Source organism: Collinsella sp. CLA-ER-H6 (assembly GCF_040092305.1).
GTDB lineage: Bacteria > Actinomycetota > Coriobacteriia > Coriobacteriales > Coriobacteriaceae > Collinsella.
The window spans coordinates 1-57671 of the sequence record NZ_JBBNLS010000002.1; the positions used below are offsets into that span (position 1 = coordinate 1).

Consider the following 57671-nt stretch of genomic DNA (forward strand, 5'->3'; position numbering starts at 1 on the left):
ATTCTTGACGGCCTGAACAATCGTCAATATCGGTCGGAGGGGTGGCTTTGTAAAGCCGTTTGTCTCCACCCGCGTAGCGGGTGGTTTAAAGCTGGCCGCTGCGCGGCCAGCGGACTAAAGTCTTGAATAAAAAAGTGGCCGGAAAACCCGACCACCCTTGCACATCCTTTGGATGCCGCAATTTACTTGCGGACGACCTTAACGATGGCGTCACCGGCGGCGACAGCGGAGTCGGCCTCGACGGCGAGTTCGACATCGGCAAACTCGGCGGTGTTGGACACGGCCACGACGACGCAGTCCTTGTAACCGGCGGCGGCAATCTTGGCGCGGTCGATCTTGAGGATGGGCTGACCGGCCTTCACGACGTCGTCAGCCTTGACGAAGCCCTCGAAGCCGTCACCGTTCATGTTGACGGTATCGACGCCAACGTGCACCAGAACCTCGATGCCGCTATCGGACTGCAGACCCACGGCGTGACCCATGGTGACGGTCACCTTACCGTCGCAGGGAGCGTAGACCAGATCGTCCTCGGGCCACACGGCACAGCCCTTGCCCAGAACCTCGCCACCAAAGACGGGATCGGGCACGTCGGCCATCTTGATGACCTTGCCCTTGACGGGCGAGCACAGCACGTCGGCGCCAGCAGAAGCAGAGATGGAGGCCGGAGCAGCGGCAGCCGCGGGCTCAGCCTTCTTCTTGAACATGTCAAACAGACCCATACGTTTTCTCCTCTTGATTAAGCGCAACGTTGTGCGCATGCCTACGGTAATTATAGTGCCAAATGGTTCAAATGCTAAGGTGGGGACTCGAATCGCGAGCCCTTCCCGGTAGCGCTCGTGGAATGAGCGTCTCCTTTGCATCGCGGATCGATAAGCCGAGTATCGCCCGCGCACGGGACGGGCAGAAGCGGGCGCGCCAAACCCGGCACTTCTTTTCGCTCTCGAGTCCTGTCGCCGCCTTGTCCCTAACACTTCCTGACACCGACCGAAGCGTGCCAAAATAAACCTGTCCTTTTTGGTAGGTTTGGCGAGTGTGGATTTTTGGATGCTTAACTAGCGAACGTGGATAATCTCCCACTTTGAGGCCGTCACCGAGCCAAAACGGGAGATTATCCGCTCTCATTTTGGATAACCCCCTTGTACCAAGCCGAGCTCCATGGTCAAGTAATAACGACTTCTCATCATTAGATTGTTTACATCAATTCTAATAACTATTTAATCCTTAAACTCGTTATTAGAATTGATATGATTAGCCTAATAACGAGTTTCCGGCACTAAAGATATGGAGGGCGCGATGCAAATCGAGGAGAACGGCCAGGGAACGCTCCGCAATAATCTATCGGGGAAATTGGCTTACTATTCGTTTTTTCCAACGCCCTTGCAATCATTGAGGCAGCTAAACCTCACCGAGGAAACCTATCGCACGCTTTCCGCATGCTCACGAAAGCTTGGAGAGCTTGAAGGCATGCTCTACTTTGTTCCCAACGCCGACATGTATCTGACAATGTACATGCGCAAAGAAGCACTCCTTTCTTCGCAAATTGAGGGAACCCAGTGCACGTTTGACGACCTACTTAGTCCATCGCAAACACAACTCCATCATAAAGATGTCGCAGACGTCGTGAATTACGTCCGTGCTGTCGACCGCGGCGTAGAACTGCTCAAAAAGATGCCCTTGTGCACGAGACTTCTTAGGCAAGTTCATGCGGTCCTGCTGGACGGAGCGCGCGGAACGGAGAAGAATCCAGGCGAGCTGCGCTCCTCACAAAACTGGATTGGCCCCTCAGGCTGCACCATTGCAACCGCATCGTTTGTCCCTCCAAACATTGAAGATTTGAGCAACACGCTCCAGGACCTCGAACGCTTTATCAATGAGCCTCAAGTCGAAATGGATCCGATTGTGCGGGCGGCGCTCGTCCATTACCAATTTGAAACTGCCCATCCATTCCTAGACGGAAACGGTCGCCTGGGCAGGCTTCTCATTACACTTATGCTCATCAATGATGGCGTTCTTCATTCTTGCTTGTTCTATCCATCGTTCCAGTTCAAGAAAAATCGAAGCGAGTACTACCGGCAACTCACATCCGTAAGGGAGAGAGGCACTTACGAGGAATGGATAGAGTTTTTCTGCAACAGTCTTCTCGAGAGTGCGAAGGACTCGGTAGGGTCTTTAAAAAACCTTGTTGACCTCCATAACCGTTCCACAGCAACCATTACCGAAAATCTCGGAAGGACCGCTGCAAACGGGCAAAGGCTGTTGGGCATTCTTGAAGAGCACCCCATCGTCGACACCGCATTCATCGCTGCCCAACTCGATATCGGCAGGAGTACCGCGAGCTCGCTCGTCAAATCATTTGAAGAATTGGGTATCCTCCGTCCGCTCGACGAGTCAAGACAGAGATACCGGCAGTACGGGTATGAAGAGTATCTTTCGATTCTCAGGGAAGACGCCGAGCCGATTAGATAGGCATCGCAGCCCAAGCAAATTAAAGCGAGCGCGGATAATCTCCCACTTTGAGCCCGCACACAGGCCAAAAACGGGAGATTATCCACGCTCATTCCTGAGTAGTCATTTATGAACGTCCCCAATGACTAGTCCGGCAACGCCGATGTTTCGGCAACGACAGCGAGCGAGCCGCATTCGGAGCAAGACGACGCCGCAGGTAGAGAACGGACAGCGAGCGGGTCGCATTTGAGACAAGGTGACGTGAAACGAAAGGGCGCTGACCTTCTGGTCGCGCCCTTGAAGTTGAACGTCAGATTGTCCAAATGCGGCCCGCGCAGCGTCGAGCAGTTACGGCGTTTGGTAAAACGCCGTAACTAACGTGCTCCGTACTTCTCGTAGTAGGCGTCGATGGCGGTCTTGAGCTCGTCATCGATGACGACCTTGCCGTCGATCTCGTGGTTGTAGAGAGTCTCGACGACCTCGGCCATGGAAACGATGCTCGCGACGGGGAAACCGTACTTAGCCTCGATCTCCTTCTGAGCGGTGGTCACGCCGCCCTTGCCGACCTCCATGCGGTTGAGAGACACGATCAGGCCCTTGATCTCGACATCGGCAGCGGCCTTAACCTTGGGATAGGTCTCGTCGATGGACTTGCCGCTGGTGGTGACGTCCTCGACCATGACCACGCGGTCGCCGTCCTGGGGCTCGTAGCCCAACAGGTTGCCCTTGTCGGCACCGTGGTCCTTGGCCTCCTTGCGGTCGCAGCAGTACTTGACCTCTTTGCCATACAGCTCGTGGTAGGCAATTGCGGTCACGACGGCCAGCGGAATACCCTTGTAGGCCGGCCCAAACAGCACATCAAAGTCGTCGCCAAAGTTATCGTGGATGGCCTGGGCGTAATACTCGCCCAGCTTCTTGAGCTGATAGCCCGTCACATAAGCGCCGGCGTTCATAAAGAACGGGGACTGACGGCCGCTCTTGAGCGTAAAGCTGCCAAACTTAAGAACGTCGGACTCGACCATGAACTTGATGAACTCTTGCTTGTAAGCCTCCATGCGGGCTCCTCTCGTAATCGCGTACGTGCCTTCCAGTTTAGCGCAGGCGAAGCGTCGATGCGGGCGCGCTTTGGGGCCACGGCATTCTGTAAAGGCTTTGTCAGGGGGAATGGTTTTCCGAACAATGGGGTTGACATGTCAAACCCCCTCATCAAGAATACGGGCGGATTAAAAAGGGGTACGAGATACCCAAAGCGCGCTGCGCTCAGCCTTTAGGAGGTGTGCCATGGAAGGCAGTCCTAGTCGAAAAACCTGCATGTCGCCCTCGGCACGCCGCGAGGACTCCGCACACGCATAAACGCCACCGGCAGATCGCCAAAACCACCGCAAAGGCGCGCTGCACCCTTTGTGGGCTCAAGAGCTTGACGTGAGCGACATCTAGGTTTTTTGAAGCAAATACGACACGTACGCTAACTCCCCTCAACAAGGAGGACCCTATGCTGATGCTCAAAACCGTCACGGTACTCGAAGCCATCTCCAAGCGCCGCCGCACGGCGCGCCCTGCCGCTCATACCGGCCTGTCCAAGAACACCATATTCGCCGCCACCCATAGTGCCGAGGACGCCCTCGTACTGCTTGACGCCACGGCAAACGGCCTCACCGTCGAGCAGGCAACTGAGCGCCTGAACGCCGTCGGCCCCAACACCATCGAGGCAACGACCAAAACGCTCGCCCGCCGCATCGCCGACGCGTTCATCGATCCCTTCGCCGGCATCCTCGCCGCGCTCGCACTGGTCTCGCTCTACATCGACGTGCTCGCCGTGCCCGAACCGCAGCGCGACCCCTCCACGGTCATCGTCATCGGCACCATGCTGCTGGTATCGGGCGGCATGAAGTTTATCCAGGAAGCCCGCAGCGGCAATGCGGCCGAGGCCCTCAAGGACCTGGTCTCCAACACTTGCACCGCCCTGCGCGACGGCGAGCGCATCGAGATCCCCTTCGACGAGCTCGTCCCCGGCGATGTAATCCGTCTCTCTGCCGGCGATATGGTGCCGGCAGATGCCCGCATCATCACCGCGCGCGACCTGTTTGTGATCGAGTCCGCACTCACCGGCGAGAGCGAGGCCGTCGAGAAGACCACCGCCGTCACCGTCGTCGAGGGCGCCGACGGCTCCGCACTGCCACTCTCTGCCTGCAAGAACATCGTCTTTACCGGCACCTCCGTGCAAAACGGCGCCGCCATGGCGCTTGTCGTTGCCACCGGCTCGGACACCTACCTGGGCGGCATCGCCAAGATGCTCAACGGGCGCGGCGAAAAAAGCGCGTTTGACCGCGGCGTCTCGAGCGTCTCCATGCTGCTGGTGCGCCTGATGCTCGTTATGGCGCCGGCCGTCTTTGCCATCAACGCCGCCACCAAGGGCAACGTCATCGACGCGCTGCTGTTCGCCACGAGCGTGGCCGTGGGCATCACGCCGCAGATGCTTCCCGTCATCGTGACCACGAGCCTGTCGCAGGGCGCCAAGGACCTCGCCCGTCGCCAGGTTATCGTCAAGGAGCTGCCGGCGATTCAAAACCTCGGAGCGATGGACGTCCTGTGCTGCGACAAGACCGGCACCCTCACCGAAGACCGCATCGTGCTCGAGCGCTACCTCAACACCGATGGCAACGAGGACGCGCGCGTGCTGCGCCATGCGTTTTTGAACAGCTTCTTCCAGACCGGCCTCAAAAATCTTATCGACCTGGCCGTAATCGACCGTGCCGATGTGACGCCCTCGACCGTCGCACCCGATTCCATGCTGGGCCAGAGCCTGCGCGACCGCTACACCAAGGTCGACGAGGTTCCCTTCGATTTCTCGCGCCGTCGCCTGAGCGTAGTTGTCGCCGACGCCCAAGGCAAAACCCAGATGGTTACCAAGGGCGCTGCCGAGGAAATGCTCGAGATCTGCTCCTTTGTCGAGATCGATGGCATCGCTCAGCCGCTCACCGACGAGAAGCTCGCCCAGATTCGCAAGCAGATCGCCGGACTTAACGCCGAGGGCCTACGCGTAATTGCCGTGGCGCAGAAGACCAATCCGCGCTGCGTGGGCGAGTTTGGCATCGCCGACGAGTGCGACATGGTGCTGATGGGCTTTTTGGCCTTCCTCGATCCGCCCAAAGCAAGTGCCGCGGGCGCCGTCGCCACCCTCGAGGCCAAGGGCGTGGCGGTCAAGGTCCTAACCGGCGACAACGACCGCGTCGCCGCCACCGTCTGCGAGCAGATTGGTATCGATGCGAGCAACGTCTTGCTCGGCTCCGAGATCGATGCGCTCGATGACGCCGAACTTGCCAAGCGCGCCGAGAAAACCCACCTCTTCGCCAAGCTCTCGCCGCTGCAGAAGGCGCGCCTGGTACGTGTCATGCGCGAGATGCTCGGCCACACCGTGGGCTTTATGGGCGACGGCATCAACGACGCCGCCGCCATGCGTGCGAGCGATTGCGGCATCTCGGTCGATTCGGCCGTCGATATTGCCAAGGAATCCGCCGATATCATCTTGCTTCAGAAGGACCTGGGCGTGCTCGAGCGCGGCATCATCGAAGGCCGCCGCACTTACGGCAACCTGCTCAAGTACCTCAAGACCACGGTGAGCTCCAACTTTGGCAATGTGCTGTCCGTGACCGTCGCGAGCCTGTTCTTGCCGTTTTTGCCCATGAGCGCCCTGCAGCTGGTACTGCTGTCGCTGGTCTACGAGATCGTGTGCATCGCACTGCCGTGGGACACCGTCGATGACGCCTGGACTGCCCGCCCGCGTGCCTGGGACGCCGCGTCCATCAAGGGCTTTATGCTCGAGCTGGGCCCCGTGAGCTCGCTGTTTGACATCGTGACCTTCGCCGCGCTCTTCTTTGTCGTGTGCCCCGCCGCCGTGGACGCAAGCTGGTCCGAGCTTGCCACCGCGGGCGACGTCGCGGGTATGGCGACCTTTGCTGCGCTCTTCCAGAGCGGCTGGTTTGTCGAGTCCATGTGGTCGCAGACACTCGTGGTCCACATGTTGCGCTCCCCGCATCTGCCGAGCCCGCGCGACCACGCCGCGCCCGCATTGTGCGTTCTTACCGTGCTGGGCCTGGCGCTCGTCACCTGGCTGCCGGCAAGCCCCATCGCCGATGCGCTCGGCCTCATGGCACTGCCCACGAGCTTTTTTGGGCTGCTCATTGGCATCGTTACCGCCTATATCGCGCTCACCCAGCTGGCGAAGCGCCGCTACATTGCCCGCCACGGCGAGCTGCTGTAGCAAGTAGACGGAAAACACCCTGCCAGCTGCCGTTGCCACTACCACAGCTGCCAACGCCGCTGCCGTTGCCTCTGCCGCCGCCGCAGTCTATCCCCCCAGCAGTTGCGGTGAAATAGTTCCTGTTTAAAGCCCCGTGACTTTAATTTAGGGACTATTCCACCGCAACTTATTGGAGGATTAGCTAGTCCTTGGGCGTCCAGGACCAGAAGAAGTTGATGAGGGCCACGCGCGAGGCGGTACCGGCCTTTTTGTTGATCGAAGAAATGTGGCGATAGAGCGTGGAGCGCGAAAGAAAGAGCGTTGTGGCGATGTCCTGAACGCTCTGGTCCGAAACGACCAAGACCTCAAGAATATCGCGCTCGCGCTCTGTAAGCCCAAAGGTGGCGACGAAGGCATCAAGGCGTTCATCGGACGTGAGCTCCGCTGCCTCCACGGGCTCGGGGTCGGAGCATGTGGGCGCAAGATCCCCACCAAGATCATCGGTGGCAGGCGCCAGCTCGTCCCGCATCGCGGCATCATCGGCTCGTTGCCCCAACTGCCCCAGCAGCGTAATCGCAATACCCACAAACATCACGAGCGCCGCGCCGACTGCAGCCAGCACGTTTTGACTCAAAATAATCGCCACTGCCGGCGCCGTCACGAGCATCGAGCACACGTTGTTGACGACGCGGCCCATGCACGGCCAAAAATATGACCAGCGCGCATAGAGCGAGATGGCGGCGAATTTTGTGGTAAAGAACACCACAAAGAAGCCCGAGCCCAGATAAAAGATGATCGTGGCAGCAAGCTCGTTGCCGCCATTGCCCTCGACGATGAGCACAAAAAAACGAAAGCGTAGACAACATGGCGGCGCATGTCATGCCGATATTCATATACGAACGGCCGCGCAGGTCAAATAGGACGCCGGCGGCCAACGAGCTCACGACAAGCAGCAGGCGCGGCCAGTCACCCAAATCAACGGCTCCGACAGCATGCAAGGTCGTGAGGCCCGCGTTGAGAGCGGCGAATACGCCGGAAAGATACACCGTCGCCACGGTCAGGCGAACTACGGCGCGGCGGAATGCCGCCTTTGCCTTGGGATCGTCTTGCCACTTGGCGCCATATTCCAAAGCATCTACCGAAAGTCCGGCAACGCTGGGTTCAAAGTTGGGATCGGACTCGTCGCGCAGTTTGGCGCGTCGGGCACCGTGGAGCAACGCCACCTGCACGATCGCACAAACGACCAGAACAGCCTGCTGAGGAATACCGACAGGCATCACCATGTGGTTGAGGACCTGCACCAGAACGCCCATGGCGTAAGAAAGTGCGGCGGCGCGCGCCAAGCAAGGCGTTCGCGCAAAGCGCCGCGCAAAGTTTGCGTGGGCAGTCGATCCGCAGTAGCCCAGCGCACAGCACGCCACCAAACCGCCGGCAATTATTACCTCAACCTGAACCGCCATAATCAACAGCAGCAATGCCGCCACCAGCAAAACGCCCGTGACGTCACTCGTTGCGTCGATGGCATGGGGACGGTGATAATACAGAATGGGACGCACAAAAAAGCCAATCACGCTCGCGCCGAGGACAAGGCTCTCATAAATAACGACCTCGTTCGGAGACACGAACTCGGCCATGCGCACATCAAAGAGATACTCGCACGCCAAAAACGTGAAGAAGAACAGCGCCAGGCATATAATCTCCCGAATGCCCCGACGCAGATATGCGGTTGTGTCTCCTATGTCCCTCATGGTTAACCCCCAGCCGCTCAATTGTCTGGAAATCTATTTTAATAAAGAACCAGTCTCAATATCGAAGCCGAGCTCGAAATGCTGCAAATTTGACCCCAGCCGTTCACGTCACACCGCGGTTTTGAGCCTCATGGACCAGAAGGGACACGCGCGGCCTCTAGCTCGGCCAGGAGTGTCCCAGCTGCCACTCATTTAAGTACGTCCCCAATGAGTGGCCGAAGAGTGTCCCCCGCGACTAGTCGTTTGAGAACGTCCCCAACGACTAGTCAAAAATGGGCCATGTGTCCCAGTTGTGGAGACTCCTTGAGCCGTCTGGGTATCGCGAAGAATCGCACACTCCCCCATCATCAAAAGTGACACACGCTACCTGTTGATGGGAGGCAGCCATGGGCTTCTTTGACAAGATGTTCGAGAAGAAAGAGTGCGCGATTTGCGGTACCGAGCTGGGACTTCTAGGTAAGACAAAAATCAATGAAGGCTACCTGTGCAAAGAGTGCGCCGGCAAGCTCTCCCCCTACTTTCACGGCTATCGCTCCAGCACCGCGGACGATATCCGTGAGCAACTCGCCTACCGCGAGGCCAACGCCGAACGCCTGTCTTCGTTCAACCCCACGCGCACGCTTTCTGCCGGGCGCACCAATATTATGCTCGATGAGGACGCGGGCCTGCTGATCATCACTTCGCAGAGCCGCTGGCGCGACGCCAATCCCGACATCATCGAGTTCTCGCAGGTACTCGGCTGCGATATGGATATCGACGAGCAACGCACCGAGATCTATCGCGAGACCAAGGACGGCGAGCGCGAGAGCTACAACCCGCCGCGCTACGACCTGGATTACGACTTTAATCTGACCATCCACGTCAACACGCCGTACTTTACCGAGATCAACCTGCGCGTGAACGACTCCACCATCGATCAGCGCGGCTCCATCGAATATCGCGAGGCCAAGCGCCAGGCAACCGAAGTCCGCGATGCGCTGGTGCAGCTGCGCCAGGAGACGCGCGACAGCGTCGTGGCCGCCAAAGCCCCCAAGACCGCGGTGACCTGCCCCTTCTGCGGAGCCACCACCATTCCCGATGCCAGCGGGCGCTGCGAATACTGCGGCGGCGCCATCGGCGCATAGCCTCCGGCAGCGAAAGGACCGATCATGGCCTTTGAGAGCATCAACTATCAATGCCCCGCGTGTGGCGGCCCCCTTCACTTTGCCAGTGCCGAGCAAAAGCTCGTCTGCGACTACTGCGATTCTCGTTTTGAAGTCGAAGAAATCGAGGCCCTCTATCGCGAGCGCCAGGACAAGGCAGATGCCAAAGCCGATGCAGCAGCCGCAACGCCCAAGCCCGTCGCCGACGACGCGGTGCAGGAACTCGCCCAAAACGCCGGCTACATCTGCTCGTCGTGCGGCGCCGAGCTCGTGTCCGACGGCACCGTCGCCGTCACCACCTGCCCGTACTGCGGCAACTCCGCCGTGGCGCCCGGCCAGCTCTCTGGCGACTTCTCGCCCGACCTGGTGATTCCGTTTAAGCTCGGGCGCGATGACGTCACGGCCGCACTCAAGGAACACTACAAGGGCAAGATCTTGCTGCCCAAGAGCTTTGTCACCGGCAACCACATCGACGAGGTCCAAGGTGTCTACGTGCCGTTTTGGCTCTACGGCGCCCGCGTTGACGGCGAAGTGTACTTTGACGCGACCAACGAGACCGTGACCGAGGAATCCGACCGCACCGTCACGACCACCGACCACTACGATGCCTATCGCAAGGGCAATATCTCGTTTAAGCGCGTGCCCGTCGACGGATCATCCAAGATGCCCGACGGCCACATGGACGCCATCGAGCCGTTTGACTACGACGCACTGCGTCCGTTCTCGGTCGCATATATGCCCGGCTACATCGCCAACCGTTACGACGAGGACTGCGAGACCTGCAAGGCGCGCGCCGAGCGCCGTATGGAAGAAAGCACAATCTCGGCCCTGCGCGAGACCGTCGTCGACGAATACGACGATGCCACGGTCGAAAGCAAGCAGCTCGACTACACCTGGGAAGACAGCGACTACGCCCTGTTCCCCGTCTGGATGCTCTCCACCTCGTGGAACGGCAAGAGCTACCTGTTTGCCATGAACGGCCAGACCGGCCGCTTGGTCGGCGAGCTCCCCTGCTCCAAGCCCAAGCTCGTCATCGCCTCGGTGCTGTTCTTTATGATCGGATTTATCCTCTCCCAGATTCTCTTTATGGGGGAATACGCCTTCGATCCGGATTACCTCACCTTTGATATCGAGGGCATCCTCATCAATATCATCGCGCCGCTGATCATCGTGATTATCGGAGACGTGCTACTGGTAGGCCAGCTCAAGACGGCCAACGAAGCAACCTGTGCCGATGAGTATTGTGGCGAGCTCGACCTGACCGAGAAACACGACACCTTCAGCCACACCGAGACCACCGTTGTCATGAAAGACGACAAGGACGACTAAGCAATCCAACCAATACCACCCGGCCTTTGACAAGAAAGGAAGATCACCATGGGACTCTTGAAAGCTGGATTGGGAGCTGCCGGCGGCGTCATGGCCGACCAGTGGAAGGAATTTATCTACTGCGAATCGATGCCTGCTGACGTCTTGGCCTGCAAGGGCAGCAAACGTACCGGTGGCCGCAGCTCCAACACGCGCGGCGAGGACAACGTCATCTCCAACGGCTCGGTCATCGCCGTCAACGACGGACAAGGCATGCTCGTGGTGCAAAACGGCAAGATCATCGAAGTCGCGCTGGAGCCCGGTGAGTTCGTCTTCGACACCGGCAGCGAGCCGAGCGTCTTTAGCGGCAACCTGGGCGATTCCATCAAGGAGACCTTCGCCAATATCGGCAGCCGTTTTACCTTTGGCGGCGATGCAGGCAAGGACCAGCGCGTCTACTTCATCAACACCAAGGAGATCATCGGCAACAAGTACGGCACTGCCTCGCCCGTGCCCTTCCGCGTGGTCGATAACAACATTGGCCTGGACGTCGACATCTCCGTGCGCTGCAACGGCGAGTATTCGTACCGCATCACCAACCCGCTGCTGTTCTACACCAACGTATGCGGCAACGTGACCGATAGCTACACGCGCGACAAGATCGACAGTCAGCTTAAGTCCGAGCTGCTCACCGCCCTGCAGCCCGCCTTTGCCAAGATCTCGGAGATGGGCATCCGCTACAGCGCCATCCCCGGCCACACCACCGAGCTCGCTCGCGCGCTCAACGAGGTCCTCTCTGCCGACTGGCGTGACCTGCGCGGCGTCGAGATCGTGAGCTTTGGCGTCAACTCCATCGCCGCCTCGCAAGAGGACGAGCAGATGATCAAGGACCTGCAGAAAGCCGCGGTCATGCGCGATCCCACCATGGCGGCAGCCAACATTGCCAGCGCCCAGAGCGATGCGATGCGCGCGGCAGCCGCCAACCCCAACGGCGCAATGGCCGGCTTTATGGGCATGGGCATGGCAGGTGGCATGGGCGGCATGAACGCCAGTCAGCTGTTCGCCGCCGGCCAGGCACAGCAGCAGGCCGCCCCGCAGCCGGCTCCGGCACCCGCTCCCGCACCGGCTCCCACCGCCGCGCCAGCCGCCGGCACGTGGACCTGCAACTGCGGCGCCACCAACACCGGCAAGTTCTGCTCCGAGTGCGGCAGTCCCGCACCCGCCCCGGCACCGGCCAAGTGGTTCTGCCCCAACTGCGGCAGCGAAAACGGCGGCAAGTTCTGCAGCAACTGCGGAACGCCCCGGCCCTAACCCCTTTATCTGGTAATTGGCGGGGGATCCGCCACCCCCGCATTTGCTTCTATGGGTTTCGTTCGATGAAGGAGGACACCATGAAGACAACGTTCAAAAAGTCCGTACTCGCATTTCTGACATGCGTCCTGGCGCTCGCCTTTGCCCTGACGGGCTGCAGCGGCGGCGGCAAAGACCCCAAGGCCAACTTCGTCGGCAGCTGGGAACTCTCGGGTGGAACCCTGGAGGGCGAAGAGCTGACCGATGAGTACATGAAGATGCTCGAGGATTGGGGTGTCCACTGCGTCCTGATTCTCGATGAGGACGGTACAGGCGCCCTCGACCTGTTCCTTGAAGTCGTCGACCTTAAATGGGAGGCAAAGGACGCCACCACCGTAACCATCACCGCCGAAGACGAGTCGCATGACATGAAGCTCAAGGACGGCAAACTCATTCTCGAAGAAGATGACGGCAATCTTGTCTTTACCAAGTCCGACAAGGACCTGTCCGGTACGGTGAAGAAGGATCGCGAGGCGGCCGAGAAGGAAGAGGAGATCGATGAGGCCGTCGAAGACGACGATGTCCAGAGTGCCGAAATCTCCCCCGCCGTCACCGTCGCCGATGACGATCTGTGCACCATCACCATCACCGAGAAGTTCAAGGACGACTGGGGCGACATCGGCTTTGTCGTCAACATCACCAACAAGAGCGACAAGGACCTGACCTTCTACGCTCCTTCCGGCAAGACCAACGTCAACGGCACCATGAAGGAACCCTGGTTCTCGGCTCACCTGATGCCCGGCACCAACGCCACCGAGGAATTCACGTTCTCGAGCGGCGAGCTTGACAGCCTTGACGACCTCGTCAATACGACCATCGGCATCGACGCCTACCTGACCGATTCCTACGAGGACGTCGCCTCCTACAGCGCAACCATCGCGTAACGGCAGACCACGACAGTCGCGGATTGGCGGACACATCCGCGCACACCAGGCGGGGCCGCAGGAGTTGATCCTGCGGCCCCGTCGCTTTATGTCGATGCGTAACGAGCGCTAGCGCTCCATGTTGGGAACGATGCTGCCCTCCGTTACTGCGCGCACGGCCAAGCGCATGATGTTGTCGTAGCCGGTCTTGTTGAGAATCTCCGAGATGCGGCGTTTGATGGTGCCCTCGCTCATAAACAGCTCGGCCGCGATCTCGCGACGACTTTTGCCCTCGCAGGCAAGGCGCAAGATCGACAGCTCGACATCGTCGAGGGCCGCCGTGCCCGAGAAGATGCTCTCGGGCGGCTTGGGAAACGTGCAGTAACCCGCCAGCGTGGAGCGCATCACGGCGAAAAGCTCGTCGATACCGACGTTCTTGTACACAAAGCTGTCGACGCCCGCCTCGCGTGCCTGGTCCACAAAGGTGATCTCGGGCATACCCGTCATGATAATGACGCGGCACTCGGGCAGTTGTTCTTTGATGTGCGCCGCCGCCACGATGCCGTTGGAATCGTGCTCGGTGCACACATCCATCAGTATCATGTCTGGGCGCTCCTTGAGCGCGACACCCAAGGCCTCGGAGGCATCGGCGATCGCGGCGACGACGGTCATATCGGGCTGGTCACCGACGGAGCGCGCGAGGCTCTCGCGCAGGATGGCCTGGTCTTCGACTATAAGGACGCGGATCATGAACTTCTCCTTTGGACCGTGGCGTTGGAGGCGAGCGGGATGGACACCGTAAGCGTGAAGGGCGGGGCGGTGTGGACTTCCAGGCTGCCGCCCAGATTCTGTGCGACATGCCTCATACCTGGGATACCCGTTCCCTCGCGATACGATACGGGTGCAGGCGCGCCGTCGTTAGAAACGGTCATCCGCGCAACAGCGCCGTCTTCCGACGTCTCCTGCCACAGACGCACGTGGACCCGATGCGCCTGTGCATGCTTGGTGGCATTGGTCGAGGCCTCGCGGATAATCTGCAAAAATGCGGCGGCGACACGCGCGTCCTCAGGCAGCGCACCCTCAACATCGATCTGCACACTCACCAGGCCAAAGGCATGGACGATATCGCCCAGTTGCTCTGCCGGTTCGGTGTCGCCCCCGCTGCGCAGATCGGCAGCGATTGAGCGCAGCAGCGGGTCGATCTGCTCGAGTGACTCGTCATCCAGGCGCCCCTCCTCCAGATAACGATGGAGGATGGACAGGCGCTGCCCGATCACATCGTGCACGCGAGCGCGCATACGCAGATAGGCCGCATTGTCAGCAACTTTTTTGACTTCTTCGATCTGGGCTTGGAGCTCTTGGCCCGCAAGCTCAAGCAGGTGGTTGGCTTGCGCCAGACGATCATGAGCATGCGCATACTCTGTTACATCCAGGCCGATAATGCGCTCGAAGAGGCGGCCCGAAACCATAACGTCATCGTGCACGAACAAGCGAATCTCGGCGGGAGAAACCTCGACCACAACGCGCGCCTCACCAAAGCGGTCCAGATTAATGCGCACGCGGTTCTGGCTGCTTTCGGGCATTTGCATGCTGAGTTTGCGCAGGTCGTTCCATGTTCCGCTCATATCGCCTAGGTCGGTGGGCATATGAAGCTCCACCAGGTTTTTTCGCATGCAGCGGTTCATGAGCAGCGGACGGCCCCTCGGGTCCAGATACAGGATGCCCACGGGAATCACGTTGATGGTCTCGATCGTCGAGAACATGGTGATATCCTCCTGGCGGTTGCGGACATCCATCAAGAGCGCCGCGATGGAACGGAACAGGAAAAACGCTCCCTCTGCGATAAGGACAACGGTCCACGCCGAGCCCATGGCAAAAACCACCGGCGGTGTAACGGCGACAACAAGCAGCAGCTCGACCAGCATGACGGGGCGACGATAGCGCACCATAAGCACCACGCCATAGGCAAAGATTGCGACATTGAGCCACAGCGCTCCGCCCATTGCCCTGGCGCAAACATAAAGCGGCGCCACCAGATACGAGCCAGACGACGCGAACAGGATAAGCGCCGAAACCACCAGGTGAACCACGAGGCTCGCCTCGTAGGCACAAATCACCTTACGGTTATAGGACGAGCGGCGCGATGCGATGAGCGGGACGTGGATCGTCTGCAGACACGCAGCCAGGGCAAAGACAACATCGAGCGCAACGATTTGGGGAAGAATGAGCGAAATCTGCATCGTCACTCACCCGCCCTCGGCATCAAGACGATCATGCGCAGCTGGCCGGGCTCGCCCTCAAGGCGGTATGCCACGTTGCGCCCTTGCAGAGCGCTTTCGAGCTCTTGCGCAGCGGGCGTCTGCGAAAGATCTGCATCATCGTTGGAAAAAAGCGCGGCACGCAGCTCGACACTGCATCGGTCATGATCGCCCAAGTGATACATAAGCGCCGGATGGTCGGTGGTGTAGGCAAAAAAACGCAAAGTCATACACGCAGTCGTACAGGGCGCTTACCGTACTGGCGTGCATCGGGCGCCGTATGGCGATAATCGAAGCGCAATCGATATCGATGGTGCGCAGGTCGCTTGCGAGCTCGTTGGCAATGAGCTGAATGCGGTCGCGATCAAAACCGCTCTCCCCGTGCTGTGCCAACGTGAGCGACCCCTTGCGCTTGCAATAGGCGACGAGCATCTTGGCGCGCTGCAGCATGCGGTAACGCTCGTGCGAAGACGATTCATCGGTCAACGGCGGCAGCGAGCTCAGCAGGTCGTACATCCCTTCGAGCGCGCGGGCAAGCGCCTGGTCCACGTCTTGGACCAGCAAGGTCTCGGCCTCTTGGTCTGCCAGGTGCGTCTTAAGGTCGTAGTCGGCGGCGAGCAGCTCATTTTGACGCTGCAGCTCCATACGACGATGTGCCAGTTCACGGTTAAGCTCGTTGAGATCCGACACGTCTTGGGCAAGCAGGGCCGATCCGCCCAGCAGTGGAAAGGCACGGTGCATCACATCGGGATCGGACGCCACGGCAAAGGCATGGGCGCGGCTGTGCGCCTGGGTCCGCAACTCCTCGCGCACGCCTACCGGCATTGGCTTTGACACTGGCGTGGCATAGACTTCCTGCAGGTCGCGCGTTAGAACTTTGAGGTCAAGCGGCAAGGTGTCGAAAATGCCGGCGATGTCGTGATATGACGGAACGACACCGCAATCGAGACAGATTTCCATCGCCACCACGCACAAGACGCAATAGATGAGCGAGAAGTTGAGCCTCCATGCCCAGGGCACGCGCAACGCATATGAGATGGCAAAGAACGCGCCGCCCAGCAGCACGAGCGCCGCCGTGCCCGAGAAACGTTGGATGCGAAAGGACGAGGACCGGCCCACCAGGATAAAAAAGGCCACAAAGTTAAAGGCCGTCCACACGAGGACGGCGAAATAACCCCAGCCGTACGCGTAATCGTTGCTCCAGGTGTCGCTTGTACGGTCAAAGTGGAAGACCTGCTGGTGAAAATCGTTGGTGAGCACAAATCCGATAAGCAGGATAGCCACAATCCACAGCGCAGCGCAGTAGCGGCGACCCAGGCGGTGTTGCTCCAGGCCCGCAAGGCGCAGACCACACAACTGGTAGAGCAGCGGAATGAGTGTCATGGGCACGTAGTACAGGTACCACAGCACGGTGGCATAGAACGGCGTGAACGACTTGTACTTGAGAACGACTTCGATCATCCACAGGGCGCAGATGGTGGCGACGGCAACAAGGCGGCGGCGCAGCACATAGTCCAAACAGCGCAGATAGACCGATACGCCCCAGATCGAAAATATAATTGCGGCGACAAGCAGCGGGAGAGAGCTCGAGTGGGCGAGCGCATCCACGACCTCTTCGGACACCTCGCTATAGGCGGGCACGGCGTTAGAAAGTTTGGGGTCGAAGGCGAACAGCGCCGGCAAGACTGCCAAAAGCATGAGGAACAGCGCGGTGATGGCGCCGGCGATAGCAAAGACGCGGTGGCGGTACACCTGATGTGTTATGCCAACAAGGAATCGCGGCATGGCGAAGAGCCTGCCGCCCCTGGGATCCGCAGCCGGTGCGGTCCGGGCGGCCGCGTGGCCGATATGTCGCTCGCGGGTACCCATAGTGCTTTTAGTGTACCGACAGATGGGTCGAAAAAGCGGGCCGCATGTCCCAAAATCCGCAGACGGCAAGGCGCCCGGCAGCCTCCCCCGTCTGGCACTTCCCGATATCCGCCCGCCCCAAACCACCGCAAAGGAGACAGGCACCTTTGTGGTGGTTTGGGGCGATGCGCTAGTCCACGGTGATGTCGAGATTTTTGCCGATGAGGCCTACGTAGCCGCCTTCGGCTGCCTTGGGGCTGTCGGCATGGCAGAGGACCCACTTGTCGGCCTTCCAGTAGCAGTAGCTGTCGCCGGCCGCAGGCATGTCGGCCGCGACCTCGGGGCGCGGGCCGTTGGTGCCGGCGGGCAGCGCCACCATCACCTGGAAGCCACCGTCGTCGACCATGCACGGCGTGTAGTGGAGCGTGGTGTTGAAGACTTCGACGACCGTACCCGCCGGCACGCGAAACGCCTTGACGCACGCGGTGTCGAGCTTGCCGTCCTCGATCTCCCAGCGATGCGCCACGAGCAGGATAAAGTCGCGAGCGCCCAGGTTGAATTCGCTCGCGCGGTGATACTCCAGGCAGTTGAGTCGTGTATTGTGGCCGTTGCACCAGCCGAGCTGGAAGGGACGGCCACCAAACATGAGAAAGCCAAGCTTGTCGGCATCCTTGACGTCCTCGAGCTCCGGCGCGCTTGCTACGTACTTGCTGCCCTCGGGAATGGGCGTGGCAGAGAGCGCCTCGAGCACGGGCGACGTGAGCTCGGACGAAACGTTATCCCAAACGTTGCCATAGGATTTGAACTCGGGATCGTTGACAGAGTAGATATGCATGTTCACTCCTGTTCGTAAATGTGACTATACGAACATTCTAGAACAAACATGAGCGATTTTGAACGCTCGCCCCGACCAATCAACAAAAAGGCGCCCCCGCATAAGCGAAGGCGCCCAATGCGCGCGTTTTGGACGATAAAGCCCTTATGCCTGCTGATAGTGCAGGTGCTTCTCGTCGATATCGGCCAGGTCGCGGTCGAGGTAGCGGCGCGCAAGCCAGTTGGCCATGGGAAGGTTCTGGTCCAGGTAGTTGCCGCACTCCTCGGGAGCGGCACCGGGGACATCGCCCTCAAAGTCGGCGACAAACTCGAACAGCTCACGCACGAGCGGCAGGATCTCCTCGCTCGTCACCTCGCCAAATACGACGAGGTAAAAGCCCGTGCGGCAGCCCATGGGGCCAAAGTAGACAATGCGGCCCGACCACTCGGCATGATTGCGAAGGAACGTCGCGCCCAGGTGCTCGATGGTGTGGCACTCGGCCGTGTTCATGACCGGCTCCTTGTTGGGCGTGGTCAGACGCAGGTCAAAGGTGGTGACGGCGGCCCCGGTCGCCGGATCGCGGTCGATGCGGCTCACATACACGCCGGGCTCAAGCAACAGATGGTCAACGGAAAAGCTCGCAATGCGCTCCATGGCAGATCCTCTCGGTAGTCAATTTGGGACGGGCTCTTTTAGCTGGTTCGAATGGTCGCACCAATCATAACAGTCAAAAAAGCCCCGTCCCAAAAAGACAACTTAGCCCAGGACGCGGGCCATACGCGTCTTGAACTCGGACAGGAAGCGCGGAGCATCCACGGTCAGTGCCACAAGCGTGCTCTTGTCCGGATCGGACAGGCGGCGCTCATCGCAGATGGTGCGACCGCGGTACTCGCCCAGCAGATCAACACGCAGGTTGCAGCCGAGCGCACCTACGAGCGTGGGGTCGATCGCCACGGCAACGGCCAGCGGATCGTGCAGCGCACAACCACCCAGGTAGGGTGCGTTCATCTCGTACGAGCCAATGTAGTGCTCGACCATGCTCGCAAATGCGCAGCCCGCCATGGTGCCCGAGCCCGTCCAGCCGGCAATGTCGCGGCGTGTGAGCACCACGCGATGCGTCACGTCCAGACCCACCATGGTGAGCTTACGGCCCGAGCGCAGCACCGCGTCGGCTGCCTCGGGGTCGCTCGCCATATTGGCCTCGGCGCCCGCGCTCACGTTGCCGGGCACGGTAAGGGCGCCGCCCATCACGACCACGCGGCCGATGGACATCGTCGCCGCCGCATCGCGCTCCAGGGCGAGCGCCAGGTTGGAGAGCGGGCCAGTCGCCACGTAGACCAGATCGGGACCATAGGTGCGCGCGGCATCGATCAGATAATCGACCGCAGCGTTGCCGTCGGCCGAGGTCGCCCCCACCGGCTCGTAGGGCGACGCGGGCACGCTCGCGCCGCCGATGCCGTTCTTGCCGTGAATGAGCGCGGTGGACGCCGGCGGCGTATAGGGCTCAGTCGCCTGCAGAGGACGGTCGGCACCCAGGTACACCGGAACCTCGGGGCGACCCAGCAGATCGAGCACCGCCAGGCAATTGTGCGCCGATTGCTCGACGCGCACGTTACCAAAGCACGTGGTGATGCCCACGAGCTCCACCTCGGGGCTCGCGATGGCATAGGCCAGCGCCATCGCATCGTCAACACCCATATCCAGATCAAGGATCAGCTTCTTGATTGCCATTGTTCTACTCCGCTTCTCCGTCTTGTACTAAATCGTCTAAATCAAACACGCGCTCAACTTCGGCGCGCGTGGGAATCGATTGCTGAGCGCCCAGGCGCGACACCGTCACCGCCGAGGCGCGAGCGCCCGCGGCCATGCACTCAAAGAGCGGCAGGCCCTCTAGGCGAGCCGCCGCCAACGCGCCGATAAACGTATCGCCGGCGGCCGTGGTATCGACTACCGTACTCGAAAGTGCCGGCATGCGCAGCAGCTCACCGCCATCGCCGAGCGTAACCGAGCCGGCACCGCCCAACGTGATGACCGCAGCCCCGGCACCCTTGTCGAGCAGCGCATTGAGCGCCGCGACGCAGCTTGCATCATCCGTGGGCAGAATGCCCGTCAGAACCTGGCACTCGGTCTCGTTGGGGCAGACCAGGTCGACCGCAGGCCAGACCTCCGCAGGCAGCTCGCAGGCAGGCGCTGGATTAAAGACCGTATAGAACCCCAGCTCGTGAGCACAAACAAGCGCCTCGGCCGTCGCCGCAAGGTCACATTCACCCTGGGCGATAAAGACGCTTCCGGCAGCCGGGGCAATCTCGCTGGCGTCGTCGTCGAGCTCATGGGCCACCAGACGCCTCAACGCGCAGGCAACGTCCGCGCCCGCAAGCGCATGGTTGGCGCCCGGTGACAGTATGATGCGGTTGTCGCCCTCGCAGCGAATGATGGTCGCCGTTCCCGTCTCCACGTCATCGCGATGCACTACAAAGTCACAGTCCACGCCGGCGTCTTGGAGCCCCACCACGAGCGACGCGCCGAACGCGTCGCGACCGACCGCGCCGATCATGTGCGTGCACGCGCCCATACGCGCGGCAGCTACAGCCTGATTGGCGCCCTTGCCGCCGGCGTTGGTGATAAACCCGCTGCCGCCGACGGTCTCGCCCGCACGCGGTATGCGCTCGCACGCCACCGAAAGGTCCATGTTCATGCTGCCGAACACCGCAACGATGCCGCGATCTGCCATGGAAACCTCCTCATCTGCGGGCCTTATGCCCACCGCCGGCCGTCGATCGTGCACTCTCGCACCCCCTATAACTTTAGTTCACTTTGATGTGGACGCGCGCTTGAGCTTGCGCCAGCAGCAAGCATTCACAGGAGCAGGCAGCTACAATGAAGGCGTGCTGATTATTCTCGTCATTGGATGATGTTTTATGGAACAACTCTCGCAATCGGGCTCGCGCGGTCGACGCCGCACAGGCAACGAGCCGGCGCCGCACGAACGCGTGAAGAGCGAACGCCGTGCCAACGAGCCGCGACGCACCGCGAGCCCCCATCGCGCTTCTGCCAACAACGCGGGTCGCGCCAACACTCCCGCCGCGGAGCAGACGCCTGCTCGCCCCAAGTCCCGCTACATCCCTGCCCTTGACGGCCTGCGCACGCTTGCCGTCGTCGCGGTGGTGCTCTATCACCTCAACCTCACGTGGGCGCAGGGCGGTCTGCTCGGCGTCACGATCTTCTTTGTGCTTTCGGGCTATCTGATCACACGCCTGCTACTCAACGAAGTCGCTAAGACCGGCCGCATCGACCTCAAGAGCTTCTGGATCCGCCGCATCCGTCGCCTGGTCCCCGCCGTGGTGACCGTCGTGGTGGTGACCTGTGCGCTGTGCACCGTCTTCAACCACGTGATGCTCACCAAGATGCGCCCCGATATCCTGCCGTCGCTGCTGTTCTTCAACAACTGGTGGCAGATTGCCCAAAACGTCTCGTACTTCAACGCCCTGGGCGATCCCTCGCCGCTTACGCACTTTTGGTCGCTCGCCATCGAGGAACAGTTCTACCTGGTTTGGCCCCCGCTGCTGCTCGCTATGGTATCCATGCACATGAGCAAGCCCAACACGCGCCGCGTGGTTCTGGGCCTTGCCGCGGTATCTGCCCTTGCCATGATGGTGCTTTACAACCCTGCCGCCGACCCCAGCCGCGTGTACTACGGCACCGACACCCGCGTGTTCTCGCTGCTGCTGGGTGCCTGGATGGCCTTTATCCCCGATCGCGACCTGGCGCCGGTGCGTCTCGCTCGTCGTTTGGGGCTCAATCGCCTGGCCGGCGCCGCCAAGCACGGCAAGAACGCCGAGGGCAAGCCTGGCGAGAAGGCCGACGAATCAGCCGAGACCGGCCCGGCACAGCCGAGCGCCCTCGTGCGCTTTTGGTCCTCGCCCGCATCCATCGATGTGTTGGGCCTCGTGGGTCTGGTTGGCCTTGCCGCCATGGTCGCGCTCACCAACGGCTACACCGCGTTCCAGTATCGCGGAGGCACGCTGCTGTGCTCGATCCTCACACTCATGGTCATCGCGGCCTGCGTGCAGCCCCAGGGAATGGTTGCCCGCGCGCTGTCCGCCGAGCCGCTCGTATGGGTTGGCAAGCGCTCGTACAGCATCTACCTGTGGCACTATCCCCTGCTGTTGCTCATGAACCCGGTCGCCAACATCAACGATACACCGTGGTGGCAGTACATTTTGCAGGTGCTGTTGGTGGTCGCCGTGGCCGAATGCTCATATCGCTTTATCGAGACGCCGTTTAGAAAGGGCGCCTTTGGGCGCACCGTATCCGAGTTCCGCGACGGCACCGCCACGCCCGCCAACTGGGTGCGCGCGCACGTCCCTGCCTGTGCAGCCTGCGCTGTCGTGTTGGTCGTTGCACTGGGCGGCCTGATCTTTGTGCCCGAGACGTCTGCGCTGAGCGGCGAGGGCGCCGAAGTTCTGAACAAGGAAGCCAAGAACGCCGCACCCACCGACCAGCAGGCGGCCGACGACACCGACAAGGACAACGACGGCTTCCCCGACGGCTCCTACGACCTGTTGATGATCGGTGACTCCGTGTCGCTGCGCGCCGTTGATTCCTTTGACGGCGTGTTCCCGCACAGCCATATCGATGCCGAAAAGGGCCGCCAGTTCGATGCGGGCCGCGCGACATTTGAGGGCTATATCCAGCAGAACCTTGCCGGCAAGATCGTGGTCTTTGCGCTGGGCACCAACGGTTTGGTAACGGATGACCAAATCGACGCCATCATGGCCGATGCAGGAGATAAGCGTATTGTGGTGTTTGTGAACACGCGCAGTCCGCAGCCGTGGGTTGGCTCTACCAACCAGGCCATCGCCAACGCCGTTACGCGCTACAAGAACGTGCGCGTTATCGACTGGTACGGATACAGCGCCAACCGCAACGACCTGTTCGATGGCGATGGCACGCACCTATCGACCACTGGCGTGACTGAGTACCTCAACTTGATCCACGATGCCGTCAAGAAGGACCTGCCCGTGCATCCCGAGGATCACGTCAACGATCCGCAGCCGGCAGCCGTCAAGTCTGCCACCGACGCACTCGTCAATGCGCTCGCTCTCAAGCCGCACAAGCTGGGCACCGACAAGTAACCTGCAGCGCAAACTTCCCACATCCGGAGGGGGTGTCTGCCACGGCAGACACCCCCTCCGGCAGTTAGGGACACTCCTGGCGCAGCCAATGAAGACCTCTACGGATGAATTCCAGGCCGCTCCGTCGCTCCAGACATCGTTTCCGCGCCTCGTGCCTGCCCCAAACAATCAAAACAAGCCCTTTTCGCCGCACCCTCAAAGGTCTGTGGGCAAAAAAGGGCAAATATGAGTACTGTTACCATTTTAGTAGCAGGCAAAACCACCCAAAATGACGTCCGAGCGACCCCTACAACCCCCTAAAGCAGCCAACCTGACTGGTTTAAGGCGTATTGGAGCCAATTTTAATGAACATACTAAAGGCTATGTTCATTATCTTTTAGGATGTAAATGCTATTCACTTAGCAACAGTACTCATATTTGGCATTTTTTGTCCATTGCTATATAACTAACACCCTATAGCAGACAAAAAACAGGCCGCAGCCCATCGCTGCGGCCTGTTCGGAAGCAAAAGTGGGCGTTAAGCGCTGTAGCCCATCGCTTGCAGCACAAACATGACGACTGTCAGCACCGTAATCACGGCGATAGTCGCCCAAGTGAGCACGTTCCACACGCGGCCATTGCGGTTGGCACCCATGATGTGACGGTCGGCGGCGATAACCACCTGGAACACCAGAACCACGGGCAGTAGCACGCCATTGATGACCTGCGAGGTCATCATAATCTGGAACAGATCGACGCCAGGCATAAGCACCAACACGGCAGAAATGCCGATGATGGCCGTAATGATGCCGCGATAGACCGGGGCCTCGTCCCAGCTGCGGTCGGCACCGCGCTCCCAGCCAAATGCCTCGCAGATAGCGCTCGACGTAACGCCCGGCAGCACGCAGGCGGCCAAGAAGCTCGCCGCGACCAGGCCCGAGGCAAACAGTACCGTGGACCACTGACCCGCAATAGGCTCCAGCGCACGGGCAGCATCGGCAGCATCGCTAATCTGAATGCCCGCCGGGAACAACACCGTACCGGTCGTGATGATAATAAAGCCCGCAATGATATCAGCAGCGATCGAGCCGCTCACGGTATCGATACGCTGCAGCACGATGTCGTCCTCGCCCGCGTTCTTATCGACCACGTTGTTCTGCGCCAAGAAGATCATCCACGGCGCGATGGTGGTACCGATCGTTGCGACCACGAGCGACACGTAGCTGGGGTCATTTTGAATGTTAGGCACGACCAGGTCGACCGCGACCTCACCCCAGTTGGGGCCAGCCATAAACGCGGCGACGATATAGGTCACGAACACGCAGCTCACCAGCAGCAAAATCTTCTCGATGCGCTGGAAACTACCCGACATGGTAAGCATCCACACCAGCAGCGCCACCAACGGCACCGAGATGCTCGCCGGCACGCCAAAGAGAGCAAGGCCGCTGGCGATGCCCGCAAACTCCGAAATGGTCACAGCCGTGTTGGCGATCAACAGCGCCGCCATAGCAAGTACACTCTTGCGCACGCCAAAGCGTTCGCGAATGAGCGACGCCAGGCCCTTACCCGTGACGCATCCGCAGCGCGCCGCGGTCTCCTGCGTCACGATAAGCAGCACGGTCATGACGGGAAGCATCCAGAGCATCTTATAGCCATAGCTGGCGCCCGCGCTGGAATACGTGGCGATGCCGCCAGCGTCATTGCCCGAAAGCGCCGCCAGAAGACCGGGGCCCATGGCGCCAAAGATGGCCGCGATGGTCAGCTTTTGCTTGGTGCTCGGCTTTTGCTTCGTATTTTGCACGCGACCACCTACCCCATGACCGACATGGTGAGCAGCACCGCGGCGATGCAGTACGCCACACACGAGATCATGACGGCGATGACGTTCATGGCGGTACCCGACGTATTGAGGTCGTGCTCATCGCGCCAGAACAGCACCATCAGGTAAATCACGGCGCTCATGTTGCCCACCAGGCAGATGATGGCCGCGATGTTAAAGCAGCCGGTAAAGAGCTGCTCCTCAAACATAGGGGCATCGAGGAACGCGGCAGTGCGCACCAGCTGCGCGCACAGGTAAGTAACAAGCGAAAGGATCAGACCCATACCCGTGCTCTGGAAGAAGAATCCCAGGTACGGTTTGGGCTCGTCGTCGTGACCGTCGTACTCGAGGAAGTAGTTCTTGACGAACGACACCATGCGCGAGGCCGCCAGCAGCACGAGCGGCATGGCGCACATGGGGAACACCACCAGATGCGCGGAGCCCAGCGCCGTCCCCAGCACCGTCGCCATAATGCACGAGGCGATGCCCCACACGACGACCCAGTACTGACGATGCACGAACCAGCTGAGCACGTTCGTCGAGTCGTCCGACGCGCTATCGCCCGAGCCGACACCGGCGATCTGCAGGTCCTCCTGATGCTCCTCGGCGATAACGTCCATGGCGTCGTCGAAGGTCACGATGCCCAGGATATGACGGTTCTCGTCGCAGACAGGGATGGCAACCAGGTCGTACTTGGTCATCTCGTCCGTCACGTCTTCCTGGTCCTCGTCGGGCGACACGTAGACCAGGTCGCGATAGGCGAGCTGGCCCAGCGTGGCATCGCGGTCGGCCACGATCAACGTGCGAAGCGAGAGCACGCCGGTGAGCATGCCGCTCGGATCCTCGGTATAGACGTAATAGACACTCTCGAAGTCCTCATCGAGTTTGCGAATCGCCTCGATGGCATCGCCGACCGTCGCCGTGGCGGGCAGCGAGACAAACTCCGAGGTCATGATGCGGCCGGCGGTGTTGTCCTCATAGCCCAGCAGGTTACGAATCGCCTTCTCCTCCTTGACGCCCATCAGGCGCAGGAGCTTCTCGGCCTTCTCGTAATCGAGCTCGTCGATCAGGTCGGCGGCGTCGTCCGGGTCCATCATGGCCAGCATCGACGATGCGTCCGTATCGGACAGGCCCTCGAGCATCTCGGTCATGAGCTCGTCATCATCGAACTCCGAGATGGCCTCGGCGGCCTGGGCGGTGTCGAGCTGCGCGAACACCTGCGCACGCAGGCGCGGGTCGAGCTGCTCGATGATGTCGGCAATGTCGGCAGGGTGCAGCTCGCCAAGCGTCTTGTGCGACACCGAGAGCTGGATGTTCTTAGTCGAGCGATCGAGCAGGTCCATGTAAGACCAGGCGATAATGTCCTCGCTGAGCGGCTTGCCCAGGTGCTTCATAAAGCCCTCGACGACATGCTCGAGTGTGGGGCTGATCGCGCGCAGCAGACCGCGGGCGCCCACTTCGGCGCCCAGCAGGCGCAGCTGGTTTTCGCCCGACATGGAAAACTTGATGTCGTTTACGCGCACGACCTTCATGCCCTGCGTGTCGACAATTTGCTTGTTAAGCACGTCGCGGGCGAGTAAGAGTTCGGTCGGCTGCAGGTACGAAAAACGGATTTCGGTGGCCGACGTCTTAAGGTGTACACCCGTCTCGTCGATACGGTCGACCCATTTGCGCCAGCTGATCATAAACGGCGTCTTGCCGGGACCGCGGAACGCGAGCGACGTCACGTGCGGAAAAACTTCGCCGGTAGCAATACCAAAATCGTTCACCACGCCGAGCTTTTCTCCATCGACGTCCAAGACCGGCAATTTGAGCATCTCACTCAGATAATTCAATGGTGCTCCCCATCATTATTCCTCCGGACGCGGCCGCATGTGCGACGTCCGGGGGCTTCTGGATATGTATACGCATGCGCGGGCGGCACGCCGCTCGACGCTTACACCCCGTGCATGCGCAAAAAGCACCTGCATGGGGTCATCGACTGTATGGTCGAGGTTTGGATTTCACCTGTAACCTTTCTCTTGACCCTCATTAACCGCAGTAACTATAGCATCAGCATCGCCCTGCGGCATCGAATTTATGCGCTGCACATTGCAGGCATACCAAACGCTGACGCATCCGTGACATAGTCATTGGGGACGTTCTTAAATGACTACCCAATGACTACTCTGTGGTATCTTCGTCCTCGGCAAGTTGGGGGAACACGGCGTCTTTGGGCATGGTGACCTTCGTCAGCGAGGTGAGCTTTTTGCTCAATGCCGTGTCCGTCTTGACCAGGTCGCTGAGCGTCACGATCTTGTAGCCGTCGGCAATGAGGCCGTCGATAATCTGCGGCAGCGCCTCGAGCGTCTGCTCGGCGCATTCGTCTCTATCGGTGAGCAGCACGATATTGCCCGGCGTCACCGAATCGAGCACCGTCGAGACCTGCTCGTCGACACCGTTGAGCAGCCAGTCGCCCGAGTCAATATTCCACGAGACCACGGCGGAGACCAGGTCCATCGCATCAATCCAGTTTTGCTCGTCAAAGGCAGCGTAGGGAGCACGCAGCAGCATCGTCTTCACGCCGGTCGCCGACTTAATCGCATCGGTGCCTTTCGTGATCTGTTCGCGTACCGCCTCAGGGTCCTGACCCTTGAGCGAATCGTCGCTGTAGCTGTTGGATCCGATCTCGCACCCGGCATCGACAATCGCCTTGGCCGTGGCAGGCGAGGCCTCGGCCGCATCGCCCGAAAGGAAGAACGTCGCGGTGACGCCCTTTTCCTTGAGCACCTGCAAGATCTGTTTGGTGGCGCCGCTCGGACCCTCGTCAAACGTCAGCGCCACGTACTTTTTGTTGCCCTTGGGCGCCACGCTGGCGCACGCAACAACGCAATCGGTGGCGGGCACAACCTCGCCGCGGTCTTGCGTCTTGCCCGACTGCTCACCAACCCACACCTCGGAGCGGCCCTGGACACCCCACGTCTGCACATACTCGATAGCGCCCGTGCCCTCGACCTTGAGCTTGGGCTCGATAACCGTAGCCTGAACCTCGTGCTTCTCGTAGATGTTACGGCCATCCTTGACCGTCACCTTCTCGCCACCCTCAAGTTCGCGGCTATCCCATTTGCCCTGCTTCACGCGCTTGCCGTCGACCTTCACCGACAGCTTTTCGCCCCCATGGCGCTTGAGCACGCTGTCATCGACGGCCAGCAGGTCGCCTGCGTCGTAGGTGCCAGTCAAATCCTGTTCGTCGATGAGATTCTGCAGCGTAGAGCCCACGCGCACTGCGGTCTTCTGGCCGTTGAGCTCCACGTCCACGCTGCGGTTGACGTAGCCCACGACGGCAGCGATAAACAGCACGAGTGCGCAACCCACGGCGATGAGCGCATAGGGCAGGCGAGACGAACGACGGGGCGTACGGTTGTTGCCGATGCGAGCGCTGCGGTCGCTAAAGCCGCGGCTATGGTTGAGATACATCGCGCCGGGCTTACGGTGACGCTTGCGCTGACCGCTGGGCAGCTGCCCCAGATCGCGGCGCGCCGTCGGACGCGCACCCGAACGCCCGTTTAAGTTGGATCCGTTTTGGCGCATGTGCCCTCCCCCATAAACACAGCAAGCCGGAGCAACAGGTCTCCGGCTTGCCTCCCATCATTTGGTACGTCGCTATTTTGTAGCTTTTGACGAGCCTCCGCTCGCCTTTTGGTATTCGTCCTTAAAGGCCTTGAACATGCCGCGCGTCTTGCCGAGCTGCTTGCCCAGTGCGCGACTGCCTTTGTCCACGGCAACCGATCCCTTGTCATCGAGCACCTTGGCGCCCTTCTTGACCTTATCGCCCACCACGACGCTTGCCTCGGCAGCCTTTGCGGCGGCGCCGCCCGAATACCCGAGCGACTTGACCTCGTCCGAAACAATCATCGCGCCGTCCGCATAGCCGCGCAGCATCGTCGGCGGCACCTGCGTGTCACCAACCAAAACACTCGAAGCAGCACCGGCGGTCACATAGAATGCCTGCACGATGCCCGAGCGTGGCTTGAACTCAACGTCCGAGCAATAGCCCACGACGTCGCCTGATTCCGTGCGCACGTCCATACCGACCCAGATGATGCAATCGTCCAGGTTGATGTCGAGGCGCTTGGCAGCGGCGGCATCGTACGTGTCCTTGACGTCATCGACCGCAATGGCGCCCTCGTAGACACCAATGGCGTCGAGCGCTACGAATCGGTCGGGACGCTCGATCATGCCCGCGATATCGGACTGGCGGACCATAAAGCCGACCACGCGCGTACCGCCCGGGGTAAAGACCGGAAAGTGAATCTTTCCGAGCTTTTTAGGGCTGCGCGGTGTGCCGTCCTTTTTGGTGCGCTTGTCCTCGGTAGGCTTGCGATAGATCTTGGCGCCGACAAAATCCCCGGCGCGCATTATGCCTCGGTCGAGGGCTCCGCAGCCTCGGTATCAGCCTCGACGGCGTTCTCGACCACGACGTCGGCGGCAGGCGTCACGTTGCCGCCCGAAATGGCGTCGTTGAGCTGCTCGCGCAGCTGGTCCATGCGCTCGCGGGCCAGGTCGACCTTGGCGCGCAGGTCGTCGGTCTTGGCGTCGACCATCGGGCCAAAGTCATTCACCGCAGCACGGGCCTCCTCGGCGCTGTGCTCGTAGGTGTCGCGCATATTGTCCCAGGCGTCGTTGGCGATATCGGCAGCCATGGCGCGGGTCTCGGCGCCCGAACGCGGGGCCAGAGCAACGCCGACAATAGCGCCGGCAGCGGCACCAAAAAGTGCGCCGGAGACAAAGCTGAAAGTCTTACCCATGATCATTCCTCTCCTGCGGGCACGTCGGTGCCCACCGTTTGAATGCTGTCCATTATACCCGCAGCGCATCACTTGCCGCTCCGCTCATCTGCGTACGGCAAAGGCGCAGGTACGTGATGGTGATAAACGCGTAGGCCTACTCCTGGGGCATAGCCGGCATGGCCACCGTGGCACCCGGATCCTCGCCGGCGCCGTCCACGAGCGGCAGACCGCCCTCATGCGCAGGTCCTGCCGGAACCGTCGCCGCACCGCCAAAGACGGCAGCGGAGGCCTCGTGGTTCTCGGCAACCGCGCCCTCGGTATCAATCGCCACCTGGGGCTCGTCGTCAAAGTTGGGGACGCCCTGGGGCTCGGTGGGAACGGGCTCGGCGGTCGCATCGGCAACGGGCTCGGCGTCGACCGGCACATCGCCCTCGTCAGCGCCCTCGTCCTCGGCAGCATCTTCGCCGTTCGCAGCGGCGACGGCCTCGTGAGGATCCTTGCCCTCGGCCTCGGCGCGCATGCCCAGCACCAGATTGCGCAGGCCCGCGACCGTGCCCTCCACGTCGGGGGCAGGCTGGTCGGCGTGCAGATAGGCCCAGTCCATCATAAAGGTGGCCGAAGACAGCGCACCGATGGCCAGCGCGTCGTCGGGGCACGAAAGCTCAACCTCAAAGACGCGCTCGTCGTGCTCGCTTACGCGCGTGCGGCCGCACGAGATGCTGCCGGCAAGACCGGTCTCGTTCATGAGCTCGACCGTCACATGCTCAAGCAGATGGCAAAGCTCGGTCTGGCCCATGCAGTCCTGGAACTCGCGACCGGAATCACCCAGGCACAGGTGCTTGGCAATCGCCGGCACCAGGTAATACACGCGCGCCGTAGCCTCGATATCCTCCGAGGTCATGAGCGGCATGCCGGGGTTCACCAGCACGTGCGCGCAGATCTTGTCCTCGCTGACGGTGACCTTAAGGATGTTGAACAGGCCTGCCATAACTCTCCCCTACTCTTCCTTGTCCTACTCGTCGCCGTCGTGCGGATTCGCGGAACCCGCACCCGACGTCGTCGGCTCGTCTACCGAAGACTCGGAATCCTTTTTATCGGTTTCGGCCGGAGCAATCACGCGAATGAGCGAGATGCGCTGGCCACGCATCGACTGCACTTTAAACTTGTACCCCGCAACCTCAAACACCTCTCCGATGTCGGGCACCGAGTCGCAAAGCTCCAAAATCCAGCCGGCGATGGTCTCATAATCATCGCTTTCCTCAAGCGGCCAACCAAGCTCAATCGCGTCATCGCACGAAAAACGCCCATCAACGAGCCACTCGCGGCGCGAAAGGCGCGTGAGATACTTGTTGTCGGGGTCGAACTCGTCCTCGATCTCGCCGACGATCTCCTCGACGATGTCCTCGATGGTGATGATGCCGGCCGTGCCGCCGTACTCGTCCACAACCACCACGATCTGGTCGTGCGAGGTCTGCATCTCGGACAGCAGCGGCAGGATATCCTTGGTGTCGGGCACAAAGGTGGCGTCGCGCAAAAAACCGGCGATGGGCTGGTCACCCTTGCCGTCGAGCGCGGGTTGGATCAGGTCCTTGATGTGCGCGATGCCGGCGACGTTGTCGGGATCCTCGTGATAGACGGGGATGCGGCTGAAGCCGGTCTGGCGCATGGTGGACAGCACGTCGGCGACCGTCTCGTCGTCCTCGCACATGGTGGTGTCCACGCGCGGCACCATGACCTCGCGGGCAACGGTGTCGCCTAGGTCGAAGATCTCGTGGATCATGCGCTTTTCCTCGTCGAGCAGGTCGTCCTGCTCCGAGACCATGTACTTGATCTCTTCTTCCGAGACGTTTTGGCGGTCGTCGGCGCTCTTGATGCGTAGGATGCGGGCCAGGCCATCGGAGCAGGCGCCGGTCAGCCACACGAGCGGACGGGCGATCTTTTGGAAAAACGACAACGGTCCCACGACCTGCTTGGATACGCCCTCGGCATTGGCCAGACCAATGCGCTTGGGCACAAGCTCGCCAATCACGATGGACACGAAGGCGACCGCGACGGTGATGATGACCGGCGCCAGGCCGCGCGCGATGGCGGAGAGCGGCGCGATGCCAAAATTCATGAGCCACGTGGCGAGCGGGTCGGACAGACTCGTCGAGGCGACGGCGGACGAGGCGAAGCCCACGAGCGTGATGGCGACCTGGATGGTGGCGAGCAGCTGGTCGGAGTCGGCAGCCAGCTTAATGGCACGCTCGGCGCGCTTGTCACCTTCCTCGGCCTCGTGCTCCAGCACGGCGCGCTTGGCCGTGGTGAGCGCCATCTCTGACATAGAGAAGTAGCCGTTGATGAGGGTCAAAACGAGGGTGGTGATAAGGGAGATGGTTATGTCCATCGGGAGTTTCTCGAACCTCCAAGATTCGGGACGTCGGATTAAAACGTTGGTGGCGGATACGGCAATTGCACTGGCGACCGAGCGGGGGCACGGGCGCTGGCGTGGTCGCTAGATTACGAAGAGGATCACCGCCATGAACTGGAAGATGCTGCCGGCGAGCACCCACAGGTGAAACACGCTGTGCAGATAGCGCACGTTTTTGGCGATATAGAACGGCACGCCCGCGGTGTAGCACACGCCGCCGACGGCGAGCAGGGCAAGTGCCACGGGGTTGAGCAGCGCCACGAGCTCGGGCAGCTTAAAGACAACGAGCCAGCCCATCAGCAGATAGACCAGGCCGCTTACCCAATGCGGCTGGCGCTCGCGCATAAAGCACTCGAGGGCGATGCCGATAATGGCGATGGCCCATACGGCAAAGAACAGCACAGCGCCGCCGTCGTTTGCGAGCGTGATGAGGCAAAACGGCGTATAGCTGCCCGCAATGAGCAGGTAGATGCAGCTGTGGTCGATGATGCGAAACACGCGCTTGGCGCGCGCGGGCTGAATCGCGTGGTAGAGCGTGGAGGCTAGGTATTCGAGGATAATGCTGACGCCGTAGACAATTGCCGCGGCCATGTGGGCCGGGCCTCCGCCGCGCAGGGCGGCGAATACGATCAGGAGCACCAGGCCCGCGATACCCAGCAGGCAGCCGACACCATGGGTGACGGAGTTCATGATCTCCTCACCCACCGTGTAGTGTGGAACGGCCGCGGTCTTGGGTCGCGGCTTAGAACTGTCGCTCGAATCGGACATGCCGGTTACATCCTCCAACGTAAAGAGTTCTCAACACTATATCAAAGCGTCTAGGTACGTGCGAAATTTGCACCATACGTGACCCTTTGTTTACCCATTCTTTGTCTGTTGACGCATCAACGGCGAACGTCCATAATGCGCTTGCATTAAATGTTGATGTATTAACATCTTATAGGAGAATACCGCATGGCTCAAAACGCACGTTCCCATCGAAAGCTCAAGATAGCCGGCATCGTTGCACTGGTGGTTGTCGTTGCGCTGCTCGGATTTGCCGGCAACTTTCTGTTTGACTTCGCGCTGAATCCCCGCGCGCCATACACCATGAAGATGATGCAGGATAGCAAGAACGACAAAGAAGGTGAGCAGCCGGATGCCGAGGATACCGAGGCGCGGGCATGGTTTAAAGAGAACCGCGAGAGCAGGAGCCTCACCGCGGACGACGGGACCGAGCTTGCCGCCTGGTATTTTGCTGCGTCGGAGAGCACGCACGACTACGCCGTCTGTCTGCATGGATATACCAACGAGCCCATCGGTATGGCCCGATACGTCAAGCGATTCCACGACCGCGGCATGAACATACTCGCGCCCGCCGCCCGTGCCCACGAGCGCTCCGGCGGCGACTATATCGGCATGGGCTGGCCCGAGCGCCTCGATATCGTCGCGTGGATCGAGCAAATCGTTCAGGCTGACCCCGAGGCGCGCATCCTGGTCTTTGGCGAGTCGATGGGTGCGGCAACCGCCATGAACGTCGCGGGGGAGTCTCTGCCCGCAAACGTGAAATGCATTATCGAGGACTGCGGTTATACGAGTGTTTGGGACGAGTTTTCCCTGCAGCTCAAGGACGTGTTCGGCCTGCCCAGCTTTCCCTTGCTCGATGTAGCAAACTTGGTGTGCAACGTGCGCGCGGGCTACGACTTTCATAAGGCGAGCAGCGTGGAGCAACTCAAACACGCGACGGTTCCCATGCTGTTTATCCACGGCGACCAGGACACCTTTGTGCCGTACGACATGCTCGACCAAAACTACGACGCGTGCGCCAGCAAGGTCAAGCAAAAGCTCACCATCCATGGCGCCACCCACGCCAAGAGCGCGCAGGTCGACCCCGAACTCTACTGGAACACGGTCGACAACTTCCTCGACGAGTATTTTTAGGCAAAAAGCAACGTCTGGGGTTTTGTTGCCAAAAAACGGTTTGTGGTCGGCGGGATTCGATTTTTCGCCGCACTTCCAAAAAGCCGCCCGTGAGCGCTGTGCTCACGTGCGGCTTTTGCTCAACTAACGCTACAAAGGCGCTTATTTTGTCCAATAGCTAGGCGCTACTTGACCTCGATGAGCTCATACTCGCTCGTGCCCAGGCCAATCTTCTCGGCGTGCGCGATGCACACGCGCCAGTCGGTGTCGGGATGCGTGATGCAGAAGGGATCCTTGGCCTGCTCGCCCTCCAGATACTCGTGGTTGTGCTCCATCTTGGCCGCGCTATCGGTGAGCTCGGTGTTGGGCAGCGGCTCGGATGCCATGACGGCATCGGCGCAGGCCTGGTCAATGGCGACCGGGTCGAAGCTCGCGAACATGCCGATATCGTTGACGATAGGCGTGTCGTTTTCGGGATGGCAATCGCAGTTGGGGCTGATGTCCATGGCAAGCGAGATGTGGAAGCTCGGGCGGCCGTCGACGACGGCCTTCGTATACTCGGCGATCTTGCAGTTGAGCACGTCGGCCGCGGCCTCATAGCCGGGCTTGATGCAGTCCTGGTTGCATGCCGCAATGCAGCGTCCGCAGCCCACGCAGCGATCGTGGTCGATGGCAGCCACGTGCACCGTGCGAGTGTTGCCGTTGGCAAGCTCGCGCTCGCGGGTATCGTCAAACGAGATGGCGTTGTGCGCACAGATCTTTTCGCAGGCATGGCAGCCAACGCAGTGCTCGGTCGCGACGTTCGGCTTGCCGGCGGCATGCTGCTCCATCTTGCCGGCACGGCTGCCGCCTCCCATGCCCAGGTTCTTCATGGCGCCGCCAAAACCGGCCTGCTCATGGCCCTTAAAGTGGGTGAGGCTGATCACGATATCGGCATCCATGAGCGCCTGACCGATCTTGGCCTCGTGCACGTACTCGCCGCCCTCGACCGGGACGAGCGCCTCGTCGGTGCCCTTGAGGCCGTCGGCGATGATGATCTGGCAACCCGTGGCATACGGGGTAAAGCCGTTCTGGTAGGCGGTGTCGATGTGCTCGAGCGCGTTTTTGCGGCTACCGACATAGAGCGTGTTGCAGTCGGTGAGGAAGGGCTTGCCGCCCAGCTCCTTCACCACGTCGGCGACGGCGCGAGCGTAGTTGGGGCGCAAAAAGCTCAGGTTGCCCAGCTCGCCAAAGTGAATCTTAATGGCGACGAACTTGTTCTCAAAGTCGATCTGCTCAATACCGGCGTGACGGATGAGGCGCTTGAGCTTGTCGAGCTGGCTCTCGCGAGCATGCGTGCGCAGGTTGGTGAAGTACACCTTAGCGGGTGCTGCGGGTGCAGTTGCGGTCATAGATCTATCCCCTCGGTCTATATGGCGTTACAGACATAGAGGATGGTACCAGTTAAAGCAGAGTTAAAGTCAAGTACGGAACCTAGTCATTGGGGACGTTCTTAAACGACTACTCTTGGACTTTGAGCGCCTCGGCCAGGCCCACACGTTTGATGGAACGCATGTGCAGCAGCGCCACGACCAGGTAGGTCGCAAAGCCGATTCCTGCGCACGCCGCCATGGACCAAGCGGGCACGTAGATCTCGATATTGCCGTTGTAGGCGAGCAGCATCGAGCGGAAGATGGCCGTGAGCGAGCCGATGATCACGGGCAGGCTCAGCACGAGCGACGCCGCCACGCACAGCGTGATCGAGCGGATGTACAGATGCGAGATCTCGCCATCGCGATAGCCAAAGACCTTCATGTAGCTAATCGAACGGGCGCTGTGGTCGATCACAGCCTTGGTCAGCAGGTACATAAACAGCAGAAAGATGAACACCGCGAGCCCGACCATCATGCCAATCATTTTGCTCATCATGCCGATGAACTGGTCGCCCACGGCACGCATGTCGTCGGGCGTGGTGTCGCCGGCAAAGTAACGAGCATCGAGGTTGAGCTTCTCGTCGCTCACATAGCCGTTAAAGTAGGCGGCGTCGTTGCCGAACAGCTCGTTAAAGTCGTCGATGCTCATATAGACATTCATATCCGACTTAGAGCCCCAAACGCAGTCCTTGCCCACGTACTCAAAGGAATAATTCTTGCCCTCGTACTTGTCGCGAAGCTTAACCTTCTGACCCTCGCTCCAGCCAAACTTGTCGAGCAAGCCACCGCCAAAGACGACGCGTCCGTTGCCGACGTTGAGGTCTTTCCAATAGCGCGAATCGGATGAAATGCCGTAGACGGAAATCGTCTCCTCGCCATTTCCATCGCCGCGGTCGTATTGCAGCTGGTAAACGGCGTATTTCTCGGCCTGTGCGATTGCGCCCGCGCCGTTATCGGTCGTATTGACCGGGTGGATATCGTCGTTGTCAGTGTCGATCTTAGAGGCCTTGCCGATCAGGTCGATAGTCTCATCGCGGTCGCAGCCGAGAGCGTCGGCAAGGTCATCGAGGCGCGCATAAAGCGCATCCTTCTTGTCCTGGACCTTGGCAAGCGCATCCTGCGCTGCGGTCAGGCTCTCGGCAGACGGAGATGCGGTCGCGGCATCGGCTGCCGCCTGCGCCGCATCGGCCGCGTCGTCAAGCTCGTCATCGGCATCCTGAGCGGCGGAAAGCAGCGCGCCGTCCACCGACTGCAAGCGCTCGAGTGCCGACCACTGCTCACGTTCCTCGGCGGTGCCCTCAAGCTCCAGCGGCGCCTTGAGCGTGTACTGGTACTCGGCGACCAGGCTCGTCTCGAGGTTATCCGCGTAGTGCGTCATCGTGGGCAGAATCGCCAGGCCAAAGAGCAGCAGCAGCGACGCAAATGCAATGCCCACGAAGAGCGTGGCGAAGTTGCCCAGATTGCGCAGGAAGATACGCAGGCGGAAGCGGGAAACAAAGCCCATGCGCTCCGGCAGCTGCAGGCCACGCTTGGTACCCGACTTGCCGCTCGCTTCGTGACGAAGAAACTGCAACGGCGTCTTGCCCATCTTGCGAAGCAGACCCACCAGCGTGATGAGGATGAGCGCGGCGGCGGGAACCACGGCGCACTTCACAAAGATCTCCCAGCTCCAGTACACCTGGAAGGGCGGCAGGCTGTATGACCCGTAATAGAGGCTGCGCATGGGCTCGGTAAAGAACACAACGCCGAGCGCAGTGCCCAAAAGCGCCGCGACCACGCCCACGATGGCGGGAAGTGCCAGGTAGTGCAGCACGATCTCGCGTCGACGATAGCCGCTGGCGAGCAGCGTGCCGATGATGGCGCTCTCCTCCTCGATGGTGGCGTCGGTGAGCACCACAAAGACAAACGCCATGATCACGATGATGATGTCGAGCAGCGTCATCCACATCGTGGAGTCGCCGTCCACGTCGTCGCGCGCATAGCCAATGCCCTGGTTGGAATCGGCGTCGATGAGGTCATCCACGCGTGCGTCGGCATCGGTCAGCGCCTCGACCATATCCTGCTCGGCATCGATGCGGTCTGCAGTGGAGAGATCGCGATCGGCAAAGGTGAAGGAGTAGGTGTAGTCAGGCGCGCCGCCGGCATCCTCGAGCGCGGCAAAGCCGGCGTCGGTGACCTCGGCAACACCATAGGTGATGGTGTTCACCGTAAAGTCCGAATTGTTGAGGAACAGCGCCTGGCTATCGGGCTGGGTCATGATGCCGCAGATGGTGTAGGTGCGGCCCTCAAGCTCGACCTTATCGCCCACGGCGAGGTCGTTGTTGGTGGCGAAGACACGGTCGATTGCCACCTCATCGTCCGCCTTGGGTTCCCTGCCCTCACGGTAGGACGCGATATCGACCTTGGTGCGGTGCGCATAGGTGCGCAGCGTGCGCTTGGTGCCGTCGTCGCCGGCGGTCTTTTTGATGATGGCGTCGATGGAGAAATTCTTGTAGAGCGTGACGCCGCCGACATCGCCGGCCGCGTCCTCGGCAGCCTTGAGCTGGTCTTTGGTGGCCTCGAAGGAGGTGGTCACGCGGCCGTCCTCGATCGTGCACGCATCGCGCATGTCGTCGATAAGGCAACCGATGGAGTGGGCCGCGAGCAAAAAGCCCGAGGTGAGGGCGATGCTTCCGCACATAAGAAGAAAGATGCCCAGGTACTTGCCGATATTGCGGCGCAGCTCGCGCGGGAGACGTTTTGTGAGAGGTGTCATGGCGCCGCCTACCAATCGAGCTCGGCGGCCGCGACGGGCGACTCGTTGAGCTCATCCTCGACGATGCGTCCGTCGCGCAGGCGCAGCACGCGGTTGGCCATGCGGGCGATGGCGGCGTTGTGCGTGACGATGATGATGGTGCAGCCGTACTCGTGATTGACATCCTCCATGAGCTGCAAGATTTCCTTGGACGTCTTATAGTCGAGCGCGCCCGTGGGCTCGTCGCACAGCAGCAGACCCGGGTTTTTGACGAGCGCGCGGCCGATGGCGCAGCGCTGCTGTTGGCCGCCCGAAACCTGACGCGGGAACTTGTTGCGGTGCTCGTAGAGGCCCAGCGAACGCAGCAGGTCGTCGACATTGAGCGGGTTTTTGGACAGGTGCGCCGTGACCTCAATGTTTTCCTTGATGGTGAGGTCGGGCACCAGGTTGTAGAACTGAAAGACAAAGCCCAGCTCGCGGCGGCGGTACTCACCCAGGTCGGCGGGCTTGAGCACCGTGAGGTCGCAGCCGTCCACCATGATGGAGCCGGCGTCGGCATCCTCCAGGCCGCCGATCAGGTTAAGAAACGTGGACTTGCCCGAACCCGAAGGCCCCAGCATGACGCAGATCTCGCCGCGGTTGATGGACGTGTCGATGCCATCGAGTACCGTCAGGCGCGCATCACCGTCGCCGTAGTGCTTTTTGAGATCCTTAACCTGGACGTAGGCTTCCCGCGTTGCCATGGCATCCCCCATTGTTAGCCTTGTACTACTTTATGAACGTAATAGTAAACCTTGGCGAACTATTTTGGAACGAGGCCTGGATTTTATTTCAGGCCAGTCATTGGGGACGTTCTTAAATGACTAGGTGGCTAGGCGCGGGATTTGTTGTGAGCGAGGGCTAGGCCTACGGCGGCGATGGCCGCGGCAAAGAGCACCGTGACGCCCAGGTCGCAGGCGATGTCGCCCAGCACGGTGGACGTCAGGTCCGCGGCGAGCGCCTTGCCGATCGCGTCGTTCACCCAATACGTCGGCACAAAATGCGCCGCGGTCTGCACGGCCGAGCCCATGAGCGACAGCGGCATCCAGGCGCCGCCCAAAAACGTCATGAGCATGCCGAGTAAGTTGCCCACGCCGTTGAGCAGCTCCTCGCGCGCGCCCAAGCTCGACAGCGTAAAGCCAACGGCCAGCGGCGTGCACGCCAGGGCAAACGTCACCGCCAGCGCCAGACACACACGACCCGCGCCGACCTCGGCAACCGCGCCGGCAAAGCCCACGACGCCCATCATGCTCGACACGAGCCAAATGCAGACGGTGAGCACGGCGGCGGCCGCAAACACGGCAAGCGAACGCTGACGCTCGGAGACCGGGCTGGCATCCATGCGGCGCACGCGCTCGGGCTCGTTCATGCCCGAGAACACCAGCCCCACCGACACGATGACCGACGAGATAATCGCATACGCGCCAAAGTTGAAATACGACTCGAGCGTGGCAGCAGCAGCCGAGTCGACCTTGACCCGCTCGATCTGGACCTCCGCGCGCTTTGCAGCGGCATGCTCGGCGGCCTTGGCAACGTCGCCGTTAGAAGCAGCGGGCTCAAGCGCCGCCGCAGCGCCCGCGAGCGAGATCCAGCGCGAGGCCTCGGCAGACGACAGCGCCGCCGCCATGGTGCCGGCACCGTAGGTCACATCGAGCTTGGGCAGGGACTCCCCCACGCGGGCGGCTGCAACGAGGTCGTCCTCAAACCCCTCCGGGATAAAGAACACGCAGTCGGCGCTGCCCTTGGCGCTGTTGCTCTTGGAGAGCGCGTCCGCAAGGTCGTACGTGTCGTCGCCAACACCCGTGACCAGGTCAAAGCGCAACCCCAGATGCTTGGTAAGCGCACGCGAAAGATCGCTGTCGTCGCGGTCGACCACAATCACATTGGCGTCGTAGGGCTTGTACTCGGTGAGCTGCGACGAGTTCCAGCTCACCGATGCCGCGATGAACACACCCATCAGCGATATGAACACCGTATAGATGAGCAGGTAGAACGGATGCGCGAGCGCCATGCGCAGCGCAGTCTTAAAGGTGCTCATAGCGGCTCCTTCCAAAAATCAGCGTGGCGGCGGCAACAAACACCAGCGTCATGAGGACCAGCGCGCCCGCACGGATGACAAAGGGACCCAGGTCCTCAAAGAAATACAGGCGGTTGAACATGTCGCAGATGAGCTTGACGGGGTTGAGCCAGCACTCGGCCGGGCAGGCGCGGGCGACGTCGTCGGCAAGCGCCATCGCCGGCTCGCCGTAGAGGCCGGCGAACAGGGCGCACGTGGTGGCAAAGCCCGTGAGGATGCCCGACTTGGACGCCTTGCCGCCCTTAACGGGAAACGTGCCCACAAAAAGGCCCAGGCCCGTCGCGGCAAGCGCGGACACGGCGCCGCCCACCAAACACAGTCCCTCGCGCCCGCCAAAGTCGACGCCCACGACCAGGCGCACGTAGCCAATCGCGATCGTCATCGAGGCAAAGGAGACCAGCCACGAGCCCACAAAGATACCGGCCAGCGACGCCGTCTTGGAAAGGCCGCCCACGCAGCGGCGCGCGCCAAGGCCCGACAGATTGGGCTGCAGGTCGACAACGCTCAAGGCGGCAAACTCGGCAGACATCATCGCGACCAGGCCAAAAAGCGCGTAATAGTAGATGACCGTGCCATCGGGCGTGGTGCGTGTCAGGCTTACGCGGCGGGTGCCGCCCTCGAGCGACAGGGCGCGCGCAACCGCCTCCGGGTCGGCGAGCGCCGCCGGGTTGTCCTGGGCAATCTGGGACATGAGCTCGGCATTTTGTGTATACGAACTTGCCACCGTCTCCAGGATGCTGCGATCGGTGAGCACCGATGATGCGCGCGAGCTGTCGTAGCTCGAAAGCAGTGTGAGCTTGGGCGTGCCCGCGTCGTCGACCGTATAGATACCCGCGACCTCACCGGCCTTGAGCGCATGGTTCGCAGCAGCCGCGTCGTCGCACTCGTGAATCTTGAGCAGCTGGTCGTCGCCCTCCTTGGCAAGCGACGTCGCCACATCCTTAAAGGTCGAAGCGTCCCAGGCCTCGTCCGCCACGATGGCAACCGGCACCGGATCGACCGTGCCGTCGGAGCTGAGGTTCGCAAACATAAACATGAACATCGTGGAAAGCGCGATGGGAAAGAGAGCGCCCCAGACCCACGTGCTCGGCCGGCGCAGCAGCGTCTTGACCGTGGTGATGATGGTGTTGAACATGGCCGCCCCCTAGTCGCGCAGCTCGCGGCCGGTGATCTCGAGGAACACGTCGTTGAGGGTCGGCGGCTCGCTCCACACGCGGCCGAGCGCCACGTCGGCGGCGCGCAGCGTGTCGAGGATGTCGACCAGATTGTGCGGGCTCGCTTCGCAGGTGCAGACGAGCTCGCCGCCGGACAGTTCAACCGAAAGCACGTGTTCGAGGGCGCGCAGGCGCTCGACCGTGGCGGTCTCGACGGCGCCGACCTCAACGGTCACGCGCTCGCCCATCTGAATCATGCGCTTGAGCTCGTCGTTGGTGCCCTGCGCCAGCACGCGCCCGCCGTCCATGATCATGATGCGGCTGCAAATCTGCTCGACTTCCTCCATGTAATGGCTGGTATACACCACCGTGGCACCTTCGTCGCGCAGGCGGCAGATGCCCTCCAGGATGGCGTTTCGGCTCTGCGGGTCGACCGCCACCGTGGGCTCGTCAAAGAAGATGAGCTCGGGCTTGTGCGCGATGCCGCAGGCGATGTTGAGGCGTCGCGCCAGGCCGCCCGAGAGCTTGCCGGGGCGGAACTTGGCAAAGTCGCCCAGCCCGACAAAGTCGATCGCCTCGTCCACCAGCGCGCGGCGGCGCTTGCGGTCGTTGACGTAGAGACTGCAGAAATAATCGATGTTCTCGCGCACGGTGAGCTCGTCGAACACCGCCACCTGCTGCGGCACCACACCGATGCGGCGCTTGAGGTCGTAGCGGGCGGGCGTCATGGACTCGCCGAACAGCTCGATGGTGCCCTTGTCGTAGGCAAGCAGCTGCAGAATGCAGTTGATGGACGTGGTCTTGCCCGAGCCGTTGGGTCCGAGCAGGCCAAAGATCTCGCCGGGGGCGATACTCAGGTTAAAGTGGTCGAGCGCAATAAGATCGTCATAGCGCTTGACGAGGTTTTCGACGTGGACGATGTCTGTCATGAGGCGGCCCTTCTGTTGATTGCGGCCCGGTACGATTGCATCATCGCAGGAGCCGCCGGCGCGCGCCAGTGAGCTTTGTCACGAGTGCGGGGGCTCGGTCGCGTGGCCCGCTGACGCGACCGCCCCACCGTGCGGGAGGAATGTCACGGTTGCGCTAGGCGGCCCCTCCACCACGCGCAGCTTCGCGTACAATACCCGTATGAACAGGCTTTTCGACAAATCGATCGTGCTGGCGTGCTGTATTGCGGCCGCCATGGGTCTTGCCGTGGACGCTCGTCTGGTTGTGGCGTTTTGCCTTGGCATTATTGCCACCTCGCTGGCCGAGGTCACACAGGGGAAACGCACCCGACGCGCAAGCGAGGCAGCGAGCTACGCCTGCATCATCGCGGCTGTCTTCGTGCCGCCGTTTGTGCCGTTTGCGCCTCTCGCCCTCTATGACATCGCGCGCCGCGAGCACGCCTGGGTCGCGCTGGGCATTGGCTCCGTCTTTGCCTTTGCGCTCGTCGCGGACCTTCGCGCCGATGCGCTTACCGCACGAACGCTCCTGCTGACCGCCATCCTTTCGGTTGCCGCCACCTTGCTATCGCTACGCACCGCCCAGTTGGAGCGCGAGCAGCGGCGCATGCGCCGCACCCGCGACGAGCTGCAGGAACGAGCCCTCGCGCTCGAGGCGCGCAACCGCGATCTTGCCGATCGCCAGGACTACGAAGTCGAGCTCGCGACGCTCGCCGAACGCGCCCGCATCGCGCGCGAGATCCACGATAACGTCGGGCACCAGCTCACGCGCGCCTCACTGCAGGCCGAAGCCCTACGCGTGGTCCACGCCGACGAGCCTGGCGTCGCCGCCGATTTCGCCGACGTTAAACGCACGGTTGACGAGGCGCTCCAGCTTGTGCGCACCAGCGTCCACGCGCTCAACGACAACGCCGTCGACCTTTCCGTGCAGCTCGAACGCATTGTCGAAGGCACACGCTCGGACGGCGGCCCGCAGATTGAGCTTGAAGTTATGGCCGAACATGCGCCCGCAAACGTCGCCAACTGCTTTGCGGCGGTCCTGCGCGAAGCGCTCTCCAATACCATGCGCCACGCTTGCGCCCAGACCGTCACCGTACGGTGCATGGAGCATCCGTCGTTTTACCAGCTCATTGTTACCGACGATGGCGTGGGTGAGGTCCAAGCAAGCGGCCGCGGCGCTGCGGAGGGCATGGGGCTCGCCTCCATGCGCGAGCGCGTCGAGGCGCTTGGCGGCACCTTCACCGCCGGCCCGCGCGCCGGCACCGGCGGCTGGCGTGTGTTTGCCACCGTTCCCAAACAGCAAGGAGATGAGGGCCGATGAGGCTCATCGTTGTCGACGACGACCGCTTGGTGGTCGATTCGCTCAAGATTATCCTGGGCGCCCAGCCGCAGATCGAAGTGGTGGGCACCGGTGCCAACGGCAACGATGCGGTGGCGCTCTACGCCGAACACGCACCCGATATCGCGCTGCTCGACATTCAGATGCCGGGGCGCGACGGACTTTCGGCGGCACGCGAGATCCTTGAGCGCGACCCTTCGGCGCGCGTGGTGTTTCTAACGACATTCTCGGATGACGAGTACATTGTGTCGGCGCTCAAGCTGGGCGCCCGCGGTTACCTGATCAAGACCGATGTCGCCGCCATTCCGCCGGCGTTGGCACAGGTCATGGACGGCAAACGCGTGCTCGAGGGCAAGGCAATCGAAGATGTTGACTTTGACGGGATGGGCAACAAGGCAGACACGTCCCGCCGGCCCGCGGCCTTTGCCGGCCTGACCGACCGCGAGTTCGAAGTCGCCGAGCTCATCGCCCGTGGCCTCGACAACAAGGAGATTGCCGCCACAGCCTATATGGGCGAAGGCACCGTGCGCAACCACATCAGCTCGATCCTGGCAAAGATGGGCCTGCGCAACCGCACGCAGATCGCCATCGCCTACCTGCGAGGGTAATTACCCAACGACCGACCACCCCGGCATAGCAAAATGGCTACCACCGATTTAATACCATTTCAAAACTATGCCGGTTTACTACGATGAATCGTCCACCTTCGACCACGGCAAATTGCGCGCTTGCAAAACCGCAGGTAGAACGCTTGCAATATTTAGAAAAATGCAGTCATGGTCGGGAATGTCGAATTCATCGTAGTAAACCGACATAGTTTTGTTCGGGCGGCCCTGCACGAGTACCTCCGCAAGCCTCGCGGGACCAAAATGATCCGTTTTCTTCCGCCGCGGAGATCGGTTGACGGTGCCTGCCACGAAACCGGCCCATCTACTACGTTTGACTCGATACCCCTGACCATACCTTCGTTTTGAACAAAACCGCAGGCGTTCTACCTGCGGTTTTGTTTTCGCGCTTTTCGGCATGGTTGGGGGTAAGGGGCTAAACGTAGTAGATGGGCCGGTTTCGCGGCAGGCCCTTCTCGCCTACGCACAAAAGCGCCGCCACGGAGGAGGGAGATGCCTCCGTGGCGGCTGGGGGTAGGAGTAGGTCGGGATTTAGCCCTGCCGGCCGCCCGGGACCTTTTGGCCCCGGGCGCTGTCGACGTGCCTAGCGCTTACGGATACCCCAGACCAGGGCTCCGACGCCGGCCATGGCGATGACGAATGCCATGAGCAGTGCGGCAGCCTGCTGGTCACCCGTGGTGGGCAGGAAACCCTTGACCGTCTTGACGATGTTCGTCACGGTCTTGGGCGTGCCGGGGTCGGGCGTCGGCGTAGGAGTCTCGGGCTTCTTGTACGTGTTGTTGAACACGATGCCCTCGACGCTCTTGTCGCCCTTGGCAAAGGCGACGCTTGCCTTGAGGCTGCCCTCGCCGTCATCGACCACGTTGACGGTCGCGGTAAAGACGGACTTGTCGTAGGTCATACCGGCCTCGTCGCCCTTGACCTCGCTGATGGTGTAGACGTGCGTACCGGGCTCGTCGTACTCAAACTTGTCGAAGCTGATCTTACCGTCGGCATCGTTGGTGACGGTGGACTCGATGCCCTCGCCAACGAGCTTAAAGCTGAACTCGTCCTTCTTGAGCTCGCGTCCCTCGAGCACCTTGATGGCGCCGATGGAGACTTGGGTGGGCATGGCGTGATACTTGTTGGTAAAACCAGCCGACTCGGTGGTTCCCTCGAGCTTGTGCGTCACGGCCAGTGTGCCATCGCCGTTGTCAGAGACGGTGGCCACGACGGTGTAGGTCGTACCGTCATAGGTGACGCCCTTGTACAGGCCGAGCGCATTGGGGCAAGCCTCGCGCAGCGTGTACGTGTGCGTGCCGGGCGCCTCGTAGCGGATCGGGCTCAGTGTCACAGTGCCGTTGGCGTCGTTGGTGCCGCTAGCGACAACCACGCCGTCCTCGAGCAGATCAAACGTGAACTCGCCGGCTGCAAGGTCGCGTCCGGTCAGACGCTTGACCGTCTTGACCTGATCGGTCACGACAGAGTCGGTGGGCGTTACGCTGTAGGTGTTGATGAATGTGAAGGCCGCACCGTCGTCGCCGTTGCGCACGACGCTCAGATGTCCGGCGCCGTCGTCAGTCACGGTATAGGAAACCTTGCGCGTGGCGTTGGCATCGTTGGTCACGCCAGGGGCGCTGCCGGTCTCGGTCACCGTATAGGTAAAGATGTGCGAGCGCGGGGCGGTGGGGGCTGCGGGCTCGGACTCGTCGCTGGGCTCGTCGACGTTGGCATCAGCGTCGGCGTCGGCCTCTTCAGCCTCGGCCTCGTCAGCTTCGTCCGCCTCGGCCTTATCGGTCGCATCGTCCGCCACGCCCAGGGCGCGGTTGAGGTCCTCGAGCGTAAAGTGGATCTTGCCAAAGTCCACGTTGCCGGCCGCGTCGTTGGTTGCGGTCGTGCGCTCGGGCATCGGGGCACCAGCCTCGTCGGCGGTCACGGTAAAGGTGAACTTACCCGTGATGTCGGCCGGGGCCAGGCCCTCGGCAACCTGGAGCTTCTTAGTACCGGTGAGCGCGGCATCGACGGCCTCGGCGCCGTAGACGTTCTCGAACAAGGGCTCGACGCCGCCGTAGTCGACCGTTGCCGTCAGGGTACCGTCACCGTTGTCGACGACGATAACCTTAAAGCCAAAGCTCCACGTTGTAGCGGAAACGCCATTTGGCAGCCCGAATAAATCTTCGTAGGCCGTGTAGTTAATGGTCCAGGCAAGCTTGCCGTCCTTATCGGTACGATAAGCAAGCCCAGCAGCCTCAAGATTAGCAAGCATCTTGGTGTCGTAGTGCAGCGTATCAAAGCTCACGTGCCCGCCGATATTGGGCTTGAGGTTTTCGTATGCCACAAGCTCACCCTGATAGGCGATACCGAACCAGAACTCGCCGTCGACCATCGGGCGACCGGTCAGGGTCTTGGCGGCAACGACCTGAGCAGCGGTGCCACCAGGCGTGTTGGTCGTAGCGCTATAACTGTTGACGAACGGAACCACGGCGCTCTCGACCGCAGCCGCGCCGGTCTTGTACTCGGTCACCAGCGTGCCCTCGGAACCGCCGGAGACGGTCGTCGTGGCGGTGAGCGTACCGGCGGTGTCGTCGGCGATGGCGATCGTCACGGTGCGGACAGCGTCGTCGTAGGTGTAACCCGGCTGGCCGTCGTTCTTCTCGGCCACGGTGTACGTAAAGGTCTTGCCGGCATCAGCCTGCGTAAATTTGGCCTCATGGCCCGCCAGGATGTCAATCTGACCGACCGTTCCCTCTATCGTTGCAGGGGACTCGAAGTTGTTGGCCCCGGGAAGCAGGCCAAGTGCGCGAGCCGAATCATCGTCGGCGGGCGTCACGGTAAAGGTGAACTGCCCCTCGGTCATGGGACGTCCGTAGAGGGTCTTGCTGAGCTTGAGGCCGCCGGCCGCGGCGTAATCGAGCTCAGTGCGGTACGTGTTGGTAAAGCGTCCGTTTTCCTTCTTGGTGACGTTTGCGGTCAGGTTGCCATCGCTGTCCTCGGTCACGGTCACTTCGGCGGTTGCGACATGCGCGTCATACGTCATACCGACCGTGCTGCCCGCGTTCTCGCGAATCTCGTACTTATAGGTTCCGGCGGCAGCGTAGTGAATCTTGCCGAACTTGATGGCGGCGATGCCGTCCTTCGCGTCCTTCTTGCTCACGGTTACGGTTGCGGGATCGGGCAGCGGGGCGCCTTCGGAGGCGGTGATGGTAAAGCTAAACTCGTCCCCATCCGTCCAGTCGCGGCCGCTGATGACCTTGCTCAGGTCAAAGTCGAGCTCTGCATCGAGCGGGATCACGCTGTAGGTGTTCTTGAACTCGGCGGGCTCGGTACCTTTCAGGACATGCTCGGCCTTGAGGGTGCCGTCGCCGTTGTCCGTGATGGTGGTCTCGATGGTGTACTTGGCGTCGCTGTAGGTGACGCCCTTGCTGGTGGTTCCGCCCTTGGCCTCGCGCAGCGTGTAGGTGTGCTTACCAAGCTTGTCGTAGGCGATCTTGTCCATGGCGATCGTGCCGTCGGCAGCGTTGGTGCCCTTGGCGACAACCTCGTCGCCCTCGACCAGCTCAAAAGAGAACTCGCCGGCAGCAAGCTCGCGCCCGGTCAGGACCTTGTTCGCGGTGATCTGGTCGGTGACGCTCGTCTCGACAGGCGTCACGTTATAGGTATTGGTGAACGTAAATGCCACATCGCCGTCCGGCTTGCAGGATACGCTCAGATTGCCCTTGCCGTCATCGGTCACGGTGAAGGAAACCTCGCGCGACAGCTTGGCGTCGTTGGTCACGCCAGCGACCTCGCCGGACTCGGTCACGGTATAGGTAAAGGTGTGCTCGCGCTTCTCGGGCTTCTCGCCCAGAGCCTTGTTAAGGTCGTCGAGCGTAAAGGTAATCTTGCCAAAGTCGACCTTGCCCTTGGTATCATTGGTCACGCTCGCGTTCGCGGGCATGGGTGCGCCCTCTTCACCGGTCACGGTAAAGGTGAACTTGCCGGCAATGTCAGCCGGGGTCAAGCCGTCGGCGACTTGCAGATTCTTGATGCCCGCAAGCGATGCCTCGGCAGCATTCGTGGCGTAGGCGTTCTTGAACTCGATGCTCTTGACGTCCTTGGCGCCCTTCAGCTCGTGCGTGGCAACCAGCTGGCCCTTGCCGTTATCGGCGATGGTCGTCACGACAGTGTGGATCGTATCGTCATAGGTGATGCCGCCGGCGTCGCCCTTGACCTCGCGCAGCATGTAGGTGTGTTGGCCGATCTCGGTGTACTTGATGGTGCTGAACGTCACCTTGCCGTCGGCGGCGTTCGCAACGGTCTCGATAAGCTCAGAGTCCTCGCCCTTAACCTCGCGCAGCTCAAAACTGAACTCGCCTTCCGTCAAGTCGCGCCCGGTCAGGGACTTGGCCACGGTAATCTGGTCGGTAACGCTGGACTCAACAGGATCCGCAGCGTAGACGTTCTTGAACTCGGTCACTTCGGCTTCACTCCAGGCCACCTTCACAGCGGCGCTGAGCTCACCCTTCTTGTTGGGCGTCACCGTCACGGTGATCTCCGCGACGCTACCGCTGTAGGCAATGCCGTCAATCGTGGTCCCGGCGTGCTTTTCGCTAACCTTGTAGACGTACGTGCCAGGCTCGGTGTATTCAATCGTGCCGAAGTCGATGGCAGCCTTGCCCTTGTCGTCCAGGTCGGCCCCGTGCACGATCGCAGTCGTAGTCGCAGGCATCGGAGCATTGCCCTCGGACGTCAGCCCAAACTCAAACGTGTCCGTATCCGTCCAGGCGCGGCCCTCGAGCACCTTGGTTAGACCAAAGCTGGCCTTGGTGTTCACCATTGCCGGCGTCATGTCATACGCAAAGCTGATCTTGCCGTTGTTGCCCAGGTAGGAATTGACATGCGTCGCAGCTGCCTTGGCGGACATGTTGTTCCACTTGGGGTTGAGAACGTCGGTCGCGGTGCCGGTGTTGTTGTCGCCCACGCTCTTCTTGGCGGTATGGAGCTCGTCGATAAAGGCCAGGCGCGCGGTTCCCACGCTAAACGACAGGTTTCCGTCCTTGTCGGCAACTATAGCGCCGTCAAACTTGGCAGCGTCGCGGCCGATAAACTCGATGACGGCGGTGGCAGACTTAGCCTCACCGTTCGCGCCCTGCTCCTCAAACTCATCCTTGTAGTAATAGGTGCCGGTATCTGCCAGCGAATTCTTTGCAGGCTGCGTGCAGTCCTTATCCGCGTAAATGGGAGTCTGCTTCTGGAAGTAGTAGTAGCGGTTGGTGTCGGCCGGCTCAAAGGTCGCAACCGTATCACCCAACGCACCACCGCTCCACTTGTTCGCGTAGAAGCTCACGGTCTTGGCGCCGTTGGCAACAGCCGTATTGCTCTCGATGTAATCCTTGAGCCCCGTTACCTTCTCGGGCGTAAGCAGGTTGTCGAGTGCGCCCTTCTTCACGCTCGAGGCATACTTCACCTGGATGGGCTTAACGGTATCGACCGAAAGCTTGCCGTCTACGGTCTTAAGGTGACTCAGAGGAATCAACGACGCGGGAATGTTGACCGTTACGATATCGCCCTTCTGGGGATTATCATCGCCGGCACGCTGCACGGTGATGAGCAGGTCTTTTGCCTTGCCGGCGAACTCGTAGGTGTCGGTATTGGTTTCTTTGTTGACCGTCTTGCTCGCCTCGGTAAACGGCGTGCCGTTGATGACGACTTCGGTAAATCCGTCGACCTGCATAAAGTCGCCCAGCTCGTCGGTAAACGTGATGTAGCCGGACTTGGTCTCGTCGTAGCCCTTGTGGATTTCGGTCGGATAAGGCGGCTCCGATGTGATGGCCTGTGAGATGTCGTCGAAGACCTTCTTGAGCTCTTCTGCATTGGTCGCCGACTTGTAGTAGTCGGAGTTTTCCGCGCGTGTGCCGTGGGTATCCCATGCCGTGGCATTGGGATAGTTGCTCGACACGGCCTGCATGAACTTGTTCGCTTTATTCGCTTCGTCTGTTCCTAAATCTTGAATGCCCGCACCGGGATTCGCTCCGCCAAAGATACCGATGGTATAAACGGTGGCCTTGCCGTCCTTCATGTTCTTAGCAGCTGTCACGGCAGCGTTGGCGACACCCGCATCGAATTTATTTTGCTTTGTTGGCGTACCGTCGGTAAAGAACACGATAATCTTCTTGGCGTCTTTGCGGCCAGAAGTGATAGTGATTCCCTCGGCCAGCTCTAGGCCATAGTCGGCGCGGGTGGCGCCGGCAGGCTGAATTTGATTAATTGTATTCTTCTTGAGATCATCCGCATTGCTGCCGGAACAGTAGGTCAATTCTTTCATAACCTGGGTGTAATTGTAGGAGTACCCTCCGTCGCGATACATATTGTTGCCGATATCGTTGGACTTCTTGCCCGCAAACTTAACAATGGCAACCCTATGCTGCCTATCAACACCCTCGATAGCCTCGTTTTGTTTGGCGATGGTATCGATAAAGCTGTTCGCAGCGCCCTTCAGTGCATCGATACGCTTGGTGCGATCTCCGCCACCCATAGGATCATCCATCGAGCCGGAGGCATCCAACACCATCACGATGTCGAGTGGCGTGGTGACCGTCACGGTCGAATTAGACGTTGAGGACATCGCCGAAAGCGTAGTCACAAAATCTGACGCTTTGTTTTCTCCAGTTTCCTTAACCGTCTTGTCGGTCCAGATTCGGCCGACGTTTTGAGTCGTTACTTTGTTACCGTTGTGACCGACCGCCCAGATTTCCCAGCGTCCGCTGGTATCGGGGTCGACGACCTTTCCGGTCATTGTCGGTCCGTCCATACCGGTGCTGGACCTGGCGTTGGCCTCGGGCAGCATGGCAAATGCTGCAGCCGGCAACACCAGCACTACGGCCAGTATCACCGCCAAGAGACCCCTCGTGTACTTACTCATCGCGTCTCCCTTCTCGCAGGCTCAGACCTTGCATCAGCCTAAAGTTACGGAATGAGACACAATTTGGGCAGGTGACACACGTTCCAGATTCGGTTTTGGGCGTGAGACAAATGTCTCATCAAAGTTGAGACACAAGCGTTTTCGCAGGAAAACGGGTGCGACTCGGAGCCAACAGGCCAAAATGATCCGCTTCCTCCGTCCCCGGGGAATCAGGGGCTGGCACCAGCATGGCGCCATTTCAAAACTATGCCGGTTTACTACGATGAAAACGGAACCCCCGACCACACTCACTTTTTTCGCAAAGTCGCAAGCTGTCTACCTGCGGTTTTGTTTTTGACGGATGCGGGGTGGTTGGAGGTTGGCGATTTGTCGTAGTAATCCGGCATAGTTTTGTTCGCGACGGTACAACCGTGCGTTCACGCGCGGGGCCGGTGGGGCATTTTTGCCCCACCGGCCCCGTCTTCGCGTTACTCCGGCTTGGTTTCTACCGTGGGAGTCTTATCCGCCGCAACTGGAGTACGGGCGGTGTCCATAGTCAGGCAGTGCTTGGGGCAGCTCTCGATGCACTCGCCACACACCACACAAGCATACGGGTCAATCGACCACGTTCCGCCCTTGCGATCGACCGCGAGCGCGCCCGCCGGGCAGCGGCGCGCGCACATGCCGCAGCAGATGCACACGTCCATGTCGTTGACGATATGCCCGCGCAAGCGCTCGGGTGCCGTCAGCTTCTCCTGCGGATAGCGCACCGTGACCGGTTGCTTGACCATAGAGCCCAAGGCCGTCTTGGCAAATGTCAGTAAACTCATGCCGCGCCTACCTTTCCGTGCAGCTAATGCAGGGGTCGATGGTCAGGATAATCATGGGCACGTTGGCAAGGAGCACGCCCTGCAGCGCATGTGTCAGACCCGCCAGGTTTTGCGACGTCGGCGTGCGCACGCGGAAGCGGTCCAGGTTCTTGGTGCCGTTACCGCGCACATAGTAATACGCCTCGCCGCGCGGCTGCTCAATCACAACCTCGCCGCGTGCGCCGTCGGCCGGCGTAAGCTTGGTGCGCCCGCCGATCCCGTCGTGCGGAATCTTGCCCACAAGCTCCTTAATGATGTCCATGGCCTGCGTGACCTCGGCACAGCGCACCTGGCAGCGGGCATAGCAATCGCCATCGGTAGCAACGATGGGCTCAAACGCAGCCAGATCCGCATAGGCACCGTCGTCAAACATGCGCACGTCGTAATCCACGCCCGATGCGCGCCCAAACGGACCGACCATCGAAAGCTCCAGCGCGTCTTTCTTGCTAATCACGCCCACGCCATGCAGGCGCTCGCCGCAGCTGTTGTCGTCCAAAAACGTATGCACCAGGGCCTCGTAGTCAGGACGCATGGCATCGAGCGTCTGGACAATGCCCGCCAGCTCGGAGTCCTCGATGTCGTGCTTAAGGCCGCCGATCTCGTTAATCGACAGAATCACGCGCCCGCCGCAAGTGCTCTCAAAAATCTTGAGTATCTGCTCGCGCAGGGTCCATGACCGATAGAACAGCACCTCGAAGCCAAAGGCGTCGGCGAGCAGGCCCAGCCACAGCAGATGCGAGTGGATGCGCGAAAGCTCGTGCAAAATGGTGCGGATATACTGCACACGGCCGGGCACCTCGATGTCGAGCATGCGCTCGCAGGCGCTGGCATAGCCGCAGCTGTGGCCCACGGCGCAAATGCCGCAGATGCGCTCGGCGATGTAGCCAAACTGATGCATGTCGCGCTTTTCGGTGAGCTTCTCGAGTCCGCGGTGCACAAAGCCGATCTGTGGAATTGCCTCGATGACGCGATCGTCCTCGATCACCAGGTCCAGATGAAGCGGCTCGGGCAGCACCGGGTGTTGCGGGCCAAACGGAATAACGGAGCGATGTGCCATGGACCTTACGCCTCCTTTTTCTGCTTGTCGCGGGCGGCCTTTGCGGCAAGCGCCGCGCGGACCTTGGCCGCTTTCTTGGGATCCATGGCGGCGAGCTTTGCCTCCATCTCGGCAGCCTTGAGCGCGGCCTTCGCAGCAGCTTCATCGTGCTGAGCATCGGAGCCGGTTGCCGCAGCGGGCTGAGCGACGGCAGCGCCCGCAGCATCGCCAGCGCCCGCAACGCCCTCCCCCGCAGCAGCAGCGGCGGCGGCGGCCTTTTCGGCCGCGGCCTTGCGCGCCTTGGCCTCGGCGGCGGCACGGACCTTCATGGCCTTCTCGCGTGCGGCCTTTACCTCGGGCGTGATAACGCTCATGGGCTCGGCAGTCGAAACCTGGTAGAAAAAGCCCTTAAAGTCGAGCTGCATGTCGGTGATGGCAAGACCAAACAGGTCGTGCGCTTCGTTCTCAAACGGGAATACCGCCGGATAATACGAGCTGATGGACGGAATCTCCTGGTACTGGTCGATGCCCTCAACCACCAGGTTCTCGATCGCATAGCTGCCGTCCTGCACAATATGCTCCTGAGCAGCACGAACGTTGATAAACGTATAGAGCAGGCGATACGAGCCGTCATCGACGTTGCGCTCGGCGTGCATTTGCACAAAGCGCGCGCCGACACCCTTGAGCGCCTGGACATGCGACAGGAGCTCGTCGATCCCGACGGTGGTATAGATTGCCTTTTGCATTACTCGGCCTCCTTTGCAGCGGCGGGTGCGGCGGGCGTCCCAGCGGGCGTGTCACCGGCACCATCAGCCCCGGCCCCCGCAGCCACAAACCCGTCCTCGCCCAGCTCAACGCCACCGTCCCAGGTAGCGGCACCGCCCACGGTAAGCGGATCGCCGCCGGCGCGCATCACGGCCTCCTTCTGGTCCAGGATGCCGCACGCCTCCACGATGGCGTCGATCACCGTCTCGGGACGAATGGCGCACCCGGGCGCGTACACGTCCACGGGAATTGCGCGGTCCACGCCGCCGATCACGTTGTACGCATCGCGGAACACGCCGCCCGAGCACGCGCAGATGCCGCACGCCACCACGCACTTGGGCTCGAGCATCTGGTTGTAGATCTGGCGCACGACGGGCAGGTTCTGGGCATTGACCGACCCCGTCACCAAAAAGATATCCGCATGCTTGGGGTTGCCGGTGTTGACCACGCCAAAGCGCTCCGCATCGAACAGCGGCGTGAGCGAGGCCAGCACCTCGATATCGCATCCGTTGCAGCTCGAGCCGTCGTAATGAATGACCCACGGCGAGCGCGACATTTTATGATCCATGGATGCCGCCTCCTAAATAAACACGTCGACGAGGATGGGCATAAGGTTGAGCAGGCCAAACACCAGCGCCACGCCCCATCCGAGCCTAAAGCAGCTGCGCCAGGTGCTGCGTGCGAAGGTGTTGTCGATCAGGACCTCGACAAAATACGTCGCGGCCATCACGACCAGGGCTACAACCCAGCTCACGGGGTTGTCCCAGACAAAGAACATGCCCACCCACATCAAAAACAGCACGGTCTCGCACCAGTGCATAAGGGTCATCTTGGCCAGCGTGCCGCCGCTCATCTCGGTGGCGACACCCTGGACAATCTCCTGATGCGCGTGATGCGAGTACGAAAGATCGAACGGCGACTTGCGCAGCTTGATGGTAAGCACCGCGAGCAGCGCGAGGAAGATGGGCGCGCTGTACACGATGATGGGGGCCGACTGCCCCGTCACGGCGATAGAGTCGAAGCTATCAGTGGCAAGGTACAGGCCCACGCTCATCAGCAGAACGGCGGGCTCGTAACTCATAACCTGCAGCAACTCACGGTCGGCGCCAACCTGGGCAAACGGACTTTGCGTCGAGGCGGACGCCAGCACCACAAAGATCGCGGCGAGCGTAACCATAAAGGCGCACAACAGCGTGTTGGAACCCGACACAAAGATGCCGCCGCCCACGACGGTAAAGATGAGCGCACACGCCATGTAGGTATCGTCCATGGTGTTTACGCTGGCGGGGGCCTTGCGCAGCAGCTTGGCAACGTCGTAGAAGGGCTGCAGCAGGCGCGGGCCCACGCGGCCCTGCATGCGAGCCGAAAGTTTGCGGTCAAGGCCATCGATCAGGCCACCAACCAAAGGCGCCAGCAGGGCAAACACCACGGTACCAATAAAGATGCCCACGACGCCCGAACCTTCAAAATACTTGCCGCGCAACACCGAGGGCGCGCTCATGGCAAGTCTCTCGGGCCCAATCCACGCGCAACACAGCAGCGCAAACAAGATAATGCTGCAGCACACGACGCTGCCCACGGGGCCAATACGCTTCTCGCCAAGAGCGTCCTCCGAGTACCAATTGCGCTTTTCGGCCTTCACCTCGTGTCCCATCGAGCCGCGGAAATGGCGATATTTGTCGGTTCCCACACCCGAAAGATATACGTTGACGTGCGGCTTGTTGCTCACGCGGAATGAAGTCAGCAGCACCACGGCGATAAAAGCCACGATAACCACCATCAGATACATGGCGTCCTTGCCGATAACGTACGGCACGCGTCCAAACACCATGGCCAAGCAAGGCGACACCAGACCGCTCGAGATAACCGGGAACGCCACGCAGCACAGAATCAGCAGCGCGGCGATGGTGTTGAGCGCCATCCATTCGGTCTTATGGACATTGACCTCAACGTTTTGAGCCGTGGGGTCGACGCCCGAAAGCTTGGCAAGCCACTTGCCCCAGAAGAAGAACGTCGCGGCCGAGCCAAAGGCAAGCACCATGATCATGAGCACGTTGCCGGTCTGCGCAAACGCCACCAGGGCGCCCCACTTGGACACGAGCATGCCAAACGGCGCCACAAACATGCCCATGATGCCCAGCATCATCAGGCGCGTCAGGTGCGGCATGCGGCTGAACATGCCGTCCATGTCCTCGATATTGCGGCTGCCGATATGATGCTCGGCGGTGCCCACACACAGGAACAGCAGCGACTTTGCCACCGTGTGGAACAGGATCAGGAAGATGGCCGCCCATACGGCCTCGGGCGCGCCGACACCCAGGCAGGCACTGATGAGGCCCAAGTTGGAAATGGTGGAGTACGCGAGCACGCGTTTGGCGTTGCTCTGCGAGATGGCCATAAGGGCAGCAAGCAAAAACGTGATGGCACCCACACTCGTGACCATAAAGCCGGTCACGGGATAGATGGCATAGAGCGGGCTCAGCTTGACCATCAGGAACACGCCGGCTTTGACCATGGTGGACGAATGCAGCAGGGCGCTCGTGGGCGTGGGGGCAACCATGGCGCCGAGCAGCCAGGTATGGAACGGCATCTGCGCGGCCTTGGTAAGGGCGGCGAGCGACAGCAGAACGACCGGCATCACCAGCAGCGCGGATTGCGCGGTTCCGGCGCCGGAAAGCTCGATCATGCCCGAGATGGTCAGCGGCATGCCGTTAACGTGCAGGTACATGAGTCCGGCCAAAAACGCGATGCCGCCCAGCATGTTGAGGATGATCTGGGTGAAGGCGTTCTTGATGGCCTCGGGCGTGCGCGTGTAGCCAATCATGAGGAACGAGCACACGGTGGTGATTTCCCAGCCGCAGAACAGCCACTCAAGGTTATCGCTCGTCACGATGACGAACATGGCCGAGAGGAACAGGAACATAAGCGCCAGGAACTGCGGGCGACGGTCGGGCGCGGTCTGCCCGCGCAGCGCGGCCTCGTGCTCGTCATGGGCCTGGAAGTCCTTCATGTAGCCCAGGGCATACACGCAGATTAGGCTGCCGACGATACCGACGGCGAGGACCATGATCACACTCATGTAGTCCAGGTAGAGCGGCGTCGCCGTGACGGCTTCGGCCGCGGGCAACGTCATGGCTGCAAAGGCGAGCGAGCCCACCAGCTGGACTATGCCGAGCACCGTGGTGAGCGCGTTCCTATATTTGTACGCGTTGTACAGGATTACGGCGCACAGGATGACGTCGATGACGGAGCTGATGATCGAGAGCACATGCGAGGTGCCGGAGGCAACCTCAAAGCTCTGCGGACCCATGCCACAAAACATGACGGCGACTACAACTGTCACCGCCATAATAATGCCGGAACCTATGAGCCCCACCGCATCGCGGGCGCGGTCGCCGCGCGCGAACAGCATGCCCAGCGCCGGTACCAGCGGAAACAGGGTAAGGAAATACAGTAGCGTCATACCATCACTCCCCCATGCAAAAACGCTGCAATTGTTTAACGTTATAGCTCAATTGATGAGTAGCGGCAGCGGGTTTTCGGTCAACTGGGGAGTTTTAGGCATACGGGGCAAGGAGTCTGTCCGCATTGGAGTAGAGGGGCGGCAAGAAAAATGCGCCCCTGTGGGCGCACCATCCCGTTCGCTATTCCGCCTTTTTAACGCGCGGCTTGCGACCCCGCGGCTTATCGACCAGTGCGGACTCACCGCTCTCGCGATACTGGCGACACCAAGCCTTGACCGAAGACTCGCTGGGAATCTTGTGCTTAATCATGGCCTCGCAAACCGTTA

At 60.9% G+C, this 57671-nt stretch carries 43 protein-coding genes (1 of these 43 running past the window's edge); 11 read left to right on the plus strand and 32 right to left on the minus strand.

Going from position 1 to position 57671, the window contains the following annotated elements; all coding sequences use genetic code 11:
• Positions 1 to 182: 182 nt before the first annotated feature.
• Positions 183 to 719: a PTS glucose transporter subunit IIA gene (locus AAAX77_RS00820; protein ID WP_055285321.1), complete on the minus strand. Its 537-nt coding sequence runs from the start codon at positions 717 to 719 to the stop codon at positions 183 to 185.
• A 574-nt stretch (positions 720 to 1293) separates the two neighbouring features.
• Between AAAX77_RS00820 and AAAX77_RS00825 the strand changes: the two genes are divergently transcribed.
• Positions 1294 to 2466 (plus strand): Fic family protein, encoded by a 1173-nt coding sequence (locus AAAX77_RS00825; RefSeq protein WP_349104284.1) that lies wholly within the window; start codon positions 1294 to 1296, stop codon positions 2464 to 2466.
• A 353-nt stretch (positions 2467 to 2819) separates the two neighbouring features.
• On the opposite strand, the gene pyrE is transcribed toward AAAX77_RS00825, so the two are convergent.
• Entirely contained in the window at positions 2820 to 3500 is a 681-nt protein-coding gene (pyrE, locus tag AAAX77_RS00830; protein WP_349104286.1) for an orotate phosphoribosyltransferase, read from the minus strand.
• Positions 3501 to 3937: 437 nt separating this feature from the next.
• Here pyrE and mgtA point away from each other — a divergent pair, with 437 nt between their 5' ends.
• Positions 3938 to 6706 (plus strand): magnesium-translocating P-type ATPase, encoded by a 2769-nt coding sequence (gene mgtA / locus AAAX77_RS00835; protein ID WP_349104288.1) that lies wholly within the window; start codon positions 3938 to 3940, stop codon positions 6704 to 6706.
• A 181-nt stretch (positions 6707 to 6887) separates the two neighbouring features.
• On the opposite strand, the gene AAAX77_RS00840 is transcribed toward mgtA, so the two are convergent.
• Positions 6888 to 7526, minus strand: coding sequence for a LuxR C-terminal-related transcriptional regulator (locus tag AAAX77_RS00840; RefSeq protein WP_349104290.1), 639 nt, complete (start codon positions 7524 to 7526; stop codon positions 6888 to 6890).
• 151 nt (positions 7527 to 7677) lie between these two features.
• On the opposite strand from AAAX77_RS00840, the gene AAAX77_RS00845 reads away from it, so the two are divergent.
• The 5 genes from AAAX77_RS00845 to AAAX77_RS00865 all read left to right on the plus strand — a co-directional run bounded on the left by AAAX77_RS00845 (position 7678) and on the right by AAAX77_RS00865 (position 13117).
• On the plus strand, positions 7678 to 8439 hold the full coding sequence (locus tag AAAX77_RS00845; protein WP_349104292.1) for a hypothetical protein: 762 nt from the start codon (positions 7678 to 7680) through the stop codon (positions 8437 to 8439).
• Positions 8440 to 8819: 380 nt separating this feature from the next.
• Positions 8820 to 9557 (plus strand): DUF4428 domain-containing protein, encoded by a 738-nt coding sequence (locus AAAX77_RS00850; protein ID WP_055310636.1) that lies wholly within the window; start codon positions 8820 to 8822, stop codon positions 9555 to 9557.
• A 24-nt stretch (positions 9558 to 9581) separates the two neighbouring features.
• Positions 9582 to 10904 (plus strand): hypothetical protein, encoded by a 1323-nt coding sequence (locus AAAX77_RS00855; protein ID WP_349104293.1) that lies wholly within the window; start codon positions 9582 to 9584, stop codon positions 10902 to 10904.
• A gap of 48 nt (positions 10905 to 10952) precedes the next feature.
• Positions 10953 to 12194, plus strand: coding sequence for an SPFH domain-containing protein (locus AAAX77_RS00860; RefSeq protein ID WP_349104295.1), 1242 nt, complete (start codon positions 10953 to 10955; stop codon positions 12192 to 12194).
• Between the two features lie 80 nt (positions 12195 to 12274).
• A complete protein-coding gene (locus AAAX77_RS00865; RefSeq protein ID WP_349104297.1) occupies positions 12275 to 13117 on the plus strand; it encodes a hypothetical protein in 843 nt (280 codons plus the stop codon).
• Between the two features lie 108 nt (positions 13118 to 13225).
• On the opposite strand, the gene AAAX77_RS00870 is transcribed toward AAAX77_RS00865, so the two are convergent.
• The 8 genes from AAAX77_RS00870 to AAAX77_RS00905 form a co-directional block, all read right to left on the minus strand.
• Entirely contained in the window at positions 13226 to 13846 is a 621-nt protein-coding gene (locus AAAX77_RS00870) for a response regulator transcription factor (RefSeq protein WP_349104299.1), read from the minus strand.
• Positions 13843 to 15336: an ATP-binding protein gene (locus AAAX77_RS00875; RefSeq protein ID WP_349104443.1), complete on the minus strand. Its 1494-nt coding sequence runs from the start codon at positions 15334 to 15336 to the stop codon at positions 13843 to 13845. Before AAAX77_RS00875 ends, AAAX77_RS00870 begins: the two co-directional genes overlap by 4 nt.
• 2 nt (positions 15337 to 15338) lie before the next feature.
• Positions 15339 to 15584, minus strand: a complete 246-nt coding sequence (locus AAAX77_RS00880) for a hypothetical protein (RefSeq protein WP_349104301.1) — start codon at positions 15582 to 15584, stop codon at positions 15339 to 15341.
• Positions 15517 to 17139 (minus strand): histidine kinase N-terminal 7TM domain-containing protein, encoded by a 1623-nt coding sequence (locus AAAX77_RS00885; protein ID WP_349104303.1) that lies wholly within the window; start codon positions 17137 to 17139, stop codon positions 15517 to 15519. Before AAAX77_RS00885 ends, AAAX77_RS00880 begins: the two co-directional genes overlap by 68 nt.
• Positions 17140 to 17392: 253 nt before the next feature.
• Positions 17393 to 18037, minus strand: a complete 645-nt coding sequence (locus tag AAAX77_RS00890) for a DUF4867 family protein (RefSeq protein WP_349104305.1) — start codon at positions 18035 to 18037, stop codon at positions 17393 to 17395.
• A gap of 144 nt (positions 18038 to 18181) precedes the next feature.
• Positions 18182 to 18670 (minus strand): S-ribosylhomocysteine lyase, encoded by a 489-nt coding sequence (locus tag AAAX77_RS00895; protein WP_195521906.1) that lies wholly within the window; start codon positions 18668 to 18670, stop codon positions 18182 to 18184.
• Between the two features lie 102 nt (positions 18671 to 18772).
• A complete protein-coding gene (locus AAAX77_RS00900; RefSeq protein WP_349104307.1) occupies positions 18773 to 19747 on the minus strand; it encodes a nucleoside hydrolase in 975 nt (324 codons plus the stop codon).
• Between the two features lie 4 nt (positions 19748 to 19751).
• Positions 19752 to 20747, minus strand: coding sequence for a ribokinase (locus AAAX77_RS00905; protein ID WP_349104309.1), 996 nt, complete (start codon positions 20745 to 20747; stop codon positions 19752 to 19754).
• A gap of 187 nt (positions 20748 to 20934) precedes the next feature.
• Here AAAX77_RS00905 and AAAX77_RS00910 point away from each other — a divergent pair, with 187 nt between their 5' ends.
• Positions 20935 to 23151 carry an acyltransferase family protein gene (locus AAAX77_RS00910; RefSeq protein WP_349104311.1) on the plus strand — a complete coding sequence of 739 codons (2217 nt, stop codon included), beginning with the start codon at positions 20935 to 20937 and terminating at the stop codon, positions 23149 to 23151.
• 517 nt (positions 23152 to 23668) lie between these two features.
• Here AAAX77_RS00910 and AAAX77_RS00915 read toward each other — a convergent pair.
• From AAAX77_RS00915 to AAAX77_RS00950, 8 genes are all read right to left on the minus strand, one after another.
• The gene (locus AAAX77_RS00915) at positions 23669 to 24865 is read right to left on the minus strand and encodes an Nramp family divalent metal transporter (protein WP_117640528.1); all 1197 of its coding nucleotides are present in this window, start codon (positions 24863 to 24865) and stop codon (positions 23669 to 23671) included.
• Positions 24866 to 24939: 74 nt separating this feature from the next.
• Complete coding sequence (locus tag AAAX77_RS00920) at positions 24940 to 26784, minus strand: CBS domain-containing protein (protein ID WP_349104313.1); 1845 nt, start codon at positions 26782 to 26784, stop codon at positions 24940 to 24942.
• A 328-nt stretch (positions 26785 to 27112) separates the two neighbouring features.
• Positions 27113 to 28519 (minus strand): polysaccharide deacetylase family protein, encoded by a 1407-nt coding sequence (locus AAAX77_RS00925; RefSeq protein ID WP_349104315.1) that lies wholly within the window; start codon positions 28517 to 28519, stop codon positions 27113 to 27115.
• A gap of 72 nt (positions 28520 to 28591) precedes the next feature.
• Positions 28592 to 29347 (minus strand): hypothetical protein, encoded by a 756-nt coding sequence (locus AAAX77_RS00930; protein WP_006235736.1) that lies wholly within the window; start codon positions 29345 to 29347, stop codon positions 28592 to 28594.
• On the minus strand, positions 29347 to 29736 hold the full coding sequence (locus AAAX77_RS00935) for a YtxH domain-containing protein (protein ID WP_035136593.1): 390 nt from the start codon (positions 29734 to 29736) through the stop codon (positions 29347 to 29349). The genes AAAX77_RS00930 and AAAX77_RS00935 overlap by 1 nt, the downstream gene beginning before the upstream one ends.
• A 136-nt stretch (positions 29737 to 29872) precedes the next feature.
• Positions 29873 to 30706 (minus strand): hypothetical protein, encoded by an 834-nt coding sequence (locus tag AAAX77_RS00940; protein WP_233504106.1) that lies wholly within the window; start codon positions 30704 to 30706, stop codon positions 29873 to 29875.
• A 24-nt stretch (positions 30707 to 30730) separates the two neighbouring features.
• Positions 30731 to 32104, minus strand: a complete 1374-nt coding sequence (locus AAAX77_RS00945) for a hemolysin family protein (RefSeq protein ID WP_349104317.1) — start codon at positions 32102 to 32104, stop codon at positions 30731 to 30733.
• A 108-nt stretch (positions 32105 to 32212) separates the two neighbouring features.
• Positions 32213 to 32896, minus strand: a complete 684-nt coding sequence (locus tag AAAX77_RS00950) for a hemolysin III family protein (RefSeq protein ID WP_172674639.1) — start codon at positions 32894 to 32896, stop codon at positions 32213 to 32215.
• A gap of 186 nt (positions 32897 to 33082) precedes the next feature.
• Between AAAX77_RS00950 and AAAX77_RS00955 the strand changes: the two genes are divergently transcribed.
• On the plus strand, positions 33083 to 34048 hold the full coding sequence (locus AAAX77_RS00955; RefSeq protein ID WP_349104319.1) for an alpha/beta hydrolase: 966 nt from the start codon (positions 33083 to 33085) through the stop codon (positions 34046 to 34048).
• A gap of 164 nt (positions 34049 to 34212) precedes the next feature.
• On the opposite strand, the gene AAAX77_RS00960 is transcribed toward AAAX77_RS00955, so the two are convergent.
• From AAAX77_RS00960 to AAAX77_RS00985, 6 genes are all read right to left on the minus strand, one after another.
• Complete coding sequence (locus AAAX77_RS00960; protein WP_148332909.1) at positions 34213 to 35418, minus strand: DUF362 domain-containing protein; 1206 nt, start codon at positions 35416 to 35418, stop codon at positions 34213 to 34215.
• 109 nt (positions 35419 to 35527) lie between these two features.
• Complete coding sequence (locus AAAX77_RS00965) at positions 35528 to 38194, minus strand: FtsX-like permease family protein (protein WP_349104322.1); 2667 nt, start codon at positions 38192 to 38194, stop codon at positions 35528 to 35530.
• A gap of 8 nt (positions 38195 to 38202) precedes the next feature.
• Positions 38203 to 38916 (minus strand): ABC transporter ATP-binding protein, encoded by a 714-nt coding sequence (locus tag AAAX77_RS00970; RefSeq protein WP_349104324.1) that lies wholly within the window; start codon positions 38914 to 38916, stop codon positions 38203 to 38205.
• A 128-nt stretch (positions 38917 to 39044) separates the two neighbouring features.
• Positions 39045 to 40250: an ABC transporter permease gene (locus AAAX77_RS00975; RefSeq protein WP_349104326.1), complete on the minus strand. Its 1206-nt coding sequence runs from the start codon at positions 40248 to 40250 to the stop codon at positions 39045 to 39047.
• On the minus strand, positions 40237 to 41424 hold the full coding sequence (locus AAAX77_RS00980; protein WP_349104327.1) for an ABC transporter permease: 1188 nt from the start codon (positions 41422 to 41424) through the stop codon (positions 40237 to 40239). Before AAAX77_RS00980 ends, AAAX77_RS00975 begins: the two co-directional genes overlap by 14 nt.
• 9 nt (positions 41425 to 41433) lie before the next feature.
• On the minus strand, positions 41434 to 42372 hold the full coding sequence (locus AAAX77_RS00985; protein ID WP_349104328.1) for an ABC transporter ATP-binding protein: 939 nt from the start codon (positions 42370 to 42372) through the stop codon (positions 41434 to 41436).
• Positions 42373 to 42571: 199 nt separating this feature from the next.
• Between AAAX77_RS00985 and AAAX77_RS00990 the strand changes: the two genes are divergently transcribed.
• Together AAAX77_RS00990 and AAAX77_RS00995 are read left to right on the plus strand one after the other, a co-directional pair.
• The gene (locus AAAX77_RS00990) at positions 42572 to 43708 is read left to right on the plus strand and encodes a histidine kinase (protein WP_349104329.1); all 1137 of its coding nucleotides are present in this window, start codon (positions 42572 to 42574) and stop codon (positions 43706 to 43708) included.
• On the plus strand, positions 43705 to 44334 hold the full coding sequence (locus AAAX77_RS00995; protein ID WP_035136584.1) for a response regulator transcription factor: 630 nt from the start codon (positions 43705 to 43707) through the stop codon (positions 44332 to 44334). Before AAAX77_RS00990 ends, AAAX77_RS00995 begins: the two co-directional genes overlap by 4 nt.
• A gap of 601 nt (positions 44335 to 44935) precedes the next feature.
• On the opposite strand, the gene AAAX77_RS01000 is transcribed toward AAAX77_RS00995, so the two are convergent.
• The 7 genes from AAAX77_RS01000 to AAAX77_RS01030 form a co-directional block, all read right to left on the minus strand.
• A complete protein-coding gene (locus AAAX77_RS01000; protein WP_349104331.1) occupies positions 44936 to 51232 on the minus strand; it encodes an FctA domain-containing protein in 6297 nt (2098 codons plus the stop codon).
• A gap of 467 nt (positions 51233 to 51699) precedes the next feature.
• Positions 51700 to 52041 (minus strand): 4Fe-4S dicluster domain-containing protein, encoded by a 342-nt coding sequence (locus AAAX77_RS01005; RefSeq protein WP_138113720.1) that lies wholly within the window; start codon positions 52039 to 52041, stop codon positions 51700 to 51702.
• 7 nt (positions 52042 to 52048) lie between these two features.
• Positions 52049 to 53137, minus strand: coding sequence for a nickel-dependent hydrogenase large subunit (locus AAAX77_RS01010; RefSeq protein WP_349104332.1), 1089 nt, complete (start codon positions 53135 to 53137; stop codon positions 52049 to 52051).
• Positions 53138 to 53142: 5 nt separating this feature from the next.
• Positions 53143 to 53862, minus strand: coding sequence for an NADH-quinone oxidoreductase subunit C (locus AAAX77_RS01015; protein WP_349104334.1), 720 nt, complete (start codon positions 53860 to 53862; stop codon positions 53143 to 53145).
• On the minus strand, positions 53862 to 54449 hold the full coding sequence (gene nuoB, locus AAAX77_RS01020; RefSeq protein WP_349104335.1) for an NADH-quinone oxidoreductase subunit NuoB: 588 nt from the start codon (positions 54447 to 54449) through the stop codon (positions 53862 to 53864). The genes AAAX77_RS01015 and nuoB overlap by 1 nt, the downstream gene beginning before the upstream one ends.
• Positions 54450 to 54461: 12 nt before the next feature.
• Positions 54462 to 57344, minus strand: coding sequence for a proton-conducting transporter membrane subunit (locus tag AAAX77_RS01025; RefSeq protein WP_349104337.1), 2883 nt, complete (start codon positions 57342 to 57344; stop codon positions 54462 to 54464).
• A gap of 181 nt (positions 57345 to 57525) precedes the next feature.
• Positions 57526 to 57671, minus strand: the end of a protein-coding gene (locus tag AAAX77_RS01030; RefSeq protein WP_349104338.1) for a transposase. 250 nt of this gene lie beyond the right edge of the window; only the last 146 of its 396 coding nucleotides appear in the window; the start codon falls outside the window, past its right edge; its stop codon occupies positions 57526 to 57528.

Bases quoted from the DNA above. Each gene is read 5' to 3' on its own strand.
- AAAX77_RS00955 (WP_349104319.1), top strand. From the start codon at position 33,083: ATGGCTCAAAACGCACGTTCCCATCGAAAGCTCAAGATAGCCGGCATC.
- AAAX77_RS00850 (WP_055310636.1), top strand. From the start codon at position 8,820: ATGGGCTTCTTTGACAAGATGTTCGAGAAGAAAGAGTGCGCGATTTGC.
- AAAX77_RS00910 (WP_349104311.1), top strand. From the start codon at position 20,935: ATGGAACAACTCTCGCAATCGGGCTCGCGCGGTCGACGCCGCACAGGC.
- AAAX77_RS00995 (WP_035136584.1), top strand. From the start codon at position 43,705: ATGAGGCTCATCGTTGTCGACGACGACCGCTTGGTGGTCGATTCGCTC.
- AAAX77_RS00915 (WP_117640528.1), bottom strand. From the start codon at position 24,865: ATGGGCCCCGGTCTTCTGGCGGCGCTTTCGGGCAATGACGCTGGCGGC.
- AAAX77_RS00845 (WP_349104292.1), top strand. From the start codon at position 7,678: ATGCAAGGTCGTGAGGCCCGCGTTGAGAGCGGCGAATACGCCGGAAAG.
- AAAX77_RS00930 (WP_006235736.1), bottom strand. From the start codon at position 29,347: ATGCGCGCCGGGGATTTTGTCGGCGCCAAGATCTATCGCAAGCCTACC.
- AAAX77_RS00890 (WP_349104305.1), bottom strand. From the start codon at position 18,037: ATGCATATCTACTCTGTCAACGATCCCGAGTTCAAATCCTATGGCAAC.
- AAAX77_RS00860 (WP_349104295.1), top strand. From the start codon at position 10,953: ATGGGACTCTTGAAAGCTGGATTGGGAGCTGCCGGCGGCGTCATGGCC.
- AAAX77_RS00865 (WP_349104297.1), top strand. From the start codon at position 12,275: ATGAAGACAACGTTCAAAAAGTCCGTACTCGCATTTCTGACATGCGTC.
- AAAX77_RS01015 (WP_349104334.1), bottom strand. From the start codon at position 53,862: ATGCAAAAGGCAATCTATACCACCGTCGGGATCGACGAGCTCCTGTCG.
- AAAX77_RS00925 (WP_349104315.1), bottom strand. From the start codon at position 28,519: ATGCGCCAAAACGGATCCAACTTAAACGGGCGTTCGGGTGCGCGTCCG.
- AAAX77_RS01005 (WP_138113720.1), bottom strand. From the start codon at position 52,041: ATGAGTTTACTGACATTTGCCAAGACGGCCTTGGGCTCTATGGTCAAG.
- AAAX77_RS00885 (WP_349104303.1), bottom strand. From the start codon at position 17,139: ATGCCGCGATTCCTTGTTGGCATAACACATCAGGTGTACCGCCACCGC.
- AAAX77_RS00970 (WP_349104324.1), bottom strand. From the start codon at position 38,916: ATGGCAACGCGGGAAGCCTACGTCCAGGTTAAGGATCTCAAAAAGCAC.
- AAAX77_RS00895 (WP_195521906.1), bottom strand. From the start codon at position 18,670: ATGGAGCGCATTGCGAGCTTTTCCGTTGACCATCTGTTGCTTGAGCCC.
- AAAX77_RS00945 (WP_349104317.1), bottom strand. From the start codon at position 32,104: ATGGACATAACCATCTCCCTTATCACCACCCTCGTTTTGACCCTCATC.
- AAAX77_RS00950 (WP_172674639.1), bottom strand. From the start codon at position 32,896: ATGTCCGATTCGAGCGACAGTTCTAAGCCGCGACCCAAGACCGCGGCC.
- AAAX77_RS00900 (WP_349104307.1), bottom strand. From the start codon at position 19,747: ATGGCAATCAAGAAGCTGATCCTTGATCTGGATATGGGTGTTGACGAT.
- AAAX77_RS00980 (WP_349104327.1), bottom strand. From the start codon at position 41,424: ATGTTCAACACCATCATCACCACGGTCAAGACGCTGCTGCGCCGGCCG.
- AAAX77_RS00825 (WP_349104284.1), top strand. From the start codon at position 1,294: ATGCAAATCGAGGAGAACGGCCAGGGAACGCTCCGCAATAATCTATCG.
- AAAX77_RS00820 (WP_055285321.1), bottom strand. From the start codon at position 719: ATGGGTCTGTTTGACATGTTCAAGAAGAAGGCTGAGCCCGCGGCTGCC.
- AAAX77_RS01025 (WP_349104337.1), bottom strand. From the start codon at position 57,344: ATGACGCTACTGTATTTCCTTACCCTGTTTCCGCTGGTACCGGCGCTG.
- AAAX77_RS00975 (WP_349104326.1), bottom strand. From the start codon at position 40,250: ATGAGCACCTTTAAGACTGCGCTGCGCATGGCGCTCGCGCATCCGTTC.
- AAAX77_RS00905 (WP_349104309.1), bottom strand. From the start codon at position 20,747: ATGGCAGATCGCGGCATCGTTGCGGTGTTCGGCAGCATGAACATGGAC.
- AAAX77_RS00875 (WP_349104443.1), bottom strand. From the start codon at position 15,336: ATGCAGATTTCGCTCATTCTTCCCCAAATCGTTGCGCTCGATGTTGTC.
- AAAX77_RS01000 (WP_349104331.1), bottom strand. From the start codon at position 51,232: ATGAGTAAGTACACGAGGGGTCTCTTGGCGGTGATACTGGCCGTAGTG.
- AAAX77_RS00965 (WP_349104322.1), bottom strand. From the start codon at position 38,194: ATGACACCTCTCACAAAACGTCTCCCGCGCGAGCTGCGCCGCAATATC.
- AAAX77_RS00985 (WP_349104328.1), bottom strand. From the start codon at position 42,372: ATGACAGACATCGTCCACGTCGAAAACCTCGTCAAGCGCTATGACGAT.
- AAAX77_RS00960 (WP_148332909.1), bottom strand. From the start codon at position 35,418: ATGACCGCAACTGCACCCGCAGCACCCGCTAAGGTGTACTTCACCAAC.
- AAAX77_RS01010 (WP_349104332.1), bottom strand. From the start codon at position 53,137: ATGGCACATCGCTCCGTTATTCCGTTTGGCCCGCAACACCCGGTGCTG.
- AAAX77_RS00940 (WP_233504106.1), bottom strand. From the start codon at position 30,706: ATGGCAGGCCTGTTCAACATCCTTAAGGTCACCGTCAGCGAGGACAAG.
- AAAX77_RS00870 (WP_349104299.1), bottom strand. From the start codon at position 13,846: ATGATCCGCGTCCTTATAGTCGAAGACCAGGCCATCCTGCGCGAGAGC.
- mgtA (WP_349104288.1), top strand. From the start codon at position 3,938: ATGCTGATGCTCAAAACCGTCACGGTACTCGAAGCCATCTCCAAGCGC.
- AAAX77_RS00990 (WP_349104329.1), top strand. From the start codon at position 42,572: ATGAACAGGCTTTTCGACAAATCGATCGTGCTGGCGTGCTGTATTGCG.
- nuoB (WP_349104335.1), bottom strand. From the start codon at position 54,449: ATGGATCATAAAATGTCGCGCTCGCCGTGGGTCATTCATTACGACGGC.
- AAAX77_RS00935 (WP_035136593.1), bottom strand. From the start codon at position 29,736: ATGGGTAAGACTTTCAGCTTTGTCTCCGGCGCACTTTTTGGTGCCGCT.
- AAAX77_RS00880 (WP_349104301.1), bottom strand. From the start codon at position 15,584: ATGACTTTGCGTTTTTTTGCCTACACCACCGACCATCCGGCGCTTATG.
- AAAX77_RS00855 (WP_349104293.1), top strand. From the start codon at position 9,582: ATGGCCTTTGAGAGCATCAACTATCAATGCCCCGCGTGTGGCGGCCCC.
- pyrE (WP_349104286.1), bottom strand. From the start codon at position 3,500: ATGGAGGCTTACAAGCAAGAGTTCATCAAGTTCATGGTCGAGTCCGAC.